This window comes from Microbulbifer agarilyticus (assembly GCF_020171345.1).
Classification (GTDB): domain Bacteria; phylum Pseudomonadota; class Gammaproteobacteria; order Pseudomonadales; family Cellvibrionaceae; genus Microbulbifer; species Microbulbifer agarilyticus_D.
On record NZ_JAIUZM010000004.1, the window covers coordinates 114088 to 171758 of the forward strand.

The 57671-nt window shown below is 57.7% G+C and carries 51 protein-coding genes and 2 tRNA genes (2 of these 53 only partly in view); 30 read left to right on the forward strand and 23 right to left on the reverse strand.

The window, feature by feature from the left end; translation table 11 throughout:
• The 5 genes from queE to nadA all read left to right on the forward strand — a co-directional run.
• Window positions 1-315 carry the end of a 7-carboxy-7-deazaguanine synthase QueE gene (gene queE, locus LCM31_RS13270; RefSeq protein ID WP_224870849.1) on the forward strand. It extends 372 nt beyond the left edge of the window, so only the last 315 of its 687 coding nucleotides appear in the window; its start codon lies off the left edge, out of view; the stop codon is at window positions 313-315.
• A 66-nt stretch (window positions 316-381) separates the two neighbouring features.
• Window positions 382-1056, forward strand: coding sequence for a 7-cyano-7-deazaguanine synthase QueC (queC, locus tag LCM31_RS13275; RefSeq protein ID WP_222232154.1), 675 nt, complete (start codon window positions 382-384; stop codon window positions 1054-1056).
• 136 nt (window positions 1057-1192) lie between these two features.
• Window positions 1193-1268 (forward strand) — tRNA-Lys (locus LCM31_RS13280).
• A 122-nt stretch (window positions 1269-1390) separates the two neighbouring features.
• Window positions 1391-1466, forward strand: a tRNA-Lys gene (locus tag LCM31_RS13285).
• Window positions 1467-1655: 189 nt separating this feature from the next.
• The gene (nadA, locus tag LCM31_RS13290) at window positions 1656-2735 is read left to right on the forward strand and encodes a quinolinate synthase NadA (protein WP_224870851.1); all 1080 of its coding nucleotides are present in this window, start codon (window positions 1656-1658) and stop codon (window positions 2733-2735) included.
• A gap of 54 nt (window positions 2736-2789) precedes the next feature.
• On the opposite strand, the gene LCM31_RS13295 is transcribed toward nadA, so the two are convergent.
• Complete coding sequence (locus LCM31_RS13295) at window positions 2790-4307, reverse strand: M48 family metalloprotease (RefSeq protein ID WP_224870853.1); 1518 nt, start codon at window positions 4305-4307, stop codon at window positions 2790-2792.
• 164 nt (window positions 4308-4471) lie between these two features.
• Here LCM31_RS13295 and LCM31_RS13300 point away from each other — a divergent pair, with 164 nt between their 5' ends.
• The 10 genes from LCM31_RS13300 to LCM31_RS13345 all read left to right on the forward strand — a co-directional run bounded on the left by LCM31_RS13300 (window position 4472) and on the right by LCM31_RS13345 (window position 16903).
• Window positions 4472-4750: a sulfurtransferase TusA family protein gene (locus tag LCM31_RS13300; RefSeq protein ID WP_224870855.1), complete on the forward strand. Its 279-nt coding sequence runs from the start codon at window positions 4472-4474 to the stop codon at window positions 4748-4750.
• 134 nt (window positions 4751-4884) lie between these two features.
• The gene (locus LCM31_RS13305; protein WP_224870856.1) at window positions 4885-5985 is read left to right on the forward strand and encodes an AI-2E family transporter; all 1101 of its coding nucleotides are present in this window, start codon (window positions 4885-4887) and stop codon (window positions 5983-5985) included.
• Window positions 5986-6150: 165 nt separating this feature from the next.
• Window positions 6151-7254, forward strand: coding sequence for a phosphoribosylaminoimidazolesuccinocarboxamide synthase (locus tag LCM31_RS13310; protein ID WP_224870858.1), 1104 nt, complete (start codon window positions 6151-6153; stop codon window positions 7252-7254).
• A 179-nt stretch (window positions 7255-7433) separates the two neighbouring features.
• A complete protein-coding gene (locus LCM31_RS13315; protein WP_224870861.1) occupies window positions 7434-9896 on the forward strand; it encodes a marine proteobacterial sortase target protein in 2463 nt (820 codons plus the stop codon).
• On the forward strand, window positions 9893-10510 hold the full coding sequence (locus LCM31_RS13320) for a class GN sortase (protein WP_224870863.1): 618 nt from the start codon (window positions 9893-9895) through the stop codon (window positions 10508-10510). The genes LCM31_RS13315 and LCM31_RS13320 overlap by 4 nt, the downstream gene beginning before the upstream one ends.
• 701 nt (window positions 10511-11211) lie before the next feature.
• Complete coding sequence (gene aceE, locus LCM31_RS13325; protein ID WP_224870865.1) at window positions 11212-13881, forward strand: pyruvate dehydrogenase (acetyl-transferring), homodimeric type; 2670 nt, start codon at window positions 11212-11214, stop codon at window positions 13879-13881.
• Window positions 13882-13908: 27 nt separating this feature from the next.
• Complete coding sequence (gene aceF / locus LCM31_RS13330; RefSeq protein ID WP_224870866.1) at window positions 13909-15564, forward strand: dihydrolipoyllysine-residue acetyltransferase; 1656 nt, start codon at window positions 13909-13911, stop codon at window positions 15562-15564.
• 273 nt (window positions 15565-15837) lie between these two features.
• Window positions 15838-16107, forward strand: a complete 270-nt coding sequence (locus tag LCM31_RS13335; protein WP_077406152.1) for a hypothetical protein — start codon at window positions 15838-15840, stop codon at window positions 16105-16107.
• Window positions 16108-16166: 59 nt separating this feature from the next.
• Window positions 16167-16424 carry a hypothetical protein gene (locus tag LCM31_RS13340; RefSeq protein ID WP_224870867.1) on the forward strand — a complete coding sequence of 86 codons (258 nt, stop codon included), beginning with the start codon at window positions 16167-16169 and terminating at the stop codon, window positions 16422-16424.
• A gap of 74 nt (window positions 16425-16498) precedes the next feature.
• Window positions 16499-16903 carry a hypothetical protein gene (locus tag LCM31_RS13345; RefSeq protein ID WP_224870868.1) on the forward strand — a complete coding sequence of 135 codons (405 nt, stop codon included), beginning with the start codon at window positions 16499-16501 and terminating at the stop codon, window positions 16901-16903.
• A gap of 23 nt (window positions 16904-16926) precedes the next feature.
• On the opposite strand, the gene LCM31_RS13350 is transcribed toward LCM31_RS13345, so the two are convergent.
• The 6 genes from LCM31_RS13350 to LCM31_RS13375 form a co-directional block, all read right to left on the reverse strand.
• Window positions 16927-18258 carry a sensor histidine kinase gene (locus LCM31_RS13350; RefSeq protein ID WP_224870869.1) on the reverse strand — a complete coding sequence of 444 codons (1332 nt, stop codon included), beginning with the start codon at window positions 18256-18258 and terminating at the stop codon, window positions 16927-16929.
• Window positions 18258-19604: a sigma-54-dependent transcriptional regulator gene (locus LCM31_RS13355; protein ID WP_224870870.1), complete on the reverse strand. Its 1347-nt coding sequence runs from the start codon at window positions 19602-19604 to the stop codon at window positions 18258-18260. The genes LCM31_RS13350 and LCM31_RS13355 overlap by 1 nt, the downstream gene beginning before the upstream one ends.
• A gap of 74 nt (window positions 19605-19678) precedes the next feature.
• Window positions 19679-20887 (reverse strand): ABC transporter permease, encoded by a 1209-nt coding sequence (locus tag LCM31_RS13360; protein ID WP_224870871.1) that lies wholly within the window; start codon window positions 20885-20887, stop codon window positions 19679-19681.
• Between the two features lie 21 nt (window positions 20888-20908).
• Window positions 20909-22231, reverse strand: coding sequence for an ABC transporter permease (locus LCM31_RS13365; RefSeq protein WP_224870872.1), 1323 nt, complete (start codon window positions 22229-22231; stop codon window positions 20909-20911).
• Between the two features lie 26 nt (window positions 22232-22257).
• Window positions 22258-22959 (reverse strand): ABC transporter ATP-binding protein, encoded by a 702-nt coding sequence (locus LCM31_RS13370; protein WP_224870873.1) that lies wholly within the window; start codon window positions 22957-22959, stop codon window positions 22258-22260.
• 70 nt (window positions 22960-23029) lie between these two features.
• The gene (locus LCM31_RS13375; RefSeq protein WP_224870875.1) at window positions 23030-24310 is read right to left on the reverse strand and encodes an efflux RND transporter periplasmic adaptor subunit; all 1281 of its coding nucleotides are present in this window, start codon (window positions 24308-24310) and stop codon (window positions 23030-23032) included.
• 469 nt (window positions 24311-24779) lie between these two features.
• Here LCM31_RS13375 and LCM31_RS13380 point away from each other — a divergent pair, with 469 nt between their 5' ends.
• Both LCM31_RS13380 and LCM31_RS13385 read left to right on the forward strand, forming a co-directional pair.
• Complete coding sequence (locus LCM31_RS13380; protein ID WP_404804484.1) at window positions 24780-26288, forward strand: SulP family inorganic anion transporter; 1509 nt, start codon at window positions 24780-24782, stop codon at window positions 26286-26288.
• Window positions 26289-26521: 233 nt separating this feature from the next.
• The gene (locus tag LCM31_RS13385; protein WP_224870877.1) at window positions 26522-27379 is read left to right on the forward strand and encodes a universal stress protein; all 858 of its coding nucleotides are present in this window, start codon (window positions 26522-26524) and stop codon (window positions 27377-27379) included.
• Between the two features lie 88 nt (window positions 27380-27467).
• Here the strand turns inward: LCM31_RS13385 and LCM31_RS13390 are convergent, their stop codons facing one another.
• A complete protein-coding gene (locus LCM31_RS13390) occupies window positions 27468-27881 on the reverse strand; it encodes an acyl-CoA thioesterase (RefSeq protein WP_222232118.1) in 414 nt (137 codons plus the stop codon).
• 437 nt (window positions 27882-28318) lie between these two features.
• Between LCM31_RS13390 and fabV the strand changes: the two genes are divergently transcribed.
• A complete protein-coding gene (gene fabV / locus LCM31_RS13395; RefSeq protein WP_224870879.1) occupies window positions 28319-29497 on the forward strand; it encodes an enoyl-ACP reductase FabV in 1179 nt (392 codons plus the stop codon).
• 90 nt (window positions 29498-29587) lie between these two features.
• Complete coding sequence (locus tag LCM31_RS13400; RefSeq protein ID WP_224870882.1) at window positions 29588-30631, forward strand: NADP(H)-dependent aldo-keto reductase; 1044 nt, start codon at window positions 29588-29590, stop codon at window positions 30629-30631.
• Window positions 30632-30723: 92 nt separating this feature from the next.
• Here the strand turns inward: LCM31_RS13400 and LCM31_RS13405 are convergent, their stop codons facing one another.
• Complete coding sequence (locus tag LCM31_RS13405) at window positions 30724-33360, reverse strand: TonB-dependent receptor plug domain-containing protein (RefSeq protein WP_224870884.1); 2637 nt, start codon at window positions 33358-33360, stop codon at window positions 30724-30726.
• A 278-nt stretch (window positions 33361-33638) separates the two neighbouring features.
• Here LCM31_RS13405 and LCM31_RS13410 point away from each other — a divergent pair, with 278 nt between their 5' ends.
• From LCM31_RS13410 to LCM31_RS13440, 7 genes are all read left to right on the forward strand, one after another.
• Window positions 33639-33872 carry a DUF2789 family protein gene (locus LCM31_RS13410; protein WP_222232111.1) on the forward strand — a complete coding sequence of 78 codons (234 nt, stop codon included), beginning with the start codon at window positions 33639-33641 and terminating at the stop codon, window positions 33870-33872.
• Window positions 33873-34094: 222 nt separating this feature from the next.
• Window positions 34095-35051 (forward strand): LpxL/LpxP family Kdo(2)-lipid IV(A) lauroyl/palmitoleoyl acyltransferase, encoded by a 957-nt coding sequence (gene lpxL / locus LCM31_RS13415; RefSeq protein ID WP_224870886.1) that lies wholly within the window; start codon window positions 34095-34097, stop codon window positions 35049-35051.
• A gap of 137 nt (window positions 35052-35188) precedes the next feature.
• Window positions 35189-36064 (forward strand): 4-hydroxy-tetrahydrodipicolinate synthase, encoded by an 876-nt coding sequence (gene dapA / locus LCM31_RS13420; protein ID WP_222232108.1) that lies wholly within the window; start codon window positions 35189-35191, stop codon window positions 36062-36064.
• 101 nt (window positions 36065-36165) lie between these two features.
• Window positions 36166-37329 carry an outer membrane protein assembly factor BamC gene (bamC, locus tag LCM31_RS13425; protein WP_222232107.1) on the forward strand — a complete coding sequence of 388 codons (1164 nt, stop codon included), beginning with the start codon at window positions 36166-36168 and terminating at the stop codon, window positions 37327-37329.
• Window positions 37330-37345: 16 nt separating this feature from the next.
• A complete protein-coding gene (locus LCM31_RS13430; RefSeq protein WP_224870888.1) occupies window positions 37346-38179 on the forward strand; it encodes an MBL fold metallo-hydrolase in 834 nt (277 codons plus the stop codon).
• 85 nt (window positions 38180-38264) lie between these two features.
• Complete coding sequence (locus tag LCM31_RS13435) at window positions 38265-39128, forward strand: D-hexose-6-phosphate mutarotase (RefSeq protein ID WP_224870890.1); 864 nt, start codon at window positions 38265-38267, stop codon at window positions 39126-39128.
• A 56-nt stretch (window positions 39129-39184) separates the two neighbouring features.
• The gene (locus tag LCM31_RS13440; protein ID WP_263601111.1) at window positions 39185-39379 is read left to right on the forward strand and encodes a CorA family divalent cation transporter; all 195 of its coding nucleotides are present in this window, start codon (window positions 39185-39187) and stop codon (window positions 39377-39379) included.
• Window positions 39380-39522: 143 nt separating this feature from the next.
• On the opposite strand, the gene LCM31_RS13445 is transcribed toward LCM31_RS13440, so the two are convergent.
• The 10 genes from LCM31_RS13445 to dksA form a co-directional block, all read right to left on the reverse strand.
• On the reverse strand, window positions 39523-40338 hold the full coding sequence (locus tag LCM31_RS13445) for an acyl-CoA thioesterase (RefSeq protein WP_224870893.1): 816 nt from the start codon (window positions 40336-40338) through the stop codon (window positions 39523-39525).
• Between the two features lie 53 nt (window positions 40339-40391).
• Window positions 40392-41207, reverse strand: a complete 816-nt coding sequence (gene panB, locus LCM31_RS13450; protein ID WP_224870895.1) for a 3-methyl-2-oxobutanoate hydroxymethyltransferase — start codon at window positions 41205-41207, stop codon at window positions 40392-40394.
• A gap of 67 nt (window positions 41208-41274) precedes the next feature.
• Window positions 41275-41994, reverse strand: coding sequence for a deoxynucleoside kinase (locus LCM31_RS13455; protein WP_224870897.1), 720 nt, complete (start codon window positions 41992-41994; stop codon window positions 41275-41277).
• Window positions 41995-42021: 27 nt separating this feature from the next.
• Window positions 42022-42498, reverse strand: coding sequence for a 2-amino-4-hydroxy-6-hydroxymethyldihydropteridine diphosphokinase (folK, locus tag LCM31_RS13460; protein ID WP_224870899.1), 477 nt, complete (start codon window positions 42496-42498; stop codon window positions 42022-42024).
• 13 nt (window positions 42499-42511) lie between these two features.
• On the reverse strand, window positions 42512-43987 hold the full coding sequence (gene pcnB / locus LCM31_RS13465) for a polynucleotide adenylyltransferase PcnB (protein ID WP_224870900.1): 1476 nt from the start codon (window positions 43985-43987) through the stop codon (window positions 42512-42514).
• Between the two features lie 952 nt (window positions 43988-44939).
• Window positions 44940-46334, reverse strand: coding sequence for a sigma-54-dependent transcriptional regulator (locus LCM31_RS13470; RefSeq protein WP_224870902.1), 1395 nt, complete (start codon window positions 46332-46334; stop codon window positions 44940-44942).
• Between the two features lie 167 nt (window positions 46335-46501).
• Window positions 46502-49474, reverse strand: coding sequence for an ATP-binding protein (locus tag LCM31_RS13475; protein ID WP_224870904.1), 2973 nt, complete (start codon window positions 49472-49474; stop codon window positions 46502-46504).
• Window positions 49464-49640 carry a hypothetical protein gene (locus LCM31_RS13480; RefSeq protein WP_010130964.1) on the reverse strand — a complete coding sequence of 59 codons (177 nt, stop codon included), beginning with the start codon at window positions 49638-49640 and terminating at the stop codon, window positions 49464-49466. Before LCM31_RS13480 ends, LCM31_RS13475 begins: the two co-directional genes overlap by 11 nt.
• Window positions 49641-49740: 100 nt before the next feature.
• Entirely contained in the window at window positions 49741-50652 is a 912-nt protein-coding gene (gluQRS, locus tag LCM31_RS13485; protein WP_224870906.1) for a tRNA glutamyl-Q(34) synthetase GluQRS, read from the reverse strand.
• Window positions 50653-50719: 67 nt separating this feature from the next.
• Window positions 50720-51157 carry an RNA polymerase-binding protein DksA gene (gene dksA, locus LCM31_RS13490; RefSeq protein ID WP_010130962.1) on the reverse strand — a complete coding sequence of 146 codons (438 nt, stop codon included), beginning with the start codon at window positions 51155-51157 and terminating at the stop codon, window positions 50720-50722.
• 299 nt (window positions 51158-51456) lie between these two features.
• Here dksA and sfsA point away from each other — a divergent pair, with 299 nt between their 5' ends.
• Window positions 51457-52164, forward strand: a complete 708-nt coding sequence (sfsA, locus tag LCM31_RS13495) for a DNA/RNA nuclease SfsA (protein ID WP_224870908.1) — start codon at window positions 51457-51459, stop codon at window positions 52162-52164.
• On the opposite strand, the gene LCM31_RS13500 is transcribed toward sfsA, so the two are convergent.
• The 4 genes from LCM31_RS13500 to LCM31_RS13515 all read right to left on the reverse strand — a co-directional run bounded on the left by LCM31_RS13500 (window position 52165) and on the right by LCM31_RS13515 (window position 55285).
• Window positions 52165-52509, reverse strand: coding sequence for a Rieske (2Fe-2S) protein (locus tag LCM31_RS13500; RefSeq protein WP_224870910.1), 345 nt, complete (start codon window positions 52507-52509; stop codon window positions 52165-52167). It lies immediately after the preceding gene.
• Window positions 52510-52746: 237 nt separating this feature from the next.
• Window positions 52747-53808 (reverse strand): S1C family serine protease, encoded by a 1062-nt coding sequence (locus tag LCM31_RS13505; RefSeq protein ID WP_224870912.1) that lies wholly within the window; start codon window positions 53806-53808, stop codon window positions 52747-52749.
• A 90-nt stretch (window positions 53809-53898) separates the two neighbouring features.
• On the reverse strand, window positions 53899-54786 hold the full coding sequence (gene htpX / locus LCM31_RS13510) for a protease HtpX (RefSeq protein WP_222250150.1): 888 nt from the start codon (window positions 54784-54786) through the stop codon (window positions 53899-53901).
• 214 nt (window positions 54787-55000) lie between these two features.
• Window positions 55001-55285 carry a TfoX/Sxy family protein gene (locus LCM31_RS13515; protein ID WP_224870914.1) on the reverse strand — a complete coding sequence of 95 codons (285 nt, stop codon included), beginning with the start codon at window positions 55283-55285 and terminating at the stop codon, window positions 55001-55003.
• 430 nt (window positions 55286-55715) lie between these two features.
• Here LCM31_RS13515 and LCM31_RS13520 point away from each other — a divergent pair, with 430 nt between their 5' ends.
• The 3 genes from LCM31_RS13520 to LCM31_RS13530 form a co-directional block, all read left to right on the forward strand.
• Entirely contained in the window at window positions 55716-56444 is a 729-nt protein-coding gene (locus tag LCM31_RS13520) for a M15 family metallopeptidase (protein ID WP_224870916.1), read from the forward strand.
• Window positions 56445-56453: 9 nt separating this feature from the next.
• The gene (gene cysE, locus LCM31_RS13525) at window positions 56454-57284 is read left to right on the forward strand and encodes a serine O-acetyltransferase (RefSeq protein WP_224870919.1); all 831 of its coding nucleotides are present in this window, start codon (window positions 56454-56456) and stop codon (window positions 57282-57284) included.
• 133 nt (window positions 57285-57417) lie between these two features.
• A protein-coding gene (locus LCM31_RS13530; protein WP_224870921.1) for a hypothetical protein crosses the window boundary here: on the forward strand, window positions 57418-57671 show its beginning. The gene runs 307 nt beyond the window's last position; only the first 254 of its 561 coding nucleotides appear in the window; it begins with the start codon at window positions 57418-57420; its stop codon lies beyond the right edge, outside the window.

Genomic DNA, 57671 nt, shown 5'->3' on the forward strand with positions numbered 1-57671 from the left:
CGGGTATCCCGAGTGGTTGACCTGAAAACACCGGCGTCTGGTGAGCAGGCGCGCAATCGCATGGAAAATATCCCGCTGCTGAATAAAAGGGATCAGGTCAAATTCGTGATCTGTGATCGTGGCGACTACGACTGGGCGCGCTTTACCCTGGATCAATACCGTCTGTCTGAGCGGGTTGGCGAAGTGCTGTTTTCCCCCAGCTATGAACAGTTGGCGCCGCGCCAGCTAGCGGAGTGGATTTTGGAAGACGGCTTGCCGGTACGCATGCAGATGCAGCTACACAAGTTGCTCTGGGGTGACGTTCCGGGTGTGTAGTCCGGTGTATAAGTACTCTCAATATTTCCTATTTTACGCAGTAAACAGCAAGCAATTGGCAGGTTTATGAGCAGCAAGAAAGCCGTCGTTTTACTCTCCGGTGGTCTGGATTCCGCCACGGTCTTGGCCATGGCGCGCGCCGAGGGTTACGAGTGTTACGCCCTGGGGTTTGATTACGGCCAGCGCCACAGTGCCGAATTGATGGCGGCGCAGCGCGTTGCCGCAGATCTGGGCGCCCGGGAGCACAAGGTGGTTAAGCTCGACCTGCGCGTCATTGGTGGTTCGGCGCTCACCGATGACAGCATCGATGTGCCCGAGGAGGAGACCTCCGGTATCCCGGTCACCTATGTTCCGGCGCGCAATACCGTGTTCCTGTCGATCGCCCTGGGTTGGGCCGAGGTACTCGGTGCACAGGATATTTTTGTGGGTGTAAACGCCGTTGACTATTCTGGTTACCCGGATTGTCGCCCCGAATATATCGAGGCGTACGAAAAGATGGCCAACCTGGCCACCCGTGCCGGGGTAGAAGGCAATAAGCTGACCATTCACGCACCGCTGATGAAGATGAGCAAGGCGGATATTGTCGAGCGTGGTACCGGGCTGGGTGTTGATTACAGCCTGACGGTCAGCTGCTATCAGGCCTTGCCGAATGGCGCGGCCTGTGGGCGTTGCGACAGCTGCCGCCTGCGGGCGGCTGGTTTTGCCGAAGCGGGACTCGCTGACCCCACAGTGTATGCGTGAGCGCCCCGCAGAGTATTCCGCAGGGTAGAAAATGGCTGTCTAAGCCCTTAAATTTGTTAGCTATTTTTTTGTAACCGGGACTTGCGTTTCCGGATTAGATCCGTAAGATACGCAGCTCCTCAGGTAGAGGGGTCAAGGGTCGTTAGCTCAGTTGGTAGAGCAGTTGGCTTTTAACCAATTGGTCGCTGGTTCGAATCCAGCACGACCCACCATCTTCCCCCCTGTAACCGCATTCCGATACATTTGTCGTGCGGTTATGTATTAAAGAGCTCGTAGCAAGTACGAGTTATACAAGTAGTTTTGTCGCTTCCCTTACGGGATAGGACAGTCTTAAGGGTCGTTAGCTCAGTTGGTAGAGCAGTTGGCTTTTAACCAATTGGTCGCTGGTTCGAATCCAGCACGACCCACCATTTCCTTAAGAACTCCCCCCTGCTTAGCCATTACCCAGCAAACGCTCTTGCGTCTTCGTTTCCCTTGTTTTGCCACCTTAAAATGCGTCAGATTTGCAGGGAATTCGGATTGAACATCGGCGAATTGCACCGGTATCGGTATAATGCCGGCCTTTTCCGTCAGTACGTAGAGAGCTTACGCAAACAACTATGACAGACAGCAGCGACAAAATCGCTTCCAACGCGCCCGCGCCTAATGCCATCGATGCCCGTGACTTTGTGCAGGATCATCTAGCGCACCCCGGTGCCCACGCGTACAGCGAGGAAGAATTGAACCAGTGGCGTGAGCGCATCAAGCGCCTGCTGAAAGAGCAGAACGCCGTGCTGGTCGCGCATTACTACACAGATCCGCTGATCCAGGCGCTGGCCGAGGAAACCGGTGGTTGTGTTTCCGATTCCCTCGAAATGGCCCGTTTTGGCGCGCAGCACGAAGCCGATACCCTGATCGTGGCTGGCGTTAAATTTATGGGGGAGACGGCCAAGATCCTGACGCCCAACAAGCGGGTTTTGATGCCTACGCTTGAGGCGACCTGCTCTCTGGACCTGGGCTGCCCGATCGAGGAGTTTTCCGCGTTCTGTGATCAGCACCCGGATCGCACCGTGGTGGTGTACGCGAATACGTCGGCCGCGGTGAAGGCGCGCGCGGATTGGGTGGTGACCTCCAGCATCGCACTGGATGTTGTGGACTACCTGGACTCCCAGGGCGAGAAAATCCTGTGGGCGCCGGACAAGCACCTCGGCAGCTACGTGCAGAAGCAGACCGGTGCGGACGTGTTACTGTGGGATGCAGCCTGTATCGTGCATGAAGAATTCAAGGCGAAGGGCGTGGCTGACCTGAAGGCTATGTATCCAGAGGCGCTGGTACTGGTGCACCCGGAATCGCCGGCAGCGGTCGTGGAGCTGGCCGACGTGGTGGGCTCCACTTCGCAAATTATCAATGCGGCGAAGACCCGCCCGAACAAGCAGTTTATTGTTGCGACCGATCAGGGCATTTTCTACAAGATGCAGCAGCAGTGCCCGGATAAAGAGCTGATCATCGCGCCTACCGCGGGTTCAGGGGCCACCTGTCGCAGCTGTGCCAATTGCCCGTGGATGGCGATGAACTCATTGGAAAACCTGTGTGGTGTTCTCGAGCGTGGCGACAATGAAATCTTTGTGGATGAGGCCCTGGGCAAGCGGGCGATGATGCCACTGCAGCGGATGCTGGATTTCCGCAAGCCCCTGGACTGAAAGTAAAAAAAGAGCGGCAACTAGCCGCTCTTTTTTATTGTGAATTGGGTGGAGTTAAAGCTCCTTGGCCCGTTCCTGCATCTTGATCACATCTTTCATGCGTTGCTCCAAAATCGCATGGGTCTGGTAATCGTTTTTCGCCAGGCGCACACCGTGGCGCAGGTGCTGCAGGGCTTTATCGAACACGCCATTTAAGATGTAGTACTCCGCGCGCGCCTCGTGCACGCCGACAATATCCCCGGCCAAACCGTGGGTTTCCGCCAGTAGGTACCAAACCGCCGGGTCTTTGCGGCGCACGCGGCTGTGCTTCTTCAGGATGCGCTCCGCGGCCAGATAGTTTCCCGCCTTGAAGTGGGCGTTCGCCAGGCCCATGGTCAGGGCGTGGTTTTTCGGATTCTTGTTGACCGCTTTTTGCAGGCGATTGGTCGCGCTGGTGTAGTCCTGGCGGACAAGATCGATATCTGCACGCGCCAGTACAAAGGCGTCTTTGTCGGGCTCTTTGTCCAGCAGCGGCTGCAGGGTGTCGATGGCGGTATCGGGTTTGCCGGCGGAAGTTTGCGCCAGTGCCAGGCCGTAGCGGGCGGCGTCTTCATTGTCGTTGATGCCGCGCAGCTCCGCTTGGAAGCGCTTCACTGCCTGTTGTGGTGTAGCCTCCGCGGCTACGCGAATACGCGCACGCATCAGGTGGTATTCGCGGCTGTTGCGCAGTGGCACCTTGTCCATGCGGTTGGCCCGCAGCTTGGCGTCTGCGATACGCTTCTCGGTGACCGGGTGCGTGAGCAGGAATTCTGGTGGGCGGCGATAGTAGCGGGTCGCTTTCAGCATTTGCTCGAACATTTCGCCCGCGGCCTGCGGGTCCATGCCGGCCTTGGCCAGGGTTTCGATGCCTACGCGGTCGGCTTCCTGCTCGTTCTGGCGGGAAAAGCGCAGTTGGTTGTCCAGCGCGGCGGCCTGGGTCGCGGTCATGGCGGCGAGGCCAGCATCGCCGCCGGCGGTCGCCGCCAGCACCAGGGCGCCCAGCATGCCGGCGAGGGTGGGTAGGGTGCTGTTGCGCTGTGCTTCCAGAGAGCGGGCGTAGTGGCGCTGGCTCAGGTGCGCGAGTTCGTGCGCCAAAACCGAGGCAAACTGGTCTTCGTTTTCGGCAAACAGAAACAGGCCGGTATGGACGCCGACCACGCCACCGGGCACGGCAAACGCATTCATGGTTTCGTTGTTCACCACAACGACGTCGAGGCTTTTGTCTTCCAGTGGGCTGTATTCCGCCAGTGCCTGCAGTGAATTTTCGACATACTGCTGCAGCAGGGCGTCACTGGATGTACGCACCTGACTGCGAAACATGCGCAGCCACATGCTGCCCAGTTCTTTTTCGCGCGCGCGGGAAACCAGGCCGCTGCTGGTGTCGCCCAGCATGGGGAGTTGGATGTGGTGGTCGCCCTGAGCAGTTGCCGCCAATGGCGCGGCGGTCAATAGTAGCCCGGCGGTGAGGGCCGAAATAAAGCCGGCCGCGCGCTGACGCAGGCGCATGCAGCTGCGACGGATTCGGTTTCTGAATGATCTCGGGTTCTCGGTCATAATATTACTGCGCCTGCCGGGTTTCCTGCCGCTAACACTATACGTAACCCTGTAAGACTGTCGAGGTTTTGAACAGCTCCAGGGTAAAAGGTTCAGCTCTATGGCCCATTGACCCATGGGCACCGGTATAATTCATCGCATTTACGGTTCTTAACCGCGTTTTTATGACCAGTTCCGCAAAACAGGCCAGTCTGGCACCGGATATTGTGTGGGCCTCTGCTGTAAGGGTAGATGCCAGCGGGCAGCCGTGCCCGCAACCACTGCTCGCCATGCGGCGGGCCCTGAAGCAGTTGGCACCGGGCGAGATTTTGCATTTGATTGCAACCGATCCCGCGTCACAGCGGGATATCCGCAGCTTTAGTGAGTTGAGCGGCGTACCCTTAATGCGAGCTGAAATTGACGGTGAATTCTTCCATTATTGGCTGCAGCAGATCGACTCGTGACTAAGTGTCCACAGGTCGCGGCAATGGAGGTGCGATCCGAGCGCGATAAATGCGCCATAGATACGCTAAAGATACGCAATAATTTTGAGTTTGATCTGAGTTAGATCCTAAAGAGTTTCGAGAGAACAGCATTTATGTATGCGATTGTTAAGGGGTGGGTAAATCGCTATTTCGGCCAGGAAGAGGTGGTACTGCTGGTACTGCTGCTGCTGGCTGCGCTGATTGTGCTCGCCACATTGGGTGGTGTGCTGGCGCCAGTGCTGGCGGCGCTGGTGATTGCCTTTTTGATGCAGGGGATGGTGCAGCGTCTGGAATCCTGGAAGGTGCCGCACTGGCTGTCGGTGAGTATTGCCTGCCTGGTGCTGGTGGGCATCATCGCGGCCCTGTTGTTTGTAGTACTACCTATTATATGGCGGCAGGCGGTGCGTCTGTTTTCCGAGCTGCCCAATATGATCGCCAGTGGCAAAGATTTATTGGTGTTGCTGCCGGAGCAGTACCCGCGCCTGATCACGGCGCAACAAATTGATGAAATCTTCACTACCGTCGGCAGTGAGCTGGGGGGGATTGGCCAGACCTTGCTGACCTTCTCGCTGGCCAACCTGCCGATTCTGGCGGCGGCGCTGATTTATCTGGTGGTTGTACCCATTCTGGTGTTCTTCTTTCTCAAGGACTCCAAGCAGCTGTTGCGCTGGTGCGCCTCCTTCCTGCCCCATCAGCGTCCGATGCTGCGCCAGATCTGGTATGAAATGAATGATCAGGTGGCGAACTATGTCCGCGGCAAGGTCATCGAGATTGCTATCGTGGGTGTGGTAAGTTACGTCGCCTTCCTGTTGCTGGGGGTAAATTACGCGCTGCTGCTGGCGGCCGCGGTGGGCCTGTCGGTGTTGATTCCCTATATCGGGGCGGCGGTGGTCACCATCCCGGTGGCGATGATCGGTTTGTTCCAGTGGGGTTGGAGCAGTGAGTTTTTCTGGTTGATGTTCGCCTACGGCATGATCCAGCTGCTCGATGGCAACGTGCTGGTGCCGATCCTGTTTTCCGAGGCGGTCAACCTGCATCCGGTGGCCATTATTCTGGCGGTGCTAGTGTTTGGTGGTATCTGGGGCTTCTGGGGCGTTTTCTTTGCCATTCCTCTGGCCACGCTCGCCAAGGCCATTCTCAATGCCTGGCCCACCAGTGAGCACCAGGCGGAGTGGGCCAGGGAAGCGGCGGCCAGTGCCGACAGTGAAGTTTGAGTCCAGCGATCGCCTCTGATTGAGCGCCGGCACTGATTTGGACTGTCACTTTTTCGACGGTTGGGGGTTTGCTAGAATCCCGCGCCTGAATTTCTAGCCCCGCTGTCGCGGGGCTTGTGTCTATCTATTATCTATACCCGTCTTTCTAACGGCACAGGAAACTCCATGAGCCTCGCAGACAAAGTCCTCGCGGTGAACAATGATCTCCCGATTCGCACCGATAAGCCGGTCCACAGTGGCAAGGTGCGCTCGGTCTACTGGCTGACCGCGGCAGACAGTGCCCGCCTGATCAAGGAAAAGGGCTACCCGGTGGCCGCAGATGCGCCGCTGGCGGTGATGGTGATTTCCGACCGGATGTCGGCGTTCGATTGCATCTGGAAAGGCGAGAATGGCCTGCGCGGCGTTCCGGGCAAGGGTGCGGCACTGAATGCTGTAGCCAATCACTGGTTCAAGCGCTTCAAGGAGCAGGGCTTGGCGGACAGCCACATTCTGGATATTCCCCATCCCGCGGTGTGGATTGTGCAGAAGGCCCGCCCGGTGATGATTGAGGCCATCGCTCGCCAGTACATTACCGGCTCCATGTGGCGTGCTTACAGCAAGGGCGAACGGGAGTTCTGTGGCATCCAGCTGCCGGATGGCCTGCAAAAGGACCAGAAGCTTCCCGAACTGCTGATTACCCCGTCTACCAAGGGGATTCTCAAGGGAATTCCGGGGGTCCCGGAAGCGGACGATGTAAACATTACTCGCCAGAATATCCTGGAGAATTTTGCCGCGTTTAATTTCCAGAGCGCTGAGGATATTGATCGCTACGAGCAGCTTCTGAAAGAGGGCTTTGGTGTTATCTCGGCCGAGCTCGAAAAGCTGGATCAGGTGTTTGTAGATACCAAGTTCGAGTTTGGCTATGTCAGTGACGCAGAAGGTCGTGAAAAGCTGATCTACATGGATGAAGTGGGTACCCCGGACTCGTCCCGCATCTGGGATGGCCCTCAGTACCGCAATGGCGAAGTTGTGGAAAACTCAAAAGAAGGTTTCCGCCAGGCACTGCTGAATCATTTTCCGGATCCGGATATTCTACTGAATAAAGATCGTATGGATGAGCGCCTGGCGCTTGCCCGTGACAATGAGTTGCCGGAATCCATGTTGATAGCGGTTTCCAATACCTATGTGGGTATCGCTGAAAAGATCATCGGCGAAAAACTGGTGATTTCGGACAACCCCAAGGCGGAAATCATCGAGGTATTGCGGGATGGGTATGGCCTGATCGACTAGGCTCCCACTTATCCCCACATTTTCAGAAACCGGCCCCGTGCCGGTTTTTGCGTTTTTGGCATTGTATTTTGTGCCTTGCCATATTTCGCCACAATTGACCTGCAGTTCGCCCGATTGATTCCCCGGCGGTGCCCGATTGCCTGTGTGTAATACCTCCACTCATTGATTTGGAGGCTCTCGTGAACCGACCGCTTTTTCCATCACCGCGCATCGAGCGCGACTTGTTGATTCTTCCTACCAGCGAATATTACCGCCGCCGCTACCGCAAAAGTCGCGTTGGCAGCTGGCTGCTGTTCACCGTGACCACGCTCGCCGTGCTCCTTGCTGCCGTCGGGGCGAGAGCGGAAGACGCATCGCAAGCACTGGCTTACGAACAGGTGGCGCTAGAAGATGCCGGTAGCGGCGACTTACTGCTTGTAGGCAGGGAGGCGGGGGCCTTTGAGCCAGCATTACACCTGTCGACTGCGGTCGATATGCGGGTGCGTGGGTTGGTGGCAGAGGTGCAAATTGCGCAGACATTTACCAACACCAGCAATCACTGGCGGGAGGCCGTCTACGTACTGCCGCTGCCGGAAAATGCCGCGGTACGCGGCATGGAGATTGTCATTGGCGAGCGCAGAATTGTCGGCAAGGTGCGCGAGCGTGAAGAGGCGAAGAAGGTGTATACCGAAGCGCGCGCGGCGGGCAAGCGCGCAGCGTTGCTGGAGCAGCAGCGGCCGAACATGTTTACCAGTCGTGTCGCCAATATCGCACCGGGTGAAAAAATTGCCGTTGAGGTGCGCTATCTGCAAACACTTAAATTTGATCGCGATCAATTCAGCCTGCGCCTGCCGAGTACCCTTACGCCGCGCTATATTCCCGGGGTGCAGGGCGAGCTTTCTCAAGAGTCAGCACAAGAGCCTGTACAAGAGCCTGTACAAGAGCCTGTACAAGAGCCTGTACAAGAGCTCGCGCTCAATCCCCACGGCTGGTCGCTGCCTACGGACCAGGTGCCGGATGCGCAGCATATTACCCCCTTCATGATGCCGATGGCGGAACTGGCAAGCCGTGGCAGCCACCAGATGTCGATTCATGTCGACCTCGGCATGGGGTTGCCGCTGGCAGACATTTATAGCCCTTATCACGAGGTGGACTTTCGTCGCCAGGACGGGAATCGGTACCAGGTGCAGTTGAAAGGAGGCTCGGCGCCAATGGACCGCGACTTTGTGTTGCACTGGCGGCCGCAGATGTCCTCCATGCCTTCCGCCGCATTGTTTGCAGAGCAATCACAAGGTGACAGCGCACAATATCTGCAGTTGTTGCTGTTGCCTCCACGGGAATCCGGCGCGACTCGCAGGTTGCCCCGGGAAGTGGTGTATGTGGTCGATACCTCCGGCTCCATGGGCGGCAACTCGATCCGTCAGGCCAAGGAAAGTCTGCTGCTTGCGTTATCGCGGCTCGATGCGCAGGACCGGTTCAACATTATTGAATTTAACAGCCACCACCGATCTTTTTATCCGCGTCCCGTCACTGCCAGTCAGGAGAATATTCACCGCGCGCGCGACTGGGTGGAATCGCTGAGTGCTACCGGCGGCACAGAGATGGCGCCTGCGTTGAAAGAAGCCTTATCCCAGCAGTTGGATGAGCAGGCTGGTGAGCTGGTGCGTCAGGTGGTGTTTATTACCGATGGTGCGGTTGGCAATGAGCGGGCACTGTTTGAAATTATCCAGCAACGACTCGGCCAGGTGCGTTTGTTTACCGTGGGCATCGGTTCAGCGCCCAACAGTCACTTCATGACCAAGGCCGCGCAAATAGGCCGTGGCAGTGCGGTACATATCGGTGACCTGGGTGAAGTGCAGGTGCAAATGGGCCGCTTGTTCGAGAAGCTGGAAAACCCACTGGTGACGGATCTGCGCGTAGACTTCCCGCGTGGAATCAAACTCGAGGGTTACCCAAAGCAGCTGCCCGATCTGTATCTGGGTGAGCCGGTGCGGTTGGTTGCACGGATCGAAGGCCAGCCCCTGGGGGTGCCATCGAGCGGAGAGCTGGTTGTCAGTGGTCGTCTTGCGGGCAAGCGATTTTCCCGCAGTATTTCGTTATCGCAACTGGCAGTGGATCAGCAGGGCGATGAAATAGGCAGTGTGTGGGCGCGCGCAAAAATTGCCGCGTTACGGGATATGCAACGCCAGCGCGGCCCCCTGGCAGGAACCACAGGTGAAGGCGAACGGGTCGAAGGTTCGCTCAAACAACAAATTCTCACGCTGGCGCTCCGTTACCAGTTGGCCAGTCCCTACACCAGCTTTGTTGCTGTCGAAGAGGCCCCGGTGCGTTCACAGGTCGAAACGCTGAAGTCCAGTTCTGTGCCCAATGCGGTTGCCAGTGGCCAGAACCTGCAACGCTTCACCTATCCCTCTACGGCGGCCGGCGTTTATGGGCAATTTTTTACTGCCTTGCTGTTGCTCCTCTGTGGTTGGGGGCTGCGCGCACGCGCCGCAATCGTGCGAAGTGTGCGTGCGCTGCTGTACGGTCTCGTTCCCGATGTGCGTCGCTGCCAAACGCGTCTGGAACATTTCCTGGCGCGACGCCTTTCTCCGGCAACAATAAAATCGGGTGAATTGCCGCCGCACGTTATTGGCACGCGTATTCCAGGGGTTCAGAAATGAACCGCACGTGGTTATCTAAACGTTTGCTTCCACTGCTGTTGATCGCTGCCGGTGTGTGGCAGCTGGCGAGCGCCAGCTGGATACTGGTGAAAGCGGAATTGTCGCAGTACCTGATCAGCAGAGCCTGGGAGCGGCAGTTGCACGCGGGAGAGATTCAAAAGCCGTGGCCCTGGGCGGATACCTGGCCGGTAGCGCGGCTCAAACTGGACCAGCAAAAACCTTTGGTGGTATTGCAGGGGATCACGGGTGAGGCGCTCGCCTTCGGGCCCGGCTTACATGAGGCTTCAGCGCTGCCGTTTGCGCAAGAGCACGCTGGTAATACTTCCGTACGCACCACGGTCATTGCCGCGCACCGCGACACCCACTTCCGCGGGCTGGAAAAGTTGCAGGCGGGGATGGGGGTGCAACTGCAGGCACGCGATGGACGGTGGCAGCACTATCGAGTGCTGGGTACCAAAGTGGTGGACAGTACGCGTGAGACGCTGCCAATCAGCGACCGGCCCGGCTTGTTGCTGGTTACCTGCTATCCCTTTGGGAGCCTGGAGGCGGGAGGCCCGCTGCGCTACCTGGTCTACGCGGAGCCGGTGCCGGACGCTGCGGTGATTCAGCTGTAACCGCAAAGGGTTGCTTGATTCTGGCCATGCCCACCGAAAATGGGTGGGCGTGTGGCCTGTCGAGTGCCGCAAATGTTGCAGGCCAATCGGCGCTTTTGGTTATTGACGGATTGGCGCAATACAGGTTGGCGTGGGAAGTCACCATCCCGCCAATCTCGCTTTAGTTGGTACATGCGTGACCAAAAAGCGATTTTTGGACTCTATTTTGTAATAGAATTTCCCGCATTGGCGACAAAATCATCCGCCAATACCACTTTGTGGAAACTATTTGTTTTGCAATTTGGTTTTATTTGTTACTAATCGTCCTATCTGGAAAAACTTTTGTAGTAATACTACAATCGCCCCCGCTTGAGCACTTACCGCCTGTTTTTATGTGGTGATGCCTGTGCGCTGCGAGGCGCTGGCCCTACATTTAGCAGGTCGTGAATTCAACGCCGAATTCAAAGTCGAGCCGGTCAGCGGAGCCTCAGGTTCCCAGCCGGCGGTATTCCGTCGCACAGCCCTTTTCAGCACTCAAGCGCTTGTCAGTACTGAACTGCTGATCAGTGAAAATCGCTTTTCCGGCCATTTTTGGTGGCGAATTGGCGAGGAAGGTGCCTGACTCGGGGGGAATTCCCCGCATTTGCGGTACTGTTGCGCGGCAAAAAATTCTGACCATAAAAACACCGACTCGACGTCGTATATTCGCCGAGGAGCATTTGATGCACGAAGAAACCGACATTCAGGAAACGCAGGAATGGCTGGACGCGCTGCAGGCGGTCATCCGCCACAGCGGCAAGGAGCGCGCTGCGTTCCTGATCAAGCAGCTGTCTGATCGCGCGACCAACACCGGCGTACAGCTGCCGGCGGCCATTACCACCCCGTACCGCAATACCATTCCGCCAGAAGCGGAAAAGCGTATGCCCGGGGACCTGTTTATGGAGCGTCGTATCCGCTCCCTGATCCGTTGGAACGCACTGGCTATGGTGGTGCGTGCCAACTCCAACAGCGATGGCCTCGGTGGCCATATCGCGAGCTTCTCATCGGCAGCGACCCTGTACGATGTCGCCTTCAACTACTTCTTCCGCGGTAATGAAGGTGAAGAGCGCGGCGATCTGATTTTCTTCCAGGGCCACAGTGCTCCGGGTATTTACGCCCGCTCCTATCTGGAAGGCCGCTTCGACGAAGAGCAGCTGGACAACTTCCGCCGTGAAGTAAACGGCAATGGCCTATCTTCTTATCCGCACCCCTGGCTGATGCCGGAATACTGGCAGTTCCCCACTGTATCCATGGGCCTGGGACCGATTCAGGCGATCTATCAGGCGCACATCATGCGTTACCTGTCTGCCCGCGGTCTGTCTCCGCGCGGCGATCGCAAGGTATGGGCGTTCCTGGGTGACGGTGAGTGTGATGAGCCGGAATCCCTGGGCGCAATCGCCCTGGCGGGCCGCGAGAAGCTGGAAAATCTGGTATTCGTGGTCAACTGTAACCTGCAGCGCCTTGACGGCCCTGTGCGTGGCAACGGCAAGATCGTTCAGGAACTGGAAGGTGTGTTCCGCGGTGCCGGTTGGAACGTAATCAAGGTTCTGTGGGGCCGTCTGTGGGATCCGCTGTTCGAGAAAGACGACAAAGGCCTGCTGCAGAAAGTCATGGATGAAACCGTCGATGGCGAAATGCAGAACTTCAAGGCTAACGGTGGCGCCTATACCCGTGAGCACTTCTTCGGTAAATATCCGGAGCTCAAGGAGATGGTCAAAGACTTCTCCGATGAGGAAATCATGAAGCTCAACCGCGGTGGCCACGATCCGTACAAAGTGTACGCGGCTTACGCCGAAGCCATGGCGAGCAAGGGCAAGCCCACCGTGATCCTGGCACAAACCGTAAAAGGCTACGGCCTGGGTGCGGCCGGTGAAGCGGCGATGGATACCCACAACGTGAAGAAAATGGACACCGAAGCCCTGAAGCGCTTCCGTGACCGCTTTGCGATCCCGATTACCGATAAAGAAATCGAAGAAGTACCTTATTACCGCCCGTCTCCGGACAGCCCGGAAATGAAGTACATGGACGAGCGCCGCAAGGCCCTGGGTGGCCCGGTACCGTCCCGCAGCACCGAAGTAGCCAAACTGGAAATCCCGGAACTGGACGCCTTCAGTGCGCTGACCAAAGGCTCCGGCGACCGCGAAATCTCCACCACTATGGCGTTTGTGCGTGCACTGTCCGTACTGGTGAAAGACAAGAAGATGGGCCAAAACGTTGCGCCGATCGTTCCCGACGAAGCGCGTACCTTCGGTATGGAAGGTCTGTTCCGTCAGCTGGGCATCTACTCTTCCCAGGGTCAGAAATACACGCCGGTCGACCACGGCCAGATCATGTATTACAAGGAAGACAAGAAAGGCCAGGTGCTGGAAGAAGGCATCAACGAAGCCGGTGCGATGTCTGCGTGGATGGCGCTCGCCACCGCTTACAGCAACCACGGCGTACCGATGGTGCCGTTCTACATCTACTACTCCATGTTCGGTTTCCAGCGCATCGGCGATCTGGCTTGGGCGGCGGGTGACATGCAGGCGCGCGGCTTCCTCGTGGGCGCTACCGCCGGCCGTACCACTCTGAACGGTGAAGGCCTGCAGCACCAGGATGGCCACAGCCACGTACTGTCTGCCACCATCCCGAACTGTAAGAGCTATGACCCGGCCTACGGTTACGACCTCGCGGTAATCATGCGCCACGGTCTGAAGGAGATGTACGAAGAGCAGAAGAACCTGTTCTACTACGTCACCATCGAGAACGAAAACTACCTGCAGCCGGAAATGCCGCAGGGCGTTGAAGAAGGCATCATTCGCGGTATCTACAAGCTGGACAACAATTCTCGCAAGCCGGGCAAAGGCAAGGCGGCGAAGAAGCACGTACAGCTGGTGGGTGCTGGTTCTATCCTGCGCGAAGTGTTGGCCGCCGCGGACATTCTCGCCGACCAGTTCGGTGTTACCTCCGACGTGTGGAACCTGACCTCTGCCACCGAAGCTTCCCGCGAAGCGCAGGACGTGGCGCGCTGGAACATGCTGCACCCGACCGAGGAAGCCCGTAAATCCTGGATTGGCGAACAGTTCGAGGGCAACGAAACCCCGGTAGTGATCTCTACCGATTACATTCGTTCCTACGTTGAGCCGCTGCGCGAGTTTATCGACGGCGACATGATCGCACTGGGTACCGACGGCTTCGGTCGTTCCGACAGCCGCGAGCAGCTGCGTCGCTTCTTCGAAGTGAACCGCAACTACGTGGTGATCGCTGCGCTGACCGGCCTGGCAAACCAGGGTGTCATCGATGCCAAAGAAGTGGCAGACGCGATCAAGAAGCTGAACATCGACCCGGAAAAAGTAAACCCGCGTCTGGTTTAAGGCCCGCTGAATTAAGGAAGGCAAGACATGGCAAAACAAGTCATTAAAGTGCCTGATCTCGGCGGCGCCGATCAGGTAGACGTAATTGAAATTGCCGTTGCGGTGGGTGACACCGTAGCGGAAGAGGATGCGCTGATTGTTGTGGAGGGCGACAAGGCCTCCATGGACGTTCCCGCGCCAGTTGCCGGCAAGATCCTGAGCATCTCCGTAAAGGAAGGTGACAAGGTCTCCGAAGGTGACGTGATCGGTGAAATGGAAACCGAAGCCGGTGGCGAGGTTGCAGAAGAGGTAGCGCAAGAAGCCGCACCAGCACCGGCAGAGGCGCCCGCACCTGCGCCAGTCGTAGAGGCAGCACCGGCACCAGCTCCAGCTGGTGAAGAGACGGAAGAGGAACTCAAGGTCCCCGACCTCGGCGGTGCCGATGCGGTGGACGTGATTGAAATTTCCGTTGCCGCGGGTGATTCGGTAGAAGAGGGCGATGCCCTGATCGTGGTAGAAGGCGACAAGGCGTCCATGGACGTGCCATCTTCCGCTTCCGGCACCATTGTTTCCCTCTCCGTTAAGGAAGGCGACAAGGTTTCTACCGGTGACGTGATTGGCTTGATCAAGACTGTTTCTGGTGGTGCGGCTCCGGCTCCAGTTTCTGGGGCCGCAGCACCGGCGCCGGCAGCAGCACCCGCTCCTGCGCCACAGGCACCAGCCGCAGCGCATGAACCATCAGCGCCTCCCAAGCGCGACCCGCATGTTGAGCGCGATCACACCCCTTCGGCGGAAGTTTACGCTGGTCCCGCTGTGCGCAAGCTGGCCCGTGAACTGGGTGTGACCCTGAACAAGGTGAAGCCTACTGGCCCGCGTAACCGTGTGACCAAAGATGATCTGCACGCTTACATCAAGGAGCAGGTGAAGAAAGCGGAAAGTGGTGCTGCCGGTGGTGTTGGTGGCGGTATTGGCATAGCACCGATGCCGGAAATCGACTTCAGCCAGTTTGGCCCGGTTACCACTGAGCCGATGAGTAAGATCCACAAGATCACTGCCGCGAATATGTCGCGCAACTGGTTGAACGTTCCACACGTTACCCAGTTTGACGATGCAGACATCACCGAGCTGGAAGATTTCCGCAAGGCGATGAAAGCGGAAGCAGAGAAGCGTGGCGTGAAACTCACTCCGGTGCCTTTCCTGCTGAAAGCCGCAGCGGCTGCTCTGCGCGAAGTGCCTAGCTTCAACGTATCCCTGCATAACGATGGCGAGCACATTGTTAAGAAGGACTACGTACATATCGGCATGGCGGTGGATACACCGAAAGGCCTGATGGTTCCGGTTATTCGCGATGTGGATAAAAAGGGCCTGTACGATCTGGCGGAAGAAGCCACCGCACTGGCGATCGCCGCCCGTGATGGCAAGCTGAAGCCGCGCGATATGCAAGGCGCCTGCTTCACCATCTCCAGCCTGGGTGCTATCGGTGGTAGCGGTTTTACCCCGATCGTGAATGCGCCGGAAGTTGGTATCCTGGGTGTTTCCAAGTTGTCCGTGCGTCCCGAGTGGAATGGCAAGGAGTTTGTGCCGCGCAAGATGCTGCCGCTGGCGCTGTCTTACGACCACCGCGCAGTCAACGGTGGCGACGCCGGTCGCTTCCTGACGTACCTCGCCGGTGTATTGGCGGACGTACGCCGACTGCTGCTGTAATTTCGATTACAGACTTGCGAAATGAAAGCCGGTGGGTAACTCCACCGGCTTTTTTTTGTGCGAAATTTCGTGTTTTTTAGATGGGGCGCGCGCCAGTCCCCGCTGGGTGGCGGCGGGGCTATCCTGAGGTTGAAATTCGCGCATTTAATTGCGGTTAAAAAGTATACAGAGGCGTCGAACCCCACCCGCCGGCTAGACTAAAAGTATTGGAAGCGGAAACCTCGGTTTCCCGGCAAACAGTTCTGATAATTTCAGTTGTGAGGTAGTAGCGCCATGAGTCGCAAAGGGATTGCAGGAGTGGTGTTAGGCGCCACCGTGTGCATACAGGGTTGTATCTTCCTTCCCTACGAGGACGACATCAGTCACGATCCATTTTTCTTTAGCCCTGAAAGTAAGAGCCAGCGTGCAAATTTTGTCGAGGTAGGAAATTACCTACCGAATTCCGCAGCTCCGCAGGCGGCCAATCAACAGTGCGCGACCGACTCGGGCGATAGTCGGGTGGGCTCGGCCTGCTGGTTTTTCCCGGTGATGCGCGTGTACTGATGTATTAATCCGTTTGCGCTGTCACCCATCGCCGCCACCCATTTTTGTAAGGAGACCCCATGTACAAGCGAACGACCTTATTTTCTTTGTTGGCGGCAGTAACGCTGGTATCGGCCTGCGGGACGAGCAGCGTACGTGATCAGGTGGTCTACCCTAACAGTGCGCCGATTCCGCGGGAGCCCGTAGCTGAGCAGCAGACCAACTACGACGGTTGCCCGGGTGATGCGGAAGAGCTGGCGCCGGGTTCGATTTGTCCGGCAACGGCTCAGTGCTATGAAATTTCTGGCGGCCGTCGCTGTATTGTCTACGAAAAGTAAGCGGGATTCTGCGGGCGCCGCTGCGAGGACTTAGGGTCATCTAGCAAGACCTAAAAATCACAGAGGATGTGATCATGAAGCTGCGCCTGTTTTGCCTGCTATTTACCTTGTTGAGCGCTGGTTGCGCCACTACCGGGGACGGAGTGGAAAACGCAGCCAGTCTGGATGGGTTCTGGTGTGACCTTAGCGGTACGCCCGGGGCCTTCTACCAGCGCCCGCTACCCGCCAACTTGATGCCCGCCTTTCCACGCAACTGTTTTGAGGGACACGCCGAGACGCACACCGCAGACGCCTGCCTGGTGAATGATTCGATCTGTTATCAACTGGACACCGGTGCCTGGTGTAATGCCGGGCAGGCGCAGCTGTGTCCTGCTGGCACATCGCCTCTGGAACTGGAAGCACCCTGTCCGGAAGGCGGCCGCTGCTGGTTATACAGCGAGGGTCTGCGCTGCTATTCGATGGAAGCACAAGCGGGCTAACCGAACGGTCAATAAGTTTTGACTCAGCTTGTCTCTGCCCAGGGGAGCCAGATGGTTACCCTGAGGCCGCCCTTGGCCCGGTTGTGTAGTTGCACCTGCCCGCCATGGGCGTCGGTGATCTCCCGACACAGCGCCAACCCCAGCCCGACACCGCCGGGCTTGGTCGAATAGAATGGCAGCAGCGCCTGCTGCAGAACCTGGTCGCTCATCCCGGTGCCGCGGTCCGCTACCGTCAGTAGCTGTCCGTGACTGTCCGTCTGAATCCGCACCGAAATCTCTTCCTGTGCGCTGCCGGACTCGGCGGCATTTTTCAGCAGGTTCAGCAGCGCCTGCTCGAGTTGTGTTGGGTCGAAGTAGCCCGGCCGGCTGGGCAGCGTATCCCTGAGGGTGAATGGCTGGAGTGGCTGTAAGCGGGAAACCAGTGTATCCCACGACACCTCTTCACATACCGGGGGCGGCAGCTTGGCGAAGCGCGCATACCCCTGGGTAAACTCGGTGAGATGCTTGCAGCGCTCGGCGATGACATCGAATACCCCGGCGAGCTGTTGCGAATCGAGCTTCTCGGAGAGTAATTTTCCGCTGTGCGCCATCGAGGATATGGGCGCGAGCGAGTTGTTCAGCTCGTGGCTGATTACGCGAATGACTTTTTTCCATACCTGAACTTCCGCGCGGGTCAGCTCGCGCGTCATTTCACGCAGTAGGACCAGCCGGTGCTTTTGTGCATTCAACACAAAGGTACTGTTGCTGATATGCATGGTATGGGTGGCTTCGCCCTCGAGATAGCTAATCAGCCCATCCTGTTCATGCTCAATCGCCTGTGCCAGTTCTCTGGGGCTGTGCGGCAAGATTTGGGAAAGTAGATGCCCCTGCAGCGGGCGCCCCTGGTGCAGCAGGTGGCGGGCGCTGGTGTTGGCATAGATGACATGCTGGCTCTGGTCGATCAGCAGCAGGGCCAGTGGCGAACTCTGAATCACCGTATCCAGCAGCAGTTCACGCTGGTGGATGTGTGCGCGTTCCTGTCGCAAGATCTCGCCCACTTCATTGTACAGCGCGGCAAGCGCACCAAACTGATCATGGCTGTCCAGTGCCAGTGAGATAGAAAAATCACCGTCGCGAAAATTCAGCAGCCCGCCTTCAAGGCTTTGCAGCGCTTGATTGATTCTTCGCGTGATCGGGCGCATTAACAGGAATGCGGTGGTGAGCCCCAGTAGCAGCCCGCCGCTCCATGCCAGAACCGGTGGCGCGCCGAGCTGAGTGAGTCCAAAAGGAAAGCCCGTGGCGACAGCCACCGAAAGCAGCATGGTGGCGAAGAGTTTCCCTTCGATAGAAGTCTTGGGCGTGGAAGGAGTTTGCATCAGTAAGGAATACCATACTTATCCAAACGCCGATACAGTGCCTGACGACTAAGGCCAAGCTCGCGCGCGGCCTGGGCGATGACGCCGTTGCAATTGGCCAGTGTCTGCTCCAGTAGTTCCCGGCTGGGTTCAAAGCTGTGTTCGGATGCCTTGAGCGGGCCATCTTCCGGAAGTGCAAGGGTAGTCTCTTCCACAACTTCCCCCTGGGTTAGTACCGCCGCCCGCTGCATTACGTTCTGTAGCTCGCGCACATTCCCGGGCCAGCGGTAACGCATCAGGCTTTGTTGCGCCTGCGCGCTCAGTTGCTTGCCCGTTTTCGCCAGGAAGCCGCGAGCCAGTGGCAGGATATCTTCCGGGCGATCACATAGCGCAGGCAGCTTCAGTTCAATGACGTTCAGGCGGTAAAACAAATCCTGGCGAAAGCTGCCCTCGGCAATCATTTCCTGCAGGTTACTGTTGGTGGCGCTAACCACACGTACCTGTACCTTGCGGGTCTGGCTGCTGCCGAGCCGCTGAAATTCACCGGTCTGTAATACGCGCAGCAGTTTTACCTGCCCGCTGGCGGAGAGTTCGCCGATCTCATCCAGAAACAGTGTGCCACCGTCGGCCGCTTCAAATCGCCCCTGGCGGACCTTGTTGCCCGCACCGGTATAGGCACCGGCTTCCGCGCCAAACAGTTCCGCTTCCATCAGTTCTTCAGGCAGTGCGCCCACGTTGACCTTGATGTAAGGGCCGTCTTTTACGCTGGAGTTTGCCTGCACAATATCGGCAATTTTTTCCTTGCCCGCACCGTTGGGCCCGGTAATCAGTACCGGTACATCGGAATGGGCCACTTGCGTTGCCATCTCCAGCAGGGTCTGCACGTTCTGGCTGCGGTAAACGATATCCTGTAAATCAAATTGTTGCTGGAGTCGCTCCCGTGCCTGCTGGGCGCGGCTCTGGGATTGCCGCTGTTGCTGCTGCAGGTCGTGTAATTCGAGCAGGTTTTTGATGGTGGCGATGAGCTTGTTGTCATCCCAGGGTTTACCCACATAGTCGGCTGCGCCGGCCTTTACCAGCTCCACCGCCATTTCCAGCTGGGTCCACGCGGTGAGCAGGATAACCGGGATATCGGGCTGAATTTCACGCAGGGCAAAAAATAGAGCACGGCCTTCTTCGCCGGAGGTGGTATCGGCGGTGAAGTTCATGTCCTGGACAACCAGGCTGATATCCGGGTTTTCCCGCAATAGTTGCAGGCCCGCTTGTGGGGTAATCGCAGAGAGTGTCTGGATATCGTGGAGGGACAACAGCAGCGACAAGGCAGAGATAATGCTGGTGTTGTCGTCAATAATCAGGACCTTGTCCAAGTCCAACTCTCCCTGAGTGATTTGTGTTGAAAATTTGGGAGCCTGCAAGCAGGCTCCCACAGGTAAGTCAAAACCTAGACGCTACGCGTCGCCATCGCCGGCGAAACATTCGCAGCGCGCATGGCTGGCATCAGAGCGGCAGTAATACTCACGAGCAGCAATACTATCGCACACACTGCAAGCAGCGGTAATGTGAGTGTCGGTTGTGAAAACTCGCTTACCATTAGCCGATTGATGATCAGTGCCCCCGCGGTGCCAAGTACCAGGCCGGTGCCGGCAATCAGGGAGTTCTCTATCAGAAAGTAGCGACTGATATTGGCACGTGTGGCGCCGAGCGCACGGCGGATACCAATCTGTTTGGTGCGTTGATTAATCCAGAATATGGTCAGGCCGATGATCCCAAGTGCGACGATAAAGGTGAGCAGGGCCATTACCAGGGACAGCACTTTAATCATGACGTTGTCGCCGATGTAGGTGCGTTCCAAATTTTTACTCAAAGTTTCCACCTGAACCACCCGCTGCGGGTCGCGGTTGTTGAGCAGTTCTTCCACCTCTTTAAACACGGCGTCCCGCTGACCCGGCTCGGTGCGGATCAGGTAGCGTTTGTGATTGTCGGTGACCAGCAAAGGGTAGAAAACGACATTGCCCGCACGGGACCAGCCGGGCCAGGCGCCAAGGTGCTGCTCGACAACGCCGATGATTTCCACTGGTTTGTCAGTGTTGCCCGCATAAAAAAACCTGCCGACGGCGGATTCGCCGGGAAAAAGCTTTTCGGCAAACTGTTTGCTGATTACAGCCACTTCACTGTGATGGCGGTCGTTGGGGCCGACAACATGTTCATCTGCAGGGGTAAAGTTGCGCCCTTCGATCAGATTGAGGCCGAGAGTGTCAATAAAATGTGAGTCCACCTGATAATAGTTGGCGTTCTCGCCGCCGATTTCCTGGTTGGGCTCATTGAAGTAGGTGCCGGCGGAGCCGGATCCGGATAGTGGGATCTGGTTGGTTACCGAGGCATCCAAAACACCGGGTGTGTTGCGCAGCAAGTCGAGGTCGGCGATGACCGCACCTGCCATGTCGTAGTCTGTGGGGATAGGCATGTAAGTAGCGGCGATAATATTTCCCACATCCATACCGGTGGGGCGCGCCACTTTTTCCATACGATCTTTTACGATCACAGTGGCATTACTTACAATTGCCAGGGTGAGTGCCAGCTGCAGTGCAATCAGCAGTGCGGACACCTTGTTGCGCCAGAGGGCGGACAACATGGGTTTCAATTCAAACATGTTCTTTTCCTTGTCTCCGGGTTACTGGGTCTTCAGGTAAACAGACGGGTTGGTTCGGCTGATACGCCAAGCCGGATACAGACCCGCAAGAATGCTTGCCAGAATGGCAAGTCCGACGGCGGCCAGCATCATTTCCCAGTTCATGGCGGCGATCTGGTCTGCTTGTCCCATAGCCAGTACACGAATACCGGTAAGGCCAGCCAGTGCGAGGATGATGCCGAACAAACCACCGAGTACGCCAATACAACTGCTTTCAATCAGGTGTTGGGTGAAAATTGCGTTGCGGCTGGCACCCAGGGCGCGGCGCACACCGGCTTCCGGTGCTTTGCGCAAAAATTTCGCCAGTAACAGGGCAACGGCATTGATCACGCACACAAGCAGGAAGGCCAGCGATGCCCAGCCCAATACGCGGTTATCGTTTTCCAATACTTCATTGAGCACCAGCCATTCGGATGGGGGTGACAATGCGAACTTCAGTGGACGTTCGAAGCGCCCCTGTTCTTTTTGCTGATGAATATGTCCGGTAAGGAACTGTTCGTAGGCTTCCCTTTGCTCGGCGTTGTCCAGTTCAACCCAATATTGAATCCAGACGTGCTCTCCGAGAAGGAAACGCTCGTAGCCTTCGGCGCCTTCCGCTGTTCTGCTCGTCCAGCCATTGGTGTTGCCCCAACTGTAGATCTCGAACTTGCGGTGCAATCCAAAGGGGATATAAAGCTCTTCGGAGTCCGCGAAGGGGTTGTTGTTCAGGTCATAAATTTTGGGAGATGGATTCCAGTGTTTCAGCACCCCGATCACGGTAAAGGGTTCGCCGTTCAGCTTTACAATTTTGCCGACACTGTTTTCACCGCCGAATAGTTTATCGTTGGTTTCTTTGCTGAGAACCACGGATTGCACTGCAGCGGTATCTGCCTCTTTGTTCCAGGTGCCCCCGTATTCAAATGGTACGTCGAACAGGGAAAAGAAGTCCCGGGTGGTGACGCGGGTATTGGCGGTAAACGGACGTAACTCAGATTCGTCAATATTCACGGTGAATCCGAAGCGATGCATGGCTACCTGGCGGGTAGGAATATCCGAGCGCAGCAGGGCAATCGCATCGGGGTAGGTGAGCTGCCAGGGAATTTCATTGGCGGTGTCCGCTGCTTGGTTCGGATCCCAGCTATCTAACTGCACGGCGTAGAGCACGCTGTCTTTATGCTCCAGCGCGTTCTGCGACATCATATAGTTCAGGGTCAGTACGGTCATGGATGCACCCACGCCAACGGCGATGGCGGCGATCATAAGCGCGCTCAAAATAGGTGTGCCCCGCAGGCTGCGCATGGCGAGGCTGATGTAATAGCCGATCATTTCGGTTTCCTTTTCTCGGATTCAGCTTAGGCGATGGCGGCTTCTGGCTGCGCGATGGTCTGGCGCAGGTCGGACACCTGGCCGTCGACGATCTGGATATTGCGTTGGGCGCGGCGGGCCAGCTCCGGATCATGGGTCACCATGACGATGGTGGTACCCCATTCGTTAATGAATTCCAGCAGCTCCATTACCTGGCGTGCCATCAGGGAGTCCAGGTTACCGGTCGGTTCATCCGCAAGCAGGAAACGCGGTTCACCGGCGAGGGCGCGGGCGATGGCGACACGCTGTTGCTGTCCACCGGAGAGCTGTGCGGGTAGGTGTTTGGCGCGGGCTGAAAGACCGACTTGTTCCAGGGATTTTTCAATGCGGCGACGACGCTCTTTTGCATTGAAGCCACGGTAGCGCAGTGGCACGTCGATATTGTCGAACAGGTTCAGGTCGGGAATCAGGTTGAAGCCCTGAAAAATGAAGCCGATTTTCTCATTGCGCAGACGTGAGCGCTCGCTGTCGGAGAGGTTGCCCACTTCCTGACCGTCCAGCAGGTACTGGCCGCCGGTGGGTGTTTCCAGCAGGCCGGCGATATTCAGGAAGGTGGTTTTGCCTGAACCACTGGGGCCGGTAACGGACACGAATTCTCCTTCGTTTACCTCGAGGCTGAAGTCACGCAGGGCGTGAGTTTCGATGGTGTCGGTGCGATAACTTTTACGAATGTTTTGCATTTTTAGCATGGTAAATTTCCTTGTCTTCGAAATTGCGTAATCGTTGAATCTGTTTGGGATTTGTTGTTTTACTTCGGTATTAATCTTTCAGGGCAACCAGCTGCGCCTTGTCCAGTTCGTCTGCGGCGGAGGTGATGATCTGGTCGCCAATCTCCAGTCCGGAAACAATCTCAACCTGATTGAGCCCCCAGGCACCGATGGTGATCGGCACCTTTACTGCCTGCTGCTGGTCATTCAGTTTCCAGGCGAAGCGGCCGCCGGTTTGATCGAGGAAGCCGCCGCGCTTAACCAGCAAAACGTTTTCGCGGCTTTCCAGCAGTACACGCGCGGTAAGGCGCAGGTTCTGGCGCAAATTCGCGGGCTGTCCATCGGTGAAGCGCACGCGGGCGATGACCTGGTTGTTAATGACTTCAGGGGCGATGGCAGTAATCTCACCGGACAGTTTTTCGAAGCCCATGGTGACCTCCACGGCCATGGCCAGGCCCAGATCATCGGCGTAGTTTTCCGGCACCGCGGCCTCCAGCTCAAAGCTGGTCAGGTCTACTACGGTAAGCAGCGGCGCGTTGGCGGCGACCGCCGCGCGCTGGGTGGTGGCGAGGCTGCCGATGGTGCCGTCTACCGGGGACACAATGCGCAGCTCATTGACCTTGCGCTGCAGTTCTTCCATCTGCAGTTTTTGCTGGTCGACCTGCAGTTGCAGGGTCTGGGTTTCAAAGGTGAGTGCCTCGTTTTCCAGCGACGCATTTTGTACCGCCTGCGCGTGTTCCAGTTCGGCACGCGCTAGATCGTCGCTGGCCTTTTCGAAATCCAACTGGGGAATAATCTGCTTTTCCAGGGAGATCTTTGCGCGCTTCAGTTCACGGCGCGCCGCGGCGAGGTCCACCTTGGCGAGATCTGCCTTCTGGGTGTTCTCAAGGCGCTGGCGTTTCGCCTGAATTTTCTGCCGCGCCAGTTCCACGCTGAGCTTGTTGTACAGCGCGCCTTCCTGGGCGAGCTGGTTTTGCAGCTGTGGGCTGTCTACCTCTGCAAGCAGTTGCCCGGCGCTGACAGTGTCGCCGGCCTTGACCGCGAATTTGACGATGCCCTGGGCCGGGCTGAACAGGGTAGGGCTATTGGCCGCAACCACTTTGCCCTGAACCACCAGGTCGCGGACCAGGTCCCCGCGTTCTACCGCGGCGATATTGATCTGGGACAGGGACAGGCGGGCATCCACCGCGTTGGTGCTCTGCCAGCTCATCAGTCCCCACACCACGAACGCTGCTGCCCCAATACCAAGGGCTGCGCGCTTGAGCAGGCGCGGGTTCTTCCACGGGCTTTGTGGTGCGAGTTGGATGTCCTGCCCGGAGGTATCTCTGATCATGTTGTTCCCAAGTGCTTTGAATCGATTTGTATTCTTCTGCCACTGTGACGCGGGGTTTTTGTGCCCCGGATGCAAAGTGGATTTTTCGGATGCAACGGCCTTATCGCAATTGCCGTGCCAACGTCATGTTTGTTGCTAACTTATTGATAAATAAAGAAAAATAATTTTTTAATGATTGGGGGCTGTTTGCTGGGGTGTCCGCAAAATGTGTCCGGACAGCCTGTGTCCGTAGCAGCGGACAGGTGTGGAAGGAGGCGACATCGACCCTGGCGGTGGATAGATTCCCGGCCGGAGCCGCAAAATCATTTGAGTGTTCTTTAGCCAGCAACCCCAAGATGCTAGAATCCGCGCCCCTATTTTCTGGCTAAGGCGTTTCTGGCTAGGGTTGCTGACGAAGGCCCCTGGTGAAAGTTCCTGACAAAAGAAAGTAGGGCTCCGAACAAGACTCCCCAGACAGGCTCCTCTGATTATGCAGTTCTCCAATACCCTGTTGTCGTCCACCAGAAACGACTGGTTTGGCAACATCCGCCGTGACGTGCTCGCCGGCCTCGTGGTCGCGCTGGCCCTCATCCCGGAAGCCATTGCCTTTTCCATCATTGCCGGTGTCGACCCGCGTGTTGGTCTCTACGCGTCCTTCTGTATTGCCGTGGTCATCGCGTTTGTGGGCGGCCGCCCGGGCATGATTTCTGCCGCCACCGGCGCCATGGCGCTGCTGATGGTGACGCTGGTGAAAGAGCACGGGCTGCAGTACCTGCTTGCGGCTACTTTATTGACGGGGGTGCTGCAGATCATTGCCGGCTATCTCAAGCTCGGCAGCCTGATGAGCTTTGTGTCGAGGGCGGTGGTCACGGGGTTTGTGAACGCCCTGGCCATCCTGATCTTTATGGCGCAGTTGCCGGAGCTCACCGATGTGACCTGGCATGTGTATGCCATGACCGCGGCGGGCCTCGGCATTATCTACCTGTTCCCCTATGTGCCGGTGGTGGGCAAGATCCTGCCGTCGCCGCTGGTGTGTATCCTGGTGCTGACCGCAGTGGCGGTGACGCTGGGTATGGACATTCGCACCGTCGGCGATATGGGTGAGCTGCCGGATACCCTGCCAATCTTCCTGTGGCCGGACGTACCGCTGAATTTCGAAACCCTGAAGATCATCTTCCCATACTCCGCCGGCCTGGCAGTGGTTGGTCTGCTGGAATCCCTGATGACCGCGACCATCGTGGATGACCTGACGGACACCAACAGTGACAAGAACCGCGAGTGTAAGGGCCAGGGTATCGCCAATATCGGTGCCGGTATGCTGGGCGGTATGGCGGGCTGTGCGATGATCGGCCAGTCTGTGATCAACGTGAAATCCGGGGGCCGCGGCCGTCTGTCTACCCTGGTGGCCGGTGTTGGCCTGCTGACCCTGGTGGTGTTCCTGAGCGATTGGGTGGCGGTGATCCCGATGGCGGCGCTGGTGGCGGTGATGATCATGGTGTCCATCGGCACATTCGACTGGGGCTCCATTCGCAACCTGAACAAATTGCCGCTGTCTACCAATCTGGTGATGCTGTCCACGGTGATTGTGGTAGTGTTTACCCATAACCTGGCGTTCGGCGTGTTTGTGGGTGTTCTGCTGGCATCGCTGTTCTTCGCCAACAAGGTGAGCCACTTTATGTATGTGAGCTCGGAGCTGGATGAAGAGACGAATTGCCGTACCTATAAGGTGGTGGGGCAGGTGTTCTTCAATTCCGCAGACAAGTTTGTAGCGGCGTTTGATTTTAAAGAGGCGCTGGACAAGGTCGTGATTGATCTGAGCCGTGCGCACTTCTGGGATGTGTCGGCGGTGTACTCTCTGGATAAGTCGGTGGTGAAGTTCCGCCGCGAGGGTGCCGAGGTGGAGCTGATTGGCCTGAACGAGGCGAGCTCCACCATCGTTGACCGTTTTGGTGTGCACGACAAGCCGGAAGAGATTGAGAAGGTGCTGGGCGGACACTAAGGCCTGCGAGCTTCGTTCGGGAGCTCTGTATTACCTCCGTGGCGCCGAAACACTGAATGGAAGTTTTTGAAAGCGCACAAGTACATCCCTGTATGCTCCGTCGGCGACGTCCCTGTTGCCGACGGTTTCAAAAACTTCCATTCAGCATTTCGGCTTCATACACGGCGAATCACTTTGTAAGCCGGCACCTACACGAACACGTATAGTGGTAAGTGATAGAGGGAAAATAATAAATGACCGAACACAAAGACCCCATCGTACTCTCCTGCATTGATGGCTCCCGCTACAGTGGCGCCGTCTGTGATTACTCCGCCTGGATTTCCAGCCGCGCCAAGGCGCCGGTCAAACTTCTGCACAATATCCAACGGGTAACCACCCCGGCGGTTGCCGACCTGTCCGGCAGTATTGGCCTGGGCAGTCAGGAAGAACTGCTGGAAGAGCTGACTTCTCTGGAACAGCAGCGCTCTAAGCTGTTGCTGGAGCAGGGCCGGCAGATGCTGGAAGGTGCGCGCCGCCGTGCTGAGCAGGCGGGTGCAGAGCGGGTGATTACCTGTCAGCGTCACGGGTCTTTGGTTGAATCCCTGGTGGAGATGGAAGACCACATCCGGGTGCTGGTGCTGGGCATTCGCGGTGAGGAGCACGGCGAGTCGGACAAAGGCCTAGGGGCGCAGCTGGAGACGGTGGTACGTGCGATGCACAAGCCGATCCTTGTGGTGAACCGCGAATTTTCCGAGCCCCGTTCAATCATGCTGGCGTATGACGGCAGTGAGTCGGCGCGCAAGGCGCTGGATATGGTCGCTACCAGTCCGGTGTTTAAGGGCGTCGACTGTCACCTGGTGTATGTTGGTGATGGTGCCGAGTCGGTGTTGGCGCAGGGTGCCGAGACATTGGGGCACGCCGGTATTCGCGTGACCAGCGCAAACTTGCAGGGCAAGACGGTTGACGCGCTGATTGCGTATCAACAGGAATACGATATCGACCTGACGGTAATGGGCGCGTTCAGCCACAGCAAGCTGCGCGATCTGTTACTGGGTAGTGTGACTGCGAAAATGTTGCTGGGGACTAATCAGCCCTTACTGCTACTTCGGTAAAGTAACTGCGGCGCAAGTGCGCCCTGTCGCAGAAAACAAAAAGCCTGTGGGGCATCCCCACAGGCTTTTTTTATTTTTTCAGGAAGAATTAGCCGGCGAGTCTTGTAGTCACAGGGGCAGTACTTGCCGGGCTAGGCATGCTCAGGCGAGCTTTTTTGTGCGGGGTCGGTTTGCCGTCCGCATCCAGGGCCACAAACACGATTCGGTCGACGCGCACGATCAGCTCGCGAGTCTGTTTGTTTCGCATCTCACAGTGTACGGTCAGGGAGGTGCGGCCAACGTCGGTCACCTCGAAGCCGAATTCCACAATATCTCCGCAGACCGCCGAGCTGACGAAGTCGATTTCCGACATCAGCTTGGTCACGATATTGGCGGTGCCCATCTGGCACCCGGCGAAAATCGCCGCTTCCTCATCTATCCACGCCAGTGCCTGGCCGCCAAACAGACGTTGTGCAGGGTTCAGGTCGCCGGGTTTTACGAAATGACGTGAGTAGTACTTCATGTGCTGTTACCTCTTTGGTTACCACTTGGCCGGGGCGGGAAGCGTGCCGCGCTCCATTGCGGCCCCACCCAACGACTCCACACAGCATCTGCATTAACTGTGCCAAGAGTTCTGGCTACTCAAAGATGGCTCGAAATGGGCTGGGGGTTTACGGTTTGCGAAATTATCTGGGGGAAAGGGGGGATACTCGGGCGTCCAAACTGGTCATTTGTGTTCAAAAATTGTGCAGGTCGCACTCGAGTGGGGCGAGCGACGCGAGTCAATATTGGCTAAATTGGCCGCGATACCCGAAATATTGGCCATGAAATTCCCGATCCGTGACCTCGCACTATGGGCGTTGCCGGCGACACGCTTTAGAATGTCCCGCTTTATGGCCGACCGGTCGGCTAGCTACGCAAGAACAGACGTTCGAAGAATTACCCAACGGAGAGCCCGGCATGATTATCCAGCCGAAAGTTCGCGGATTCATCTGTACCAACGCCCACCCGCAAGGCTGTGCCGCCAACGTGCGCGAGCAGATCGAATACATCAAATCCCAGCCCGCTATCGAAGACGGCCCGAAAAACGTCCTCGTGGTTGGCGCATCCACCGGTTACGGTCTCGCTTCGCGCATTACCGCAGCCTTCGGTTGTGGCGCAAACACCCTGGGGGTGTTCTTTGAAAAGCCCCCCACCGAGAAGCGCACCGCGTCTGCCGGTTACTACAACTCTGCCGCGTTCGAGCAGGAAGCGCACAAAGCCGGCCTGTACGCCAAGAGCATTAATGGCGATGCCTTCTCCGATGAGATAAAGGCGCAGGCGATCGACATGATCAAGCAGGACCTGGGCAAAATCGACCTGGTTATCTACAGTCTCGCGTCTCCGCGCCGCACGGATCCGAAAACCGGCGAACTGTACAGCTCGGTACTGAAGCCGATTGGCGAGTCCTATACCGCCAAGAACCTCAACACCGACAAGTTGGAAATCTCCGATATCAGTGTTGACCCGGCGAACGAAGAAGAAATTGCCGCGACCGTTAAGGTGATGGGCGGTGAAGACTGGGAACTGTGGATGCAGGCCCTGGGTGAAGCCGGTGTTCTGGCGGACGATTGTAAGACCGTTGCCTACACCTATATCGGTGAGAAACTCACCTGGCCGATCTACGGTCACGCCACCATCGGCAAGGCGAAGGAAGATCTCGACCGCGCCGCCAAGGCCATCAGTGACAGCGGCAGCGCCAGTGCGAATGTTGCCGTACTGAAGGCGCTGGTTACTCAGTCCAGTTCCGCAATTCCTGTTATGCCGCTGTATATCTCCCTGGTATACAAGGTGATGAAAGAAGAGGGCACCCACGAAGGTTGTATCGAGCAGTTGTACCGCCTCTACACCGAGGGCCTGTACACGGATACGCCGCGTCTCGATGACGTGAATCGTTTCCGCATGGATGACAAGGAGCTGCGTGCGGAAACCCAGGCGAAAATCGAGAAACTGTGGCCCGAAGTGACCGAGGAAAACCTGTTCCAGCTGACCGATTACAAAGGCTACAGCGACGATTTCCTCAAGCTGTTCGGGTTTGGGGTAAACGGCGTTGATTACGCAGCCGAGACCAGCCCGGTGGTGGAAGCGGACTTCAAGTAAGCGCGCTCAACCGTACAGAATAAACGCCGGGCAATTGCCCGGCGTTTTCGTTTTATACTCGCGTACTTTTGACTGCGCAGGAGAAGTTGCATGGAAACTCGCAAGCTCGGAAAAACCGACCTCGAGGTGAGCAAGATCTGTCTCGGAACCATGACGTTTGGTGAGCAGAACTCCCAGGACGATGCATTTGCACAGCTGGATTACGCGACAGAGCACGGCGTGAACTTTATCGACTGTGCGGAAATGTACCCGGTACCACCCCGCCCGGAAACCTGCGGCCGCACCGAAGAATTTATCGGTAACTGGCTGCAGCAGCGCGGCAAGCGTGAGCAAGTGGTGCTGGCAACCAAAGTGACCGGACGCGGGGCGGCGAACTCGGGTGTTGGTCATGTCCGTGGCGGCCCACGTCTGGACCGCGCCCAAATTCTCAAGGCGTGTGATGATTCGCTGGCGCGGCTGAAGACGGATTACATCGATCTGTATCAGGTGCACTGGCCAGAGCGGCAGGCCAACTTCTTCGGCAAGCTGGGTTATCAGCACGGCGATGATGACGGCGTGGAGATTTCGGAGACCCTGTCCGCTCTGCAGGAACTGGTTGCCGCGGGTAAGGTGCGCCACATCGGCCTGTCCAATGAAACGCCCTGGGGCATGCACCGGTATCTGCGCCTGGCCGCCCACGGTAACAAACCCCGGGTGGCCTCGATCCAGAACCCGTACAGTTTGTTGAACCGCACGTTTGAGGTGGGCCTGGCGGAAATGGCCATCCGCGAGCAGTGTGGGTTACTCGCCTATTCGCCCCTCGGCTTCGGCACCTTGAGCGGCAAATACCTGGATGGCGCCCAACCCGAAGGCGCGCGCCTTACCTTGTTCGAACGCTTCCAGCGCTATACCGGCGAGCGCGCCGTCGCAGCCACCGAGGCCTATGTGGCACTGGCGCGGGAATTTGGGCTGGACCCGGCGCAAATGGCTCTGGCGTTTGTTACCCAGCAGCCGTTTGTCACCAGCAATATCATCGGCGCGACTACGCTCGCGCAGCTGCAAAGCAATATTGCCAGTGCGGAGCTGGTATTGGACGACGAGTTGCTGACGGCAATTAATGAAATTCACAACGGGAACCCGAATCCTGCGCCATAGAATCGAATCTTTTGGTGCGGGTGATAAAAAGAGGGCTGCCATTTCTGGCAGCCCTCTTTGGGTTTGGCTTACCTGCAAGCAGGGATTAGCGGTTAGAACTGGTAGGTTGAGGAGAGGTAGGCAAAACGTCCCTGACCACTGTGGATTGTTGGGGTAAAGCCCATAAAGTCGGAGTAGTCGAACGGTGGCTCCTCATCGAACAGGTTGGTGACACCAAGGGTCACAGTAATCTTTTCAAAACCGAAGTAATTTACCGTGGTGTCTACAGTGGTCATGGAGTCGATGTCGCTCATGCCTGGCTGCTGCACGGACGCGTCTTGAGCAAAGCTGTCGATATAGTTCACCGCAAGCCGTGCGCCCAGGTCGCCGCGGCTCCAGTCAACTGCTCCGGTCCAGCGCCATTCTGGCTGTTCATAATCCCCTTCCGTAAGGTTGACGCGCAGGCCTCCGTCCACGTCGGGGCGCAGGTCCTCGTACTCCAGCACGTAATTCATTACGTAGGACAAGGTGAAACTGCCGAGGTTACTGTCCAGGTTGTAACGCAGGTCCAGGTCCAGGCCGGAGGTGTTGAGGTCGCCAAGGTTCTGGAAGGAGTCGTTGATGGTCACCACCTCACCCGGGTCGTTAGGATCCGATGATGGGAGTCGAACAACGACATTCGGATCGTCGCCAAAGTTGCTGAATACAAACTGGGTATCCGAATCGATGATATTTTCGATTTCGTAGTGGTAGTAATCCAGCGAGGCCGTAAAACTGTCGCTCAGGTTGACGATGACACCGAGATTGTAGCTCTCGGATTCTTCTGGCCCCAAGTCTGGGTTGCCTTCGAAAACAGCTGTGTATTCCTGAGGTTCACAGGCCTTGTTGACATTGCCCACCGCATCGCAGCGTATGGTGTCTACGAGGTTTGGCGATTCATCCGTGCGGCCCAAACCCAGTTGAGAAAGCGACGGCGCGCGGAAGGCCGTGCCCCAGGAACCGCGCAGGCTAAGGCTGTCCAGGGGGGACCACAGGAAGGATACCTTGGGGTCCGTGGTGGTACCGAAATCGCTGTAGTCTTCGTGGCGCACCGCGAGCTGCATTTCAAAGTTGTCGCCAAGTGGCGCCGCCAGTTCTGCAAACAGCGCAGTGTTGTCCCGGCTGCCGTTTGCCTGGGTAGCCTCGGTGCCAAAAATATCGCCACGCACGAACTGGTCATCCGGGTTGTCGCTGATGCTGTCTCTGCGGTGCTCAACCCCCAGTGCAAGCATCATGTCGCCACTGGGCATGGCCAGCACGGGTCCAGAGATTTGTGCATCGTAAGAGCGGGTGGTGGACTTGCCCACACGAGTGGTAGTGGTCTCGATGTAGGCCAGTGCCTCGGCGGTATTGCTGGAGGGTTCAAAGGGGTTCCAAAGCCCGCTGTCGATGGCCTCCTGGATACGACGGGAGTTGGGGAAACCGTCCACGCCGCGCTCAACCGCGTCGCTCTTGATGTAGCTGTAGGCGGCTTCCCAGCTCCAGCTGCCCAGCTCGCCTTCGAGGCCCAGCACGCTGCGGAAGTAATCCGAGTCCACCTCTTTCTGGCGATTGCCGATATCCACGGTACGCCGGCGCATGGTCAAGTCCTGGCCGAAGAAGGGGTGCGTGGGGTTCCCGGCGAATGGGTGGTTGGGATTGTCGCCGGCCATAAACAGTTCGTTGAAACTGGGGCTGCCGGCGCCTTTTACTGTGGTTTTGGCGTTCTGCCCGCTCAGCTCCACAAAGGCTTCCAGGTTGTCCGACAGGGTGTATGTGCCGAGATAGTTGTAACTGAGTCGTTCGGTGGAGGGCACCATGGTCATGTGTGGCGCGTAGTCATAGCGGCACAGGTTGTTGGCGGTGTCTATGTCCTCGGCTGCGCAAACGTCGTTGCCGAAGGTATCCGGCAGGCGATTGGTGGGGTCTGATGCGAGGGCAATGGTTCCCGGAATGCCCGAGGAACTGCGGAAATCCGTGGCAAAGGGGTCGTTCGGGCGCGCCGCGGCCTGGTTGGCCGTTCTGGAATAGCGGCGATCCGCATAGAGCAGCTCTTCGCGATTAAAGTAATCAACGATAAAGGTATGGCTGCTGTTGTCGGTGGTATTGCCCCATACCATGCTGATATTGCTTTCCTCGCCGCCACCGGCGCTGGTACCGCCAATCTTGCCGGAGATTTCGAGGCCGTCGAAATCGTCGCGTAGAATGACGTTGATGACGCCGGCGATGGCATCGGAACCGTAAGTGGCGGAGGCGCCGTCTTTAAGAATGTCCACCCGCTTGATTGCGGCGAGGGGAATATTGTTGATATCCACGAAGGCGGTATCGATGTTTTTGGCGAAGGGGCTCACGGATACACGGCGGCCATTCACCAGGATCAGAGTCGAGTCCGCCCCCAGTCCGCGCAGGGAAACCGAGGAGCCCCCATTGGCGGTGTCGTCGCTGCTATTGGCCTGAGTGGAGAAGGTGCCCTGGCCTGAAATGGGCAGCCGGGCAAACAGGCCGATCAGGTCGGTGACTCCGGTATTGGCGATATCTTCCGCAGTCAGGCTGGCCACGGGAGAGGGGCCGTCCATTGCTGCACGCTTGATGTGCGAGCCGGTCACTTCTACCAGCTCCATTTCCCCCTCTTGGGCGTCACTCTGTGCGCTTTGCGCGAAAACCTGGACTGAGGCCAGTGTTGCAGCAATACCGAATGCGATAGGCGTTTTTTTCAAAAATCCCTTTGCCATTGCAATTTTCCTCGTAATTTTTTCGTTCTATCGATGGGTTTATTTTTCTGGATACCGCGTTGGCCACTGTAACAACTAGCGGGCCGGGCCGAATCTGGTGATGATGGAAGTGTGATGGCTATCTCTCTACTGGCGCATAATTCGAAATATCTTGGCGTGAATTTCCATTTTTTTAGTTTTTGGTGCCGTTCCTGCAGAGTTGCCGATGAGGATAGATTGGGTGCCGTGTGCCCGCGCCTATACTCAGGGCAGGCCACATAAATCAGCAGGAGAACACCATGGATATGAGAGGGCACCACACTCTGAGCGACCTCTTTGCCCAACTGGGGCTGGGGTCCGACAATGACGCGATTGAGGACTTCCTCAATAGTCACCAACTAGCGGGAGAAGAAAAGCTCACCCTGGCCACCTTCTGGAGTGATAGCCAGCGCAAGTTCTTGAGTGACGCGCTGAATGAGGACAGCGACTGGTGCGAGGTGGTCGACGAGCTCGACGCTATGTTGCGTCATTGAGCGGTCTGGTACTTTACCTTCCCTAATCTCTCTAATGGCTCCGCTCGGGGTGCTTAGCGTGTTTGGGACGGGTTTGGTTTTCACGAACTCCATTTTGTGACCCAACAGAAGGGTTTGTTCAACGGGTATATCCGCTGGCGGGGTGCGGAGCTATAATGCGCCGCATTCCTCCTGCCGCTGCGGTGGCCGGGACTCCATTCCCTGATCGCAATTACCCGTTTTATGGAAAAACCCCATTTTCGCGCCGCCCTGCTGCACCCGCGTTACTGGTTCACCTGGACCCTCTTTGGAATCTGGTATCTGGTGGCCCAGCTGCCCTATCGCTGGCAAATCGCCATGGGCCGCGCCCTTGGCGGGCTGATGCTGCGCTTTGCCGATGACCGCCGACAGATTGCCGAGCGCAATCTGGCCCTGTGTTTTCCCGAGCTATCCCCTGCCGAGCGCGAGCAGCTGCTGCGGCGCAACTTTGCCTCGAATGGTATTGCGCTGATGGAGGCGGGCATGGCCTGGTTCCGCTCCCCGCGCTGGCTGCGTCGCCGCTTCACGATCGAGGGCCTGGAGCACCTGCAGGAGCCGCAGAGCCAGGGGCAGGGCATCGTGCTGATGGCCATGCATTTCACCACGTTGGAGATGGGTGCGGCCTTTATGAGCATGAGCCATTCGGTGGATGGCATGTATCGGCCACACAAGAACCCGGTATACGACTATATGCAGCGTAAAGGCCGCGAGCGTCACAGCGAAGAGTCCAATGTGCTGCAGCGCAAGGATGTGCGCGGCATGTTGCGCGCGCTGCAACGTGGTCGCGCGGTCTGGTACGCGCCGGACCAGGACTACGGCATCAAGCAGGGCGTGTTTGCGCCGCTGTTCGGCGTCCCGGCGGCAACGGTAACCGGTACTTCTCGATTTGCGCGGGTTGGCCGCGCCAAGGTCGTGCCCTATACGGTGACGCGCCTGGAGGATAAAGGTATCTATCAGGTCAAGGTCTTCCCGGCGATTGACGAGATACCCTCCGGTGATGAGTACCAGGACGCGGTGCTGGTGAATGAGTTCGTCGAGGCCCGCATGCGCGAAAACCCCTCGCAGTACATGTGGGTGCACCGTCGCTTCAAAACCCGTCCCGAGGGTGAGGAAAGTTTCTACCCGCCGCGTAAAAAGCGGCGCAAAAAGCGCAAAAAATAACCAGTTTTGGTGGTGTCGGCTTCTGTTCCAGTGGATGACTTTTTTGCGCTGGCATCCAACCTGCCCGCTAAGTAACATACCGCATTCTATTTTTGGTGGTATTAACCGGCTCGCGGCCGGTTAGAGAAGGAGTTGCAATGATTTCCGGCAGTATGGTGGCGCTCGCCACACCCATGTATGCAGATGGCAGCCTGGATTGGGACAAACTGCACGACTTGGTGGAGTGGCACATAGAGCAGGGCACCCGTGCTCTGGTGGCCGTAGGAACCACAGGCGAGTCTGCAACTCTCGATGTACACGAGCATCTGGAAGTCATTCGCCGGGTCGTGGATCAGGTTGCCGGGCGCATTCCGGTGATCGCGGGTACTGGCGCCAACTCCACCACCGAAGCCATCGAGCTGACCGCCACCGCGGCAAAATGTGGTGCCGATGCCTGCCTGCTGGTGACCCCTTACTACAACAAGCCGACTCAGGAAGGCCTGTACCTGCACTTCAAGGCAGTGGCGAAGGCCGTCAACATTCCTCAGATTCTCTACAATGTGCCCGGGCGTACCGCCGTGGATATGCTGCCGGAAACCGTTGCACGCCTGAGCTCGGTAGCCAATATCGTGGGTATCAAAGAAGCGACTGGCGACCTGGAGCGGGCTCGCGCGGTAATTGATCTGGTACCGGAAGACTTTGCTGTCTACTCTGGTGACGATGCCACCGCAGCGGAACTGATTTTGATGGGTGGTCACGGCAACATCAGTGTTACCGCCAACGTTGCTCCTGCCGCAGTCGCGCAAATGTGTGAGGCTGCCCTGGCTGGAGACGCCGAAACCGCCCGCGCAATCAATCAACGTATCGAACAATTGCACAAAACACTGTTTGTGGAGTCCAACCCCATACCGGTTAAATGGGCACTGAAAGAAATGGGCCGTATCGATAGCGGAATCCGTCTGCCTTTGACCGAGCTGTCCGCCGAACATCACGGTGTAGTGCGCGATGCGCTGCGCAGTGCGGGTGTGCTCTGACAGCGACAAGACGGTTGGCTGAGACCCGAGACATCGGATTTACGCAAGGCCAGCGTAACTGGATAAAACGCGATCGCGACTGATTCGACAAGGTACGAATAATGACAAAATTGACCACCGGAGCGCTGCTGTGCGCTGTGGTTTCTACTCTCAGTGGCTGTGGTATTTTCGGCAATGATGGGTATTTCCGCGACCGCGGAGACGACTACCAAATGGCCAACAGCCTGCCACCCCTGCGCATGCCCGCCGGCATTACCGAGAAGCCCCAGGAAGAGCTTTACGAAGTGCCGACCATTGCCGGTGATGTGGAGCGCGGAGAATTCGTTGTTCCACGTCCCCAGGCTCTGAACGTCAACGTGGGCCTGGATCGGGTGAAAATTCAAAAGCTGGGCAGCCGTCGCTGGGTGCTGGTGAATCAGCCGCCGGATGAAGTCTGGCCGCAATTGCATTACTTCCTGCGTACCACCGGCCTGCAGCTGGCGATGTCCGACGCGGGTTCTGGCACCATGGAAACCACCTGGCTGACCTTTGGCGAAAGCCCGGAAACCAAAGACAAGTACCGTTTGCAGGTCGAGTCCGGAGTGCAACCGGACACCACGGAAATTCATGTGCGTCACCTGTCCGCGCCGATGTCTGCCCCGGCCAGTGAGGCGGTTACCTGGCCGGCCCAGTCCAGCAGCGCGGAGCGTGAAGGCTGGATGATCGACGAGATGTCCACCGCGCTGGCCACAGATGCCGCCGGCACCTCCGCCTCCCTCGTGGCGCAGGCCGTTGGTGGTGGCAAGGTCAAGGTTCAGGTGATGGAGCCTGCCGGTCAGGAGCCGTTTGTGGCGCTTGATCTGGCAATGAATCGTGCGCGTGCCACCGTTGCCCACGCGCTGAATACCGGCGCCTATCGCCTGCATAAAGAAGATGCGGATCAGGGCGTTTACTACGTCACCTTCGACCCGGACCGCGAGCTTTCCGAGGAAGATGAAGGATGGTTCTCCAGCTGGCGTTCCGGCAGAGGGGAAGACAAGATTGCGCAGGCTGCCGATGGCTACAGCCTGGAGCAGGTATTGGCGAATGTTGATCCGAGCGCGCAATTGTTTGCCGGCATCCCCGGCGTTGGCGGTGCTCCGGCGTCAGATATCCCCGGATACCTGGTGGTGATGCGTCAGGTAGGTGAATCCGTGCAGGTGCGCGTGCGCTCTACCCGTGGCAAACCGCTTTCCCGCGCCAGAGCCTCCGAGCTGCTGATGGCGATCCGCCAGAACCTGATCTGACGGAAACTGTAACGACATGGCGATCCGATTTGCCTCCCTGGGTAGTGGTAGTAAGGGCAATGGCACTCTGGTCGCCTGTGGTGATCACTGCCTGTTGGTGGACTGCGGTTTCACCATCAAGGAAACCGAGCGGCGCATGGCGCGGCTCGGTGTCTCTCCCGCGGACCTCTCCGCAATTCTTGTAACACACGAACACAGCGACCATATGGGCGGCGTCGGCCCACTTGCGCGCAAGTACCGCCTGCCGGTGTACCTGACGCCGGGCACCCTGCGTGCGCGGGATATCGGTACCTTGCCGCAGGTTCACCTGATCGAAGGGCACCAGCCATTCGTGATCGGGGATATTCAGGTCACCCCGGTGGCCGTCCCCCACGATGCCCGCGAAGCCGCGCAGTTTGTGTTTCGCAGCCGTGGCAGCAGTCTCGGCCTGCTTACCGATCTGGGTACCATCACCCCCCATGTTGAGTCCCATTTTGGCGACTGTGATGCGCTGGTACTGGAAGCCAATCACGATCCACAAATGCTGGCGCAGGGCCCATATCCGCCCTCGTTGAAGCGTCGCGTGGGCGGTGCCTACGGCCACCTGAGCAATCAACAGGCGGCAGGTTTTCTGCAGCGGGTCGGCAGCGACCACCTGCAGCACCTAGTTGTGGCGCATATCAGCGAAAAGAACAACAGCCTCGAACTCGCGCGTGCGGCCCTGTCTGATGCTGCTGCCAGCGCGGCTAACTGCATTTTTGCCTGCCAGCAGGAGGGGTTCGACTGGCTTCAGATCAGCTCGACCGATATTGCATCGCCACCGCGAGATGGCGTGCAAATAGCAAACGCCCCTGCGGAGACGATAGACTAAGGCTCCCTGTCAAGATTCTGCGCATTCCCCGTCGCGCTTGTCCTGCAATAATTTGCCAGCAAAAAACTGAAGATGGAGTTTCCCTGTGGTTGCAACCAATTACCTGAGTTATACCGATAGCGGTGCGCTTTACGGCAAGCCCGGTCTGGACCTGTTGCTGGTGGAAACCGCATTATGCCGGGCGGTGATTGCGGTGCAGGGCGCCCAGGTTCTCGAATTCACCGCGCGTGATCGCGCGCCGCTGTTATGGCTGAGCCCGGCGGCGCGGTTTGCGCCCGGTAGCGCCGTGCGCGGCGGCGTGCCCGTGTGCCTGCCGTGGTTTGGGGAAAACCGTGCGGATCCCTCCAAGCCCAAGCACGGATTAGTGCGTAGTAAGTCCTGGACGCTGAATAGCAGCGAGCAACAGGAGGATGGCCGCGTGTTGTTGCGGCTGTCTTTCTCTCATCCCGGTGACGACGTCTTTGCGCCGAGTTTCCACTGTTCGCTCACCATTGGCTTGGGCGAGGCGTTGACGTTCGACCTTGAGCTGACCAATACCGCTGAGGTTGCCGCGGAATACAGTTGGGCGCTACACAGCTATTTCGCTGTGGATGACGTCAATACCGTGCAGGTAGAGGGATTGTCCGGGGTTGCGTATCTGGATAAGACTACGGGCTTTTCCCGCGACCTTCTCGAGGGGAATCTGAACTTTTCCGGTGAGATTGACCGTGTCTTTGAGCAGGCGCCCGCCGAGCAGACTATCTTGACTCCGAATCCAATTCATACCCGCAGTGAAAACTGCCACACCGTCATTACCTGGAACCCAGGTGCAGAGCTCGCGGCCACAATGGCCGACGTCGGTTCGCATTACACGGGGTTTGTCTGTGTGGAACACGGCAACGCCTTTGCGAATAGCTGGCAGCTTGCAGCGGGTGAGACAGCCGGTGCCCGTCTGGAACTCACCCGCTAAACCAAGAGCTGCTGCTGACGGAAGAGATGCGGCCGTGCATAAGTGAGCGCGATCAAATGCAGCTGCGCGAAGTCGGCGACTGTCTGTTGCGGCATATCGAAGGTATTGATGAGGTGCGTGACCGTGTTGCCGTGATTCAGGAGGAATTGGCCGGCCGCATCTCGAAGCAGATCAACAACCGGATGTACTTATTGTCGATTATTGCTGTAGTTTTTTTGCCGCTGAGTTTTTTACCGGATTGCTGGGGGTAAATGTCGGGGGGATTCCCGGTTCGGAAAACCCCCAGGCGTTTATTATTTTCAGCGTGCTGCTGGTTGTCACTGTTGTGTTGCAGCTGGTGGCATTTCGCTGGAGAAAATGGCTGTAAACGTTGCTGGCGAACCCTGGCCCGCAATCAGCCGAAGATCGTTACCGTCTGTCGCGACAGCGCAATCAGGCGACCGCGCGCATCCCACAGGCGCGCCCCAATTACTGCATAGCCGTCTTCCGCCTGCTCCACCTCCGCCAGATATTGCCACCAATCGTTGCTGTTTGCCTCGAGGTCGTGGGCTGCGGGCATGAGTTCCACAGTCCAGGTGAGGGTGCTGGCAGGGGACAGCGTGGTGACCAGCGAAAGCACCGCCGGTGGCCAGGCGTCGATCAGCGCGAGCAGGTGTCCCGTGCTGACGGGGGCGCTGTTGTCGCTTTTGAAGCGAATCCAGCCGCCGATACGCCCTTCATCACTGCCGGTAAATGGCATGGCGCCTTCGCCCAGCCGGTACTCGAAGTGTTGTGTAAACTCCGGGACCAGCCCTTCGATATAGGGCAGGGCTTCACAGGCCTCTGGTGCGGGAAATTCTGGTGCGGCGCCGGTGCCGACCGAAACCGCAGACTCGCGCGGCTTGCCAAAGCTCGCCAGTACGGCTGTGGTCACCTGTTCGCCCTGCGATGCATGGGCTTCCAGTTGTACTGCCGAGCGCCCGGCACGCAGTACGCGCACCGATGTGTCCAGTGGGCCAGCGGCTGCGGGTGCAACGAAAGAAAAGGTTAGTGAGCGCAGGTATGTTTGCGCCGCGGTATCACCACAGGCCTGCTCCAGCGCCGATTCCAGCGGCTGGTACAGAACCGCGGCCACCATACCGCCAAAGGTTGCACGCCCCTGGCTCCAGCCTGCCGGAATCTGCGCGGGCGCATCGCGGCGTGCAACATTCAAAGTGGTTTCGAAATCCATACTGCTTGTCCTGTGATTTCTCGTGGTGCCGGTCGCTAACCAGTGCGTGCGCTTTAACTAAAACTGTGGTCGACGTCCGGGAAAATACCACTCTTCACGTCTTCGGCGTACTTACACAGCGCACCGGGAATATCGCCGGCTTCCACCAGAAAGTTCTTGGAGAATTTCGGTGGCTTTTCCGTGAGGCCGAGAATGTCGTTGATCACCAGCACCTGGGCATCGGTGTGCGGGCCGGCGCCGATACCAATGGTGGGCATGGTGACGGTTTCGGTAATGCGTTTGCCGAGTTCCGTGGGGACACACTCGAGCACCAGTAGGTCTGCTCCGGCCTCGTCCAGTTGTACTGCGTCATCGAGAATCTCACCGGCACGCTCGTCGTCGCGGCCCTGTACCCGGAAACCGCCCAGCTTGTGTACCGATTGCGGGGTAAGTCCCAGGTGGGCACACACCGGGATACCGCGCTCGGTGAGCATTTTGACCGTCGGTGCGAGCCAGGCACCGCCCTCAATCTTCACCATATGGGCACCGGCCTGCATGATGCGGGTGGCATTGGTCAGAGCTTGCTCCGGGGTGGCGTAGGTCATAAAGGGCAGGTCGCCCATGATCAGGGACTTCTTGTTACCCCGCGCTACCGCCTCGACGTGATAGATCATCTGCTCCATGGTCACCGGGATAGTGCTGTCGTATCCCAATACGGTCATGCCAAGCGAGTCGCCAATCAGCAGGGTTTCGACGCCGGTTTTTTGCGCCATCGCCGCCATGGGGGCGTCGTAGAGGGCGACACAGATAAACTTTTCACCGTCGGCCTTCATTTTGCGCAGCGTTTGTACCGTAACGGGCTTGCTCAGCTCTTGGGATCCGTAGGGCATGTTGTGTTCTCGCTTTGCGGGCGCATAGGCCCGGACTTCTCTAATGGTACTGTGGTGCTTGGCTGGGTTACTTGCCTGGATTGTAGTAATGCCGGCCGCTTTTTACGTTCAGCAGGTATTCCACCAGCTGTTGATAGTCCTCCTGCTGGTCGACGATGTCGATTTCCGCGCAGTTGACGATGAGCAGTGGTGCCTGGTCGTAGTAGTGGAAGAACTTGGTGTACGCCTCGTTGAGGGTGCTCAGGTACTCGTTACTGATGCTGCGCTCTGCGCTGATACCGCGCTTGTGAATACGCTCCTGCAATACATTCAGAGGCGCCTGCAGGTAGATCACCAGGTCGGGCTTCGGAGCTTCGAGGGTGAGGTGCTGGTATACCTGGCGGTACAGCTGCAGTTCGTCGCTGTCGAGGGTGACCTCGGCAAACAGCTGGTCTTTCTCGATCAGGAAATCTGCTACCCGCACGGGTTTGAACATGTCGTCCTGGCGCAGGGCCTGGATTTGCTGCGAGCGTTGCAGCAAAAAGTGCAACTGTGTGGGCAGTGCCGCGCTTTTTGGGTCGCGGTAGAACCGCTCGAGGAAGGGGTTGTCTTCCGGCAGCTCCAGCAGGGTATCGTAATTGAATGTGGCCGCCAGGCGCTTTGCCAGGGTGGTTTTACCCACACCGATGTTGCCCTCTACCGCAATAAAGCGCGGCAAGTCCCGACCGTTCAAATCGATCTCGTGGGAAAGGTTTTCGGCACGGTAATCGTCGGAAGAGGGGGCGTCGGACGCGGGAAAATTACTCACCGAGGTTACTCCTTTTAGGTTCCCCGGTTACAGTCGGTGTAACCGGTTGGCTGGACACTGGTCAAGCAGGGCATGCAGAGGTGTGCCGTCGGGCATCACGAGATCCGGGGCCACATCGGCCAGTGGAACCAGCACAAAATTTCGTTCTGGAATGCGCGGATGCGGTACGCTCAGGCGGTCGGTCGCCAGGGTGTGGTTGCCAAACAGCAACACATCCAGGTCCAGGGTCCGCGCTCCCCAACGCACCGTGCGTTCACGACCGTGCGCATTCTCAATGGCTTGCAGCGCATCCAGTAACGCTTCCGCGCTTAGATCGGTTTCCAGCGCCGCTACGGCGTTCACATAATCGGGCTGCTCTCCGGGGCCTACCGGCGCGCTGGTATAAAACGGAGAGCTCTCGATCAACCGGGTGTGCGCGATTTCGGCCATGGCGTCCAGTGCACTGCGCAGCTGCCCGGCGGGGTCCGCGAGGTTGCTGCCGAGGCCAATATAACAGCGAGTCACTTGTGAAGTCCGCTCAATTTGACGGGCGTTCGCCGCCCTTGTTGGTGCGGTTACGGCGACCACCGCGGTTGCGACGGCCACGGCTTTTGCTGCCGCGCGGCCCGTTTCTGGGAACGTCACGAACCATTTGCAAGCGCTGCTCTTCGTCCTGTTGCTGGAACTCTGTCCACCATTGGCCCAGCCCGGAAGGGATCTCGCCGCTGTCTTCGCGCAGTAACAGGAAGTCGTACGCGGCGCGAAAACGCGGGTGCTCCATCAGGCGGAACGCACGTTCGCCACCGCGGCGCGGCAGGCGGGATTGCATGTCCCAGATTTCCCGCATGGGCATGGAGAAACGCTTGGGGATCGCGGTATGTACCAGTTGTGCACTGGTAATTTTTTGCGCGGCCTGCGCCAGGGCCGGTACCGGAGGGATGCCTTTTTCGGTCAGGAACTTCTGTTCGCTGTTGACCGCGGGCCACAGCAGCGCTGCGTAAAGGAACGCGGGGGTGACACGTTGGTCCGAACGGATGCGGGTATCGGTATTGCGCAACGCCTGGCGGGTGAGCGCCAGGGCTTCCGGGCTCTCGAGCATGCGCGCATTGTCGGGGAACAGATGCGGCCACAATTCGTGCTCGCGCAGCAGTTCGAAGGTGCGCTCGCCATTGCCACTCATCAGCAGCTTGAGGACTTCGTCGAACAGGCGGGCAGGGGCGATATTTCGCAGCAGCGGTGCCAGCTCGCGCAGTGGCGCAGCGGTGCCCGGTTCAATGTCGAAATCCAGTTTGGCGGCAAAGCGCACCGCGCGCAGCATCCGCACCGGGTCCTCTTTATAGCGGGTCGCCGGGTCGCCGATCATACGGATCAGGCGTTGCTCGATGTCCTGAATGCCGCCGGTATAATCGTGAACTTCGAAACCGTTAATGGTGTAGTAGAGTGCGTTGACGGTGAAATCCCGGCGTACCGCATCGCTTTCCAGATCGCCGTAAACGTTGTCCCGCAGCAGCATCCCGTGTTCAGATTGCTGCGCCTCGTGGGCCTCACCATCACTGTGATGGCCGCGGAAGGTGGTTACCTCGATCACTTCGCGGCCGATGCGGGCGTGGAGGATACGGAAGCGGCGCCCGACAATGCGCGCCCCGCGAAACAGCTGCTTGGCTTGCTCTGGGGTGGCATCGGTGGCGACATCAAAGTCCTTGGGGTGTCCGCCCAGCAGCAGATCGCGCACACCACCGCCGACGATATAAGCTTCAAAACCGGCTTCCTGCAGCCGTTTCATTACCGTTAGGGCCGCGCGGCTCACGTCGCGCCGTGACAGGCAATGATCGCTACGGGGAATCACGGTGCGGGTATTGTTGGATCGTTTGGACTTCTTGCGCCCTGGGCTGGGTGGGCGAGGGCCGCCTGAGGGAGTAGTGTCTGGCCGGCTGGATTCCGCTGCGGAATCGCCTGCGGCGGACTTCGACTTGTCGTGCCAGCGCTTGATACGGCTGATCAGGGTATTGAACATACGGCTATCTGTTTTGTCCGCAGCCCCCTGATGTAGGGGCGGCTGTATCTGTATCGGTGTACTTTCTCTGAAGCGGTTGCTTAAAAGTACTCTAGATAAACCGGGGTTGCTCCGGCAGCTACTGGCCGGGAAGACGGTTTGGGGGCGGATTCTAACACATACAGCGCAACGCACAGCTGCCGGGGCCCAATCCAATGGGGTCCGGCATCAAAGTGCATCGAGTGAAATAAAGAAAAGAAAGAAATTATTCTTATTCGGTATGAAGGCAGCGGCTTCCTTGCGCTATCAATTTGCTATTCAGCAAACCCTCTCCCAGGCACAATCAGTCAGTTTGTCACGTGCTTGTCGTTATTTTTGTTGTCTTCTACAAGTTATTGTTCTTGTTATTCGTCTTTATTCTTATTATTTATTTTTATTATTGTTTCTTATTACTTTTTGTTTATTTTTATTGTTATTGCGAGCTTTATTGTTTTTATTGCTCAAGTTTTGCTCCGGATTCGATCACTTTGGCTTTTATTGTCGATCTTCCCGTTATTATTTTTATTATGTTGCGCCCGCTTATTGTCAGTTGTTATTAGGGCTTAAACAGTCATTTATTATTATTCTTGGCTGTTCTTGTTGTTTGGCCTATACAAAGCAGATAGCGTGCCAACTTTAATAAACCCTTAAAAAACAATGACTTAGCTTTGCGGGGAACTTTTTTGTGGCGCTGAAATACAGCTTTCCGTTACGCATAGTGCGGTGGTTGTTACTTGGGGGCGGAACTGGGTAACACTTTCACCTGTTACCAATTCGCACCCACTCTGCGCGGCTTCCCACTTGGGGCGCGAGCACGCAAGTTGCCTCCAAATTATTGAAAGTTAAGGTATTTTTTATTCTTGCGACGGGGTAGCAAAAAAGCCCGCGTGGTGTGCGCGGGCTTTTCTAGTGTGTGTGGGCGGGCTGAAAAAGATCAGGCTTCGGCCAGGCGTTTGGCCTTTTTGCGCGGGATGCCGAGCTTTTGGCGGCGCTCCCACAGGCACTTGCGGCTCACGCCCAGCTTCTTGGCCAGCTCGGTTTCACTCATGGTGTCCTGATGTTCCAGAACGAAACGGGCGAAGTAATCTTCCAAGGACAGGTCTTCGCGCGGGTCGGCGCGCAGGCTGGTGCGTGGGCGTCGCTCGGGGTCGGCCTCTTCGATCGGTACCAGGTCCAGATCGATGTCGAGGGTGTGATGGTCAATCTCGACGTTGTCTTCGGTGAGAATCACCGCGCGTTGAATGGCGTTCTCCAGCTCGCGAACGTTACCGGGCCAGGTGTAGGTGGTTATTGCCTGAATCGCTTCCGGTGACAGTCGCAGGATCGAGCGATTGACCGTGGCGCAGAATTTCTCCAGTAGGCTCTCGGCAATGGTCAGCACGTCCTTGCCGCGCTCACGCAGAGGGGGGAGCGTCATCTGGACGACGTTAATACGGTAATACAAGTCTTCCCGGAACTTGTGTTCGGCCGCGAGCTGCCGCAGGTTTCGGTGGGTTGCCGCGACCAGGCGCACGTTGACCTTGCGGGATTCAATGGCGCCAATGGGGCGCACCTCACCTTCCTGCAGCACACGCAGCAATCGTGCCTGCGCTTCGAGAGGCAATTCGCCAATCTCATCGAGGAACAGGGTGCCGCCGTCGGCAGCCGCAATCAGGCCTTCACGAGCGGTTTGCGCGCCGGTAAACGCGCCTTTCTCGTGACCAAAGAGCTCCGCTTCGATCAGGGTTTCCGGAATGGCGGCACAGTTCACCGAGATCAGGGGTTTGCCGTTGCGCTTGCTCTCTTCGTGAATCGCTCGGGCTACCAGTTCTTTACCGGTACCGGTCTCACCGTGCACCAGTACGGTGGCGTCAGTGGGAGCCACCTTGTGAATACGTGCATAGAGGTCGCGCATTACCGGGCTGTCACCGATCATGCCAGATATGGCGCGGCCTTCCGCTTTGCTGTCCGCTGCTGCGGCACCCGCCGCACGATTCTGTTCCGCCTTGCCGATGACCCGGCGCACGGTGGCGAGCATTTCATCGTGGTCGAAGGGTTTGGCGATATAGTCGGCGGCGCCCATACGCATGGAGTCAACCGCAGAGCGCAGGCTGGCATAGCTGGTCATGATCAGTACCGGCACGTCGCCAGCCAGCTTGAGCAGGTCGGTGCCGGGTGCACCGGGTAGGCGCAGGTCGGAAATGATGAGGTCCATATCCGCGAGGCGGTATTTTGTGGTGGCCTCACGTACCGAGCCGGCTTCACTGATCTTATAGCGGTGCCGCTCCAGCAGCTTGCGCAGAGCCGTGCGGATAATGGCTTCATCTTCTACGATCAGAATGTGGCTCATGTGTTACGCCTGGTTACAAAGTGTTCAGGAGGCGCTAAGTTTTACCTTTTGAGCGTTTCGATGCAACCCAGCACTCCGTTTGTGATCAAAAAACAGCCTGATTTTTATGTCTGCAGGTAACAAACCGGTCATAAACCCACCAGTCACCCCTAAGTTGTGATGGTGACTCAGAGTTCAACCAGTGGGATTTGCACAATAAATTGCGCACCGCGCCCGGTTTCCGGGTGAGCCGGGCTGACCAGTTCCAGTTGCCCGCCATGTTCTTCCACAATGCTGTACACCATCGCCAGACCAAGACCGGTGCCTTCACCGGGCTCCTTGGTGGTGAAGAAGGGTTCCAGAATCCGCTCCCGGTGTGCCGGTGAAATCCCCGGGCCATTGTCGGTGACCGCGACACAGGCCTGCCCAGCGCGGGTGTAACCAGTGACTTCGATATGGCCACCATCGGGACTCGCATCGCGCGCATTACTCAGCAGATTGATAAATACCTGTATCAGGCGCTGATTGTCGCCGAGTGCGATCAGGTCCGCGGGCACCTCATTGGCGAAGGTAACCTGGGTCTTGTCCCGCTGCAGCGATAGCAACTGCACAGCTTCTTCCACGCAGGCACGCAGGTCCACCGGCGCTTTTTCGCTGTCCTGATTGCCACTGTGGGAGAAGCTCACCAGCGAGTGGACAATTCGGCTGATGCGCTGGGTCTGGCTGAGGATTTGGTCCGCCGTTTCCAACACATCAGGGTTTTCCGACTCATACTGCAGATTTTGCGCGAGGCAGGCGATGCCGGTGACCGGATTGCCGACTTCATGGGCAACCCCGGCGGCAAGGCGGCCGACTGAGGCTAGGCGTTCACTGTGCATCAGCTCCTGCTCCAGAACCTGCGTTTCCGTGATGTCTTCCACCAGTAGCATTTGCCCATCGCTGCGGTTGTCGCGGCGTGTATTTTCACGGCCATATTTTCCGGTGCGCTGTTTGAGTCGCGTCTTGTGCAGGTTCAGCCAGTGGCTGGTGCCATCGATATCTACTTGCTGCTTAAAGCGGCTGTCATCGGTGGAGCGGGCAAATTCGGTCAGCTCGCTGCGCCACGGCTCCGGCAGGTATTCGGGTTTGGAGCCGATTACCTCGCTGGCACTAATTCCCGTGAGCTCCGCCATGGCGTAGTTCCACAGCAGTATTTCGCCGTCGCGCCCCAGGGAGCAGGCTGCCATGGGCAGCTCTTCCAGCATTTGCCGGTGATAGAGGCGCAGGTTGTTCAGCTCTGCGGCCAGGCCGGTGAGCTGGTTTTTGTAGCGGCTCAAACGGGTCTCAATCAGGTTGATATCTTTATTCGCAGGCTGGTCGCTAGTAACGAATGGCACGTGACGATCGAGAATCTGTCCCGCCAGTACACGCCCCAGCAGGCCGGAAAGGTTCGCTTCCAGGCGGTCGCGGAGCTGGCGCAGGGCGTAGGGGCGCCGTTCTTCCTCGGACAAATTGAGTTGGCGTAATGCGCGGCTCACTTCCTGGCTGGCGGTGGCCGCGCCGAGGCTCTCAGATAGGCGCAGACGGAATTCCGCAGCAGATTGCACATCCAGCTCGAGGCGCAGCGCCTGACTGATGGAATCGTCACTACACAGGTCGGCGGCATAGCGTTCCAGACTGGAAGTGCGCGTGAAGATGGAGAGGCCCACAAACAGCAGCATATTTACCGACAGGGTCAGAGTGGTGATCTGCGGCCAGATTTCCATCCCCAGCGGTATGTGGAAGTCACCGATACGAATGCCGCTGTTACCCACCATCGCTGGCAGCAATAACCCGCCGGCCCACACCAGCATGCCCGCCAGCAGCCCGCCGATAAATCCGCGCCGGTTGCCTTGCGGCCAGTGGATAACCGCGAAGATCCCTGGCAAAAACTGCAGGGAAGCGATAAACGCAATGATCGCGAGATCCGATAGTGACAGACGGTTGTTCAACAGCAGGTAGAACGCGAAGCCCGCGAGAAACAGCGCTGCCACCAATGCCCGGCGCAACCACAGTAACTGGCGGTACATGTTATCGTCGGATTGCCAGCGCGTGCCGGGCAACAGCCAGTGATTCATCACCATGGTGGCCAGTGCCAGGGTGATCATGATCAGGGCACCTGTGGCCGCTGACAGGCCACCGATAAAGGCGAGAATGGTCAGCAGTGCGGAGCCGCTGGCGCGGGGTACGGCGAGGGTGAAGTACTGAACGGGCTCGGTAACATCCAGGGCAAAGCCCGCCCACATAATCGGGAAGATCGGCAGCGCCATCAGCAGCATGAACAGCGGGAAGCCCCAGCTGGCGGTGCGCAACCCTTCGGTGGGAGGGCGGTCCGCAATACTCAGATAAAAAATGTGCGGCATGGCCACCGCAGTGGCGATAAACACCAGCAGTAGCGTGTGGGAAGAGCCCTGCTTGATCGGGGTGTATAGCAGTTGCTGCATATCGTTGTTTTGCGCGAGCCAGTTGTCGAGGTCACCGAGGCTGCCGAAAACACCGTACACCGCATAGAGACCGACCGCGAGCAGGGCGACCAGTTTGACCAAGGATTCGAGGGCCATGGCACTGGCGAGACCCGCGCGGCGTTTGCGCGAGGCCCCATAGGTGCTGGTAAATACCGCCAGCAATACGCAGTAAAGGAAAGCGATAAGGTCTTTACTGGTGACGCCACTATCGGGCAGCGCCATCGCCGCCACATTGTCGCGGGACAGTAGCGCCAGGGTTTCCGCTACCGCCTGAATCTGTAGGGCGATGAGCGGCAACAGCCCCAGCAACATAAACAGGGTGGCGAGGGTGCCGGCTTCGCGGCTGTGATAGCGGAATACCAGCAAATCGGCGGGTGAGGTTAGCTGGTAGCGCTGTGCCAGCCGCGCCAGGGGTTCCAGCGCAAACGGCGCAAACAGGAACATGGCGCCGGTACCCAGGTAATAAGCGAGAACCCCGTAGCCGTGCTGCCAGGCGAGATCGATGATGCCGTAATAGGTCCAGGCACTGAGCGAGACCCCCAGAGACATTACGTAGAAGAAGGGGTGGCGCACCCAATTGCTGGACAGCCAGCCCTTGGAGGTGGCAAAGGCCACAAAAAACAGCGCGAAAATATAGGCGACGCCAATCAGCGCAATATTGACGATGTCAAAGGTCATCGGGTTTGCGCCTCCGCTGAATAAAAATGGCCAGCAGGATCAGCACGAACCAGAGGATAAAAGGGCGATACCAGGCGCCGGAGGGGTTGATCATCCAGGTGAATACGGTGGGGCTAAATACGTAGCCCACCAGTACCAGCAGGATTAACAGGGTGCGGTTGCTCATTGGAGGCCTGTTGGGATCCCTGTGTTGAAGCAGCTTGAACACAGGGAATTAGAACACGGGGAAACTGGCGCGAAATGTTAATGCGCCGCCGGGGCAGAGTTCAACTGTTTCCCGGAGTGGCGGTTGTCGAATTAGTCGAGCGGCGATTGTGACGATCGACTGCCTTGCGCTGCCAGTGCGCGCTGGCCCAGACAAGGATATGTGCCGGGGTGTTCGCAGCGAGATCTTGCGAGGGGCGCAGGCCGAGAAATCCCAGTGCCTGAATCAGGTTCGAGGAGGCTTTGTTGTCGTCCAGTGGGGCGGCGTGATTCTGCTTGCTCAGTTTCTGTCCGGCTTCGTTCATCACCAGCGGCAAGTGCCCAAACTGCGGCGGTTCGGCACCCAGCGCGCGGAACAGGCATCGCTGGATACCCGTGCAGTCCAACAGGTCCGCGCCGCGTACCACATGGTTTACGCCCTGCGCGATATCGTCGACCACCACCGCCAGTTGGTAGGCGTAGAGACCATCTTTGCGTTTGAGAATCGGGTCCTCATCAATGGCTTGCTGCTGTGCGCCTTGCCAGATATCGGTAAACCCTTCGCGGGCGCCGGCGCACTGAAAGCGCAGAGAGTGCGGCCCGGACTCGCCGATGCAGTTGGCTTTGGTATGGCCGCCGGCCCTGCGTACTTGCTCGCGCGTGCACGAGCAGGGGTAGATTTGATCCTGCGCGCGCAGCTGCTGTAGTGCATGCTGATACAGGTCGTGACGCTTGCTCTGCCACACCACTGGCGAATGGCTGTGCAGGCCGTGGGTATGCAGTGAATGCAGAATGCGTTCTGCCGCACCGGGCACTTCCCGCGGCGGATCCAGGTCTTCCATGCGGATCAGCCAGTGGCCGCCATGGGCAATGGCATCCAAATAGCTGCCGAGGGCACATACCAGGGAACCAAAATGCAATGGCCCGGTGGGCGAGGGCGCGAAGCGGCCTACATAGCGCTCGGAAGAGGGCGAGGAATTTGAAGACAAGGACACTGGTGCAGTATTCAGTGTGAGAGGAAGATTCCGGGCGGCGCTGGATGCGGCCGCCCAGAAAGCGGGATCAACCGGAGATTTGCTTCTCTTTGATCTCCGCCAGGGTTTTGCAGTCCACACACAGGGTTGCGGTTGGACGGGCTTCCAGGCGGCGGATACCGATTTCGACACCACAGGCTTCACAGAAGCCATAGTCTTCCTGATCAATCAGCTCCAGGGTGGAGTCGATTTTCTTGATCAGCTTGCGCTCGCGGTCGCGGGTGCGCAGTTCCAGACTGAACTCTTCTTCCTGGCTGGCGCGATCGGCCGGGTCCGGGAAGTTGGCAGCCTCATCCTTCATGTGCGTTACGGTGCGATCCACCTCTGCCATCAGTTCGGCTTTCCAGGCCAGCAGCAGTTTGCGGAAATGCTCCTGCTGCTTCTCATTCATGTACTCCTCGCCCTTCTGTTCCTGATAGGGCTCAAAGCCGTGCAGAGAATCGGATTTCGCAGCAGTATTGGGCATAGTCATTGCCTCTCTCGTAATACGGGCCCTTCTTTATAGGGGCACTACAACCAAATTCAAGCCTAGCAGGCGCGAAGCCTAGACCGCAGGCTGTATCCAATGGCTGCGGCAGCAGCCAAGGCGAGGAAACTATCAAATCTCACACGACTGCGCCACAAAATGTTGTCGGACCTGTCCTCTGGCGATGATCCTCCCACAAAGGGTGACTTGATTGGTGTATTCTGGCGGCCATTTTTTCAACAAGTTGGCGCTTACATCAACTTATGTTGGATTTTTAAACGATTTATTGAGAAGACCACGTGAAACTGAGCCCTGCCTTGATCGAGGGAAAACTCCTGCGCCGCTACAAACGATTTTTGGCGGATGTTGCCTTGCCGGATGGCGAAATTATGACCATTCATTGCCCCAACACTGGATCCATGAAGAACTGCTGGGAGGAAAACACCCCCTGCTGGTATTCCGATTCCGGTAATCCCAAGCGCAAGTATCGTCACACCCTGGAGATCACCACCACGCCCGAGGGCGCGAAAGCCGGTGTGAACACCGGCCGCGCAAATCACCTTGTGGAAGAGGCGATAAGTACAGGCGTTGTCGTTGAACTGCAGGGTTACGACGCCCTGCGCCGCGAAGTGAAGTACGGTGAAGAAAACAGCCGAATCGATATTCTGCTGGAAGGGGAGGCGGGCGCCTGTTACGTCGAAGTAAAAAACGTCACCCTCGCCGAAGGCGCGCGCGGCATGTTTCCCGATGCAGTGAGTACCCGTGGAACCAAGCACTTGCGTGAACTGGAAAAGCTCGCCCAGTCCGGCGTGCGCGCGGTGCTGTTTTACTGCGTGCAGCATGACCAGATTGCCACGGTGGAAGCCGCTGCCGACATTGACCCGGCCTATGCCGAGGCGCTGGCGCAGGCGCTAAAAAGTGGTGTGGAAGTAATCGCTTACCGCGCCAAGCTCGGTGCAGAAGAAATTTGCCTGACCGAGCCGGTGCCGTTTTTGCCTGCTGAGTAACTAGTCCGCCAGTAACACGTAGAGCCCGTCCTGCGCATACTCGACGGGCACTGGTGTCAGTGCGTCGCCCGCGCAGGGACCGGCAATGCATTCGCCGGTGCGTATCTCGAACAGGGCACCATGGGAAGCGCATTGGATCAGGGCTTTTTCCGAATCCAGGAATTGATCCGGCTGCCACTCCAGGTTGATACCCCGGTGGGGGCAGACATTTTTATACGCGTACACTTCGCCGTCTTTTTTCACCGCAAATACATTGTCCATGCCCGCGCTTTTGTCGCCCAGAGAAAAGCCTTTGGAATCGCCTTCGGTGAGGTCTTCGTAGCCGCAGAGGAAATGTTTTTGCATGGAAAGTTACAGCGCTGTAGAAAAAGTGGTTCGGCGGGCAGTTTAACGAATTATTGGCTCGAGCTACTACTTAAAGTCTGGGGCGAAGGTGTCGATACCGGGGTGCGCCTGGTGAGACCTTCGAAAAAGGGACTTTTTCGAAGAGCCCCAGGGATGGGTTTACGGCGTGTCTCGCCAGGCGCACCCCGGTAGCGGCTCCGCCACTTAAGTAGCAAGCGAAGTTAAATTACAAATGCGTTAAGGTGCCGCAAGTACCAGCGAGGTCTGGTACGCCTCCCCGTCGCGCAGATAGTCCACCTGTACCCGGTCCCCGGGGCGGCGGTCTTCCAGTACATTCATCAGGTCATCGTAATTGCTGATGGGCCGACCGTCGATACCCACAATCACATCACCCAGTTGCCAGCCACCGCGGCTGCCGCGGTATACGCCGCGCAGCCCGGCTTTGTCGGCGGGCAAGCCCGGCGCCGTGCGCAGAACCGCCACACCCTCAAAATCGTAGCGGTTCGCCCACTGGTCCGGTGCCGATTCGATGCCAAGAATCGGACGCACCAGGCGGCCGTGTGCGATCAACTCCGGGACAATCTTCTTCACCGTATCCACGGGAATTGCAAAACCAATACCCACACTGGCGCCGCTCGGACTGTAAATTGCCGTATTCACCCCGATAAGCCGCCCGCTGCTGTCGAGCAGAGGACCACCGGAGTTCCCGGGATTAATCGCCGCATCGGTCTGGATCACGTTGCGGATGGTGCGGTTGCCTGCCGCGTCAATTTCACGCCCTAGCGCACTCACCACGCCGGTGGTCAGGGTGGTGTCCAGGCCAAAGGGGTTGCCGATTGCCAGTACCTTGCGCCCCACCGAGAGGCTGGAGGACTCGCCGGGTATCAGTGGCTTGAGCCGTTCCCCTGGCGCATTGATTTTCAGCACGGCAAGATCTTTCTCCGGTGCCGATCCCACCAGCTGTGCAGGCCACTCGCTGCGGTCCTGCAGGGTAATGGTGATCTTGCGGGCTTTTTCGATTACGTGAAAATTGGTCACCACGTGGCCGTGTTCGTCCCAGATAAAGCCACTGCCGGCGCCTTTCGGCACCGTGTGCAGGCGCAGGCTCCAGCGGTCGCGCACCAGTGCTTCATTGGTGACGTACACCACCGAGGGACTGGCGAAATTGAACACCTGCATGGTGTTGGTTTCGTCGTCGGTGGCAAATTGTGGGGGGCGGGACTCTGCGCTGGCCGCGAAGGCAAGAATGCTCAGAACGGTAGCGAAAATAAGTCGAGAAACGAATCTGATCAGGCGCATGTTGGGCGGGTTTCCTGCGTCAAAAAAGTGGGGTGCCGCAGGGTAGAGTGACGAGGAGTCCCGGGCGGGGATCCTCGCCGACAATTGCGGTTAACGAGCAGAATTTTGCAGTGCCAGGATCCTATCCTCAAGAGGGGGGTGGCTCGCCATCAGCGCGGCCATGCTGTTGCCGTAGATACCGAAGGCTTTCATGTTGGCGGGCAGCGGTTCCTCGCGCCCGGCTTCCGATTCCGCCTTGATCCGCGCCAGGGCCGCGATCATGGCCTGCGGGCTGGCGAGGTGGGCGCCGGCGGCGTCGGCACGGTATTCGCGGCGGCGGCTGAACCAGGCGACAACCATCATGGCGAAGAAGCCAAACACGATATCCATCACGATGGAGGTGATGTAGTAACCAATACCCAGCCCCTGCTCATTGCGCATCAGTACGCGGTCAACAAAGAAGCCCACCAAGCGCGCAAAGAACATCACGAAGGTGTTTACCACGCCCTGGATCAGGGCCAGGGTAATCATATCGCCGTTGGCGACGTGGCCGATCTCGTGGCCGATTACGGCGCGCGCTTCGTCGCGATTAAAGCGTTGCAGTAGTCCGGCGCTCACCGCCACCAGGGCGCTGTTGCGATTCCAGCCGGTGGCGAAGGCATTAGCCTGCGGCATGGGGAAGATCCCCACATCTGGCATACCGATGCCGGCTTTCTGCGACAGCTCGCGAACTGTTTCTACCAGCCAGCGCTCGTCGGCCGTTTGCGGCTGTTCGATGATCTGGGTGCGAGTGGTCCTGCGCGCGATGGTTTTTGACAGCAGTAGTGAGATTAATGAGCCGCCAATACCGAAAATGGCACACATCGTCAGCAGTCCAGGCAGGTTCAGATTGACGCCATTGGCGTCGAGGATTCCCTGAATCCCGAACAGGTTAAAGATGATGCCGACCAATACCATGACAGCCAGGTTGGTGAGCAGGAAAAGCCCTATTCGCAGCATTGTGTTCTCCGCAGGGTGAAAATAGATCGAATAATAATAAGGTTAGAGCACAGCCCCCACCGGCTGGTTCCAGCACGGGTTAAGGCGGCGTGTATCGAAGTTAATCTGAGGGCTTGATAGGGTCGCTGAGCGCCAATTGCAAGTCTGCGACGTGTCGAAAGACGAGTCAGACGCTCTATGAAAATTTGCTGCCTTGAAGCCCGTGGAAGGTAAGTCAGACGCGATCTTTGCGCGCCAGTATTTGCTCGGCTTCGGTCACCAGGTTGGCCTTGAGGTCCGGGTCGAGTTCGTTCCAGTGAACATCGAGCAGGGCGCCCTGCAGCGCGTAAAGCAGTACGCGAGAGGCGTTGATACCGCGGCCGCGGATACTGGCAAAGGCTTCAGCGGGACCCACGCGATGGAGGTCATCCTGTGTGCGAATGCCAATCGAGTGCAGAATATTGACGGAGGCGAGGCCCAGGTTTTTCAGTTTTAACAACTCTGACTGACTTGGGTGCATAACATTCTTCCCTGAACTGTTAGACAGTGCGGTAGCCATTGCCGCGGCGCATCAATTGCCGCACTTCTTTGGGCGGTCTCCCGATGGCTACCAGATTCGACCCAATCCCGGGTCGAATACAACGGTCGCCAACATAGCACAAAATAATAAAAGGCCAAACCGTGCTTGCGGGCGATTGGCTGGCGTCGCTGGCCGGCAGCGGGCCAGATCTGGCAAAACTTGCGCACAGTGTAAATTTGTCGAATCGCTTAACCAACGATGGTAAATCGTCAGGTAGTATCGGGTTTCAATCGCATCGCGCGGCTGTTTTGCCCTTTGCAGAAAAAGACTAGTCCGCAAATACCTGTTTTGCAGATCTTTGGTTCTGTTGGGCTTGGCCAGATGTAGTATTAGAACGGGTGCCACTGGGCGTTGAGGAGAAAATTTTGCCATGCACAAATTGCTAAAGGACATGGTTTTTGGGCGCACCGATGCACACGTGATACTCGAGCCGATCTCCGGGCAACTAATGCACCCTGAGGCGCTGGTGGCATTTGATCAGCTGCGACGGGATGCACGGGACGCAGGCTTTGAACCGAAGGTGGTTTCCGGCTTTCGTGACTTTGAGCGCCAGCGTCGTATCTGGAATGCGAAGGCCGAAGGAACGCGCCCAGTATTGGATAGCCTGGGCAGGCCTATGGATGTAGCGGGAATGTCGCCTGAGGACATTCTATTCGCTATATTGCGCTGGTCTGCCCTGCCGGGCGCATCGCGCCACCACTGGGGTACCGATTTCGACGTGATTGATGCGTCGGCATTGCCCGAGGGATATCAGGTGCAGTTGACCGCGGAAGAGGTTGCGGACGAAGGGATGTTTGGTCCCTTTCACTGCTGGCTGGATGCACGTATTGCGGCCGGTGAAAGTTATGGTCTGTTTCGCCCCTACAGTGAAGACCATGGAGGGGTAGCGCCAGAGCGCTGGCACCTGAGTTATGCGCCGCGCGCACGAGAGTTTCAGGATCTACTGAGTGAGCAGGCGCTGGTTGAACAGGTGAAGAGTTGCCCGCAAGATCAGTCGCTGGCACTGAGTTCACTGATTTGTGAGCAAATGCCACAGATCTATGCGCGCTTTATTGCGGTGCCCGCGTCCGCATACCCAACGAATATCAGCAGGCTATAAAGCATTTACGTGCTAGGCACCGGTACAGGAGTTTGTGTTATTACCGCCACTGAACTGAAACAACGGGATATTTGGGCCACCATGCGGGCGGAGGCTGCCGCGTCTGCTTCCGGTGAGCCGGTGCTGGCCAGTTATTTTCATAATACCGTGCTGCGCCATGACTCTATCGACAGTGCGCTTGCCTATCAGCTCGCTTCCGTGCTCGACCATGCCGCCTTGACCGCGACGGCCCTGCAGGAAGTCATTGCGGCGGCCCTGGCAGATGATCCGGCGATTTCTCTCAGTATGCAGGCAGATATCTGTGCCTGGTACGATCGCGATCCCGCCTGCGATCAATACATCATGCCGTTCCTCTATTTCAAGGGTTTCCACGCCTTGCAGTCCCACCGTATTGCCCACTGGTTGTGGCGCAAGGGGCGCCGCACACTGGCGCTGTATTTTCAGAGTCAGATCTCGGAGCAGTTCGCCACGGATATTCATCCGGCGGCGCATTTTGGCTGCGGCATCATGATCGACCATGCGACCGGTCTGGTGGTGGGGGAAACGGCCATTGTGGAAGACGATGTTTCTATTCTGCATTCGGTGACCCTGGGTGGCAGTGGCAGTGGTGGTGGCGATCGTCATCCGAAAATCGGTCGCGGTGTGATGATCGGTGCCGGTGCCAAGGTGTTGGGCCCTGTGCGCATAGGGGAGGGCGTTAAGATCGCCGCGGGCAGCCTAGTGTTGCGTGACGTGCCGAATCACTCCACGGTCGCGGGTGTACCCGCGCGTATTGTGGCCGGCAAATGTGCGGCTACCCCAGCCTACACCATGGATCAGACCCTGGATTCCGACGATTAAACCCATTGAATTCTGCCGCCAGATACGCCAACGTAGGGTGCTGGTGCCAAGAGCGAACAACCAGAACAGACACCGACAAAAAATAAAAAGTACGCATGCCGATTTAACGCGGCGCCACTATCGAGACAGTGTTATGAGCGAATCCACTTACAGCGTGATTTTCCGCGGCGACCTGGAGCCCGGTTACACCGCGGCCGATGTGAAAGCCAATATGGCGCGTCTGTTCAAGGCGGGTCCAGAGACTGTGGAGAAGTTGTTCAGTGGTCGACCTCTGGCGATTAAGAAAGGCTTGAACTTGGCGCAGGCGGAACAGTTACAGGCCACATTGGCGCGTCAGGGAGCGCAATCGTCGGTTAAAAATGAAGCCGCCCGCGAAGTGGAAGCCGT

Bases quoted from the DNA above. Each gene is read 5' to 3' on its own strand.
- LCM31_RS13400 (WP_224870882.1), top strand. From the start codon at position 29,588: ATGGAAACTCGCAAGCTCGGAAAAACCGACCTCGAGGTGAGCAAGATC.
- fabV (WP_224870879.1), top strand. From the start codon at position 28,319: ATGATTATCCAGCCGAAAGTTCGCGGATTCATCTGTACCAACGCCCAC.
- LCM31_RS13520 (WP_224870916.1), top strand. From the start codon at position 55,716: ATGCACAAATTGCTAAAGGACATGGTTTTTGGGCGCACCGATGCACAC.
- LCM31_RS13475 (WP_224870904.1), bottom strand. From the start codon at position 49,474: ATGACCTTTGACATCGTCAATATTGCGCTGATTGGCGTCGCCTATATT.
- LCM31_RS13470 (WP_224870902.1), bottom strand. From the start codon at position 46,334: ATGAGCCACATTCTGATCGTAGAAGATGAAGCCATTATCCGCACGGCT.
- LCM31_RS13405 (WP_224870884.1), bottom strand. From the start codon at position 33,360: ATGGCAAAGGGATTTTTGAAAAAAACGCCTATCGCATTCGGTATTGCT.
- LCM31_RS13350 (WP_224870869.1), bottom strand. From the start codon at position 18,258: ATGCAAACTCCTTCCACGCCCAAGACTTCTATCGAAGGGAAACTCTTC.
- LCM31_RS13300 (WP_224870855.1), top strand. From the start codon at position 4,472: ATGACCAGTTCCGCAAAACAGGCCAGTCTGGCACCGGATATTGTGTGG.
- LCM31_RS13370 (WP_224870873.1), bottom strand. From the start codon at position 22,959: ATGCTAAAAATGCAAAACATTCGTAAAAGTTATCGCACCGACACCATC.
- LCM31_RS13440 (WP_263601111.1), top strand. From the start codon at position 39,185: ATGCAGCTGCGCGAAGTCGGCGACTGTCTGTTGCGGCATATCGAAGGT.
- lpxL (WP_224870886.1), top strand. From the start codon at position 34,095: ATGGAAAAACCCCATTTTCGCGCCGCCCTGCTGCACCCGCGTTACTGG.
- LCM31_RS13445 (WP_224870893.1), bottom strand. From the start codon at position 40,338: ATGGATTTCGAAACCACTTTGAATGTTGCACGCCGCGATGCGCCCGCG.
- LCM31_RS13410 (WP_222232111.1), top strand. From the start codon at position 33,639: ATGGATATGAGAGGGCACCACACTCTGAGCGACCTCTTTGCCCAACTG.
- LCM31_RS13505 (WP_224870912.1), bottom strand. From the start codon at position 53,808: ATGCGCCTGATCAGATTCGTTTCTCGACTTATTTTCGCTACCGTTCTG.
- panB (WP_224870895.1), bottom strand. From the start codon at position 41,207: ATGCCCTACGGATCCCAAGAGCTGAGCAAGCCCGTTACGGTACAAACG.
- htpX (WP_222250150.1), bottom strand. From the start codon at position 54,786: ATGCTGCGAATAGGGCTTTTCCTGCTCACCAACCTGGCTGTCATGGTA.
- bamC (WP_222232107.1), top strand. From the start codon at position 36,166: ATGACAAAATTGACCACCGGAGCGCTGCTGTGCGCTGTGGTTTCTACT.
- LCM31_RS13305 (WP_224870856.1), top strand. From the start codon at position 4,885: ATGTATGCGATTGTTAAGGGGTGGGTAAATCGCTATTTCGGCCAGGAA.
- LCM31_RS13515 (WP_224870914.1), bottom strand. From the start codon at position 55,285: ATGCACCCAAGTCAGTCAGAGTTGTTAAAACTGAAAAACCTGGGCCTC.
- LCM31_RS13380 (WP_404804484.1), top strand. From the start codon at position 24,780: ATGCAGTTCTCCAATACCCTGTTGTCGTCCACCAGAAACGACTGGTTT.
- LCM31_RS13375 (WP_224870875.1), bottom strand. From the start codon at position 24,310: ATGATCAGAGATACCTCCGGGCAGGACATCCAACTCGCACCACAAAGC.
- dksA (WP_010130962.1), bottom strand. From the start codon at position 51,157: ATGCCCAATACTGCTGCGAAATCCGATTCTCTGCACGGCTTTGAGCCC.
- LCM31_RS13295 (WP_224870853.1), bottom strand. From the start codon at position 4,307: ATGACCGAGAACCCGAGATCATTCAGAAACCGAATCCGTCGCAGCTGC.
- LCM31_RS13500 (WP_224870910.1), bottom strand. From the start codon at position 52,509: ATGCAAAAACATTTCCTCTGCGGCTACGAAGACCTCACCGAAGGCGAT.
- LCM31_RS13480 (WP_010130964.1), bottom strand. From the start codon at position 49,640: ATGAGCAACCGCACCCTGTTAATCCTGCTGGTACTGGTGGGCTACGTA.
- LCM31_RS13360 (WP_224870871.1), bottom strand. From the start codon at position 20,887: ATGTTTGAATTGAAACCCATGTTGTCCGCCCTCTGGCGCAACAAGGTG.
- pcnB (WP_224870900.1), bottom strand. From the start codon at position 43,987: ATGTTCAATACCCTGATCAGCCGTATCAAGCGCTGGCACGACAAGTCG.
- LCM31_RS13390 (WP_222232118.1), bottom strand. From the start codon at position 27,881: ATGAAGTACTACTCACGTCATTTCGTAAAACCCGGCGACCTGAACCCT.
- LCM31_RS13365 (WP_224870872.1), bottom strand. From the start codon at position 22,231: ATGATCGGCTATTACATCAGCCTCGCCATGCGCAGCCTGCGGGGCACA.
- LCM31_RS13385 (WP_224870877.1), top strand. From the start codon at position 26,522: ATGACCGAACACAAAGACCCCATCGTACTCTCCTGCATTGATGGCTCC.
- nadA (WP_224870851.1), top strand. From the start codon at position 1,656: ATGACAGACAGCAGCGACAAAATCGCTTCCAACGCGCCCGCGCCTAAT.
- aceF (WP_224870866.1), top strand. From the start codon at position 13,909: ATGGCAAAACAAGTCATTAAAGTGCCTGATCTCGGCGGCGCCGATCAG.
- aceE (WP_224870865.1), top strand. From the start codon at position 11,212: ATGCACGAAGAAACCGACATTCAGGAAACGCAGGAATGGCTGGACGCG.
- LCM31_RS13430 (WP_224870888.1), top strand. From the start codon at position 37,346: ATGGCGATCCGATTTGCCTCCCTGGGTAGTGGTAGTAAGGGCAATGGC.
- dapA (WP_222232108.1), top strand. From the start codon at position 35,189: ATGATTTCCGGCAGTATGGTGGCGCTCGCCACACCCATGTATGCAGAT.
- LCM31_RS13335 (WP_077406152.1), top strand. From the start codon at position 15,838: ATGAGTCGCAAAGGGATTGCAGGAGTGGTGTTAGGCGCCACCGTGTGC.
- LCM31_RS13310 (WP_224870858.1), top strand. From the start codon at position 6,151: ATGAGCCTCGCAGACAAAGTCCTCGCGGTGAACAATGATCTCCCGATT.
- queC (WP_222232154.1), top strand. From the start codon at position 382: ATGAGCAGCAAGAAAGCCGTCGTTTTACTCTCCGGTGGTCTGGATTCC.
- LCM31_RS13340 (WP_224870867.1), top strand. From the start codon at position 16,167: ATGTACAAGCGAACGACCTTATTTTCTTTGTTGGCGGCAGTAACGCTG.
- LCM31_RS13345 (WP_224870868.1), top strand. From the start codon at position 16,499: ATGAAGCTGCGCCTGTTTTGCCTGCTATTTACCTTGTTGAGCGCTGGT.
- LCM31_RS13320 (WP_224870863.1), top strand. From the start codon at position 9,893: ATGAACCGCACGTGGTTATCTAAACGTTTGCTTCCACTGCTGTTGATC.